Here is a 57671-nt window from a genome sequence, read left to right on the forward strand (position 1 = left end):
GTTGAAGAACCTTCATATCTTACTTTTTCGTACATCGGATACAAAGATAAAATCGAAAAATTCGATAAAATAAATCAATCTAAAGATTTAGGCGAGGTAGTAATGGCAACCGATTCGGATCTGCTTTCTGAAATTGTAATTGTTACCGATGCTCCTATTCGCGTAAAAAACGACACTTTGGAATTCAACGCTTCGTCGTTTAAAGTTCGTCCCGATGCCAATGTAGAAGCGTTGTTGAAAGAACTTCCGGGTGTTGAAATTGATGCCGATAAAAAAATAACCGTAAACGGCAAAGAAGTTACACAGATTCTGGTTAACGGAAAGCCTTTTTTTAATACCGACGGAACAATTGCACTGCAAAATCTTCCTGCCGATTTAATTAAAAAAGTTCAGGTAACAGACCATAAAACCAAGTCTGAAGAATTTTCGGGCAGAAAAGCAAAAAGCGATAATGCCAGCATAAACCTAACCATAGACGAAGCTAACAACAAAGGTTTAATGGCAAAATTGAGTGCGGGAATTGGTAGCATTATAGACGGATCGAACCGATACGAAAGCAGCGGATTGATTAATTATTTTCAGGGAAACCGAAAAATTTCGGTTTTAGCATCGTCTAACAACATCAATTCCGAAGGTTTTTCGATGGATGAACTTTTTGACAATATGGGAGGTGGTCGAAGTCAGTTTTTAACCTTTGGTGGTCGTTCAGGTGGTCCGGGCGGTTTTGGTAGCGGCACTGGAATTACACGTACCAATATGGCTGGTTTAAACTATTCTGATCAGTTTTTTAAAGGTTTTGAAACCAACGCAAGTTATTATTTTAAAGATACGCAGAACAAAAACAACAACCGTTCACGTGTTATAAACTTGTTGCCAGATGGTGATTTTATTACAGAATCGGAATCGCAGCGTTTAAATAATAACATTAATCACAATGCCGATGTTCGGTTAGAATATAAAATAAATCCGACTACCCAATTGTTTGTGAATCCGCAAATAACGGCAAACAACAATGAGTTCAGTACTAAAAGTGCATCAAAATCGATGGATGCAGATGGAAATCTATTCAACGAAAATACCGAAAAATCTTTCTCTACATCTGAAAGTTTGACATTCAGAAACTCGATCGAATTCAACAAAAAACTAAACGATAAAGGCAAAAATTTCAGTTTGGAATTCAGTAATAACAATTCAAAAACAACAGGTTTGGGTAATACCAATTCGGCTACTTTGTTTTATCAGGGCGATCAGCCAAACGATATCCGTAATCAGGAAGAAAGATCAAACAGCACCGAAGATAGCTACACCGCAACCGCAGAATATTCGCAACCAATCAGCGAAAAAGCGTTTATTGATTTGGGATATACTTTTGATTACAACAACCAAACCGATAACCTGAATACCTTTAATTTTAACGAAGACAGCAGCAGTTTTATTGATTTTAACGATCGATTATCAAACCAAACGCATACAAACGTTATTACAAATACGCCTTATGTTGGTTTAAATTACAACACCGAAAAAGTAGAATGGTTTGTAAATTCTGGGGTGAATATCGCTAATTTTAATGCATCGGCTTTTTACATGAGCAACGATTATTCGGTCGATAGAAAATTCGTTTCGCCTTACATCCGCAGTAATTTCAGATATAAGCTCGATAAAAACAAAAACTTCAACATTAGCTACAATTACAACGTAAATAACCCGAATGCTACGCAAATTCTACCTTATGAGCGTTTAAACGATCCGTTACAAACATATATCGGAAATCGCGATTTAGATCAGGCAAGATACCACTCGTTACGTTTAGGATTTAGAAATTACAACTTTCAACTGCGTTCTGGCTGGAGTATTTTTGCCAACGCAAGTTTTTACGATTCGCAAATTGTTTCTTCTACCCTATTCGATGAAAACCGTAAACGAACCACTACTTACGAAAATGTATCGGGTGCGTTTAATACCGGTTTGTTTTTTCATTGGAGCAAATCGTATAAATTTGATGCACATACCATTCGATACGGAGCTGGAGCCAACATTAACTACAACAAACAAAAAGGTTTTGCAAATGGCGTTTTATATGATGCCGATGAATTAAGTTTCTCTCCAAACATCTACGGATCTTGGGATTATGGCGAACTTTTTACCATAGCACCGTCATACAACGTGTCGTTTAACAATACCAAATACAGTAATTTTCAATTGTCGGAAACTAGTTTTGTAAGGCATAATCTTATGTTGCAAACAACCACTTACTGGCCAGAAAATTTCACTTGGGGTAACGATTTTGGTTACACGTACAACTCTAACATCGCACCTGGTTTTCAAAGAGACTTCTTTTTGTGGAATACCGCAGTTTCGTACGCATTCTTAAACAAAGCGTTAACGGCGAAAGTAAAAGTGTACGATTTATTGAATCAAAACATAGGAACTTCAAGAACAATCAGCCCAACAGCGATTATCGATCAGCAAAACACCGTTTTAGAGCGTTATGTAATGTTCTCGGTAACATGGAAATTCAATAAATTCGGAAACACTTCAAACACCAGAAACCGTGGTGGCGGACGCATGATGATGCCTGGTAGAATGAGAGATTTATAGAATCATCTTATTTAAAATATGTTAAAAGCGGGTGAAATATTATTCCGCGCTTTTTTTTTGTATACTTTTTTTAACACTTTTGCGTTAACTAAAAACTAATTTAACATTTATGAAAAATCTACTGCTTATTTGCACGTTCTTGTGTGCTAATTTTATTTTTGCGCAAAAGATAGAATTAAAAGGAAAAGTTGTTGATACGGATAAAAAACCCATAGAAGCTGCAACAATTTATCTTTCCTCGAAAAAAGATTCCACTTTAATTGATTACACGATTACCGATGTAAAAGGAATGTTTTCGATGCCGATTAAAAAAATCGAAGAACCAACTTTTATGACGATTTCTTATCTTGGTTTCGAAGATTTTTCGCAACAATTTGAAAACATTAAAGAAAGTATCGATTTCAGCACCATTTCTTTAAAGCCAGGAAGCGATGTTTTAGATGAATTGGTAATTACTACCGATGCAGCGCCTATCCGTATTAAAAAAGACACGTTAGAATTTAATGCAGCATCATTCAAGGTGCGACCAGATGCTACCGTTAAAGAACTTTTAGAGCAATTACCAGGGGTTGAAGTTGATGAAGCCGGAAAAATTAAAGTTAACGGTAAAGAAGTAAACAACGTTTTGGTGAACGGAAAACCGTTTTTTGGTACCGATGGAAAAGTAGCTATTGAAAATTTACCGAAAGATATCATCAATAAAGTTCAGATTACAGATACCAAATCAAAAGAAGAAAAAATAACTGGTTCAAAGGCTACAAGAGATTCTAAAACCATAAATCTTACCATAGACGAAGACAAAAACAAAGGTCTTTTCGGGCGGTTCATAGCCGGCTACGGAACAGATGACCGATATGAATCATCGCTTTTGTTCAACTATTTTAAGGGCGATTTTAAAATAAGTGTTTTAGGAGCGTCTAACAACATCAACTCTACCGGATTTTCTACCAATGAAATCATGGACAACATGTCGGGCGGCAGAAACAGTTATTCTTCTTGGAGTGACGATGGCTCTTTCTCTATAAATGGATTGGATTTTGGTGGCGGTAAAGGAATTTATCAAACCGATATGGTCGGGGTAAATTACAGCGACAATTGGGGCAAAAAGAATAAAGTGAGCATGAACTACCTTTATAACGAAGTAGAAAACACCAATAGAAATAAATCGCGAATTGAAAATCTGTTACCTGAAAATAAGTTTGTTACTGAATCTGAATCAGACTTAAAATCAAAATCGGCAAATCATACGTTCAATTACGAAATTGAAATGGAATTAGATTCGCTAACTACACTTTCTTTTGTTCCAAACTTAAAAAGAGGAATCAGTACCAATAGAACCAACAGTTCAAGCCAAACTAAAAATGAATTTGGTGAAGATCTAAATAAATCAAACAGTTCGGATTTTTTAAATGTGGATACGTTCAATTTTCAAAACGAATTTTTAATTGCACGCAGATTTAAAAGAAAAGGCAGAAGCATCAGTCTAGGTTTTGAGAATAGAAATTCTAGAAATGAAACCAACCAATTGAAAAATTCAGCAGCTTATTTCTTTCAGTCAGCAACACCAGACGATATCCGAAACCAACAAATTCAATCGATCAGCCATACCGATGAATATACTTTAAACGCTACTTACCGCGAACCAATTAACAATTCGCAATCTTTAATATTCAGATATTCATCTATTTGGACAAACGAATTTCAAGGCAGAGGAACATTTGATTTTAACAGCGTAAGCAACAATTACACAAACTATAATAATTTACTGTCGTACTCCAATAATTTAAAAGGCACAAAAGTTGCACCAGGCGTGGGTTATCAGTTAAACACCGAAAAACTTTGGCTTTATGTAGGTGCTGGAACTATTTTTAATAATTACGATGTATCGTCACAATACAACAACAACAATTATTTGAATAATCGTTTTGATATTTTACCGCAACTAAACGTAAGTACTAGTATTCAATTAGGAAAATCGAAAAGCATTTATGCCAATTATTCGTACACAGAAAACAGTCCGTATTTAAATCAGTTGTTAGAATACGAAGATTTATCTAGCCCTTTGTTTAGATCAACAGGTAACAGAGATTTACTTACAACCCAAGAACACAGCGCTTATTTAAGCTTTAGAGATTACGATTGGCAAACGCGTTCGGGTTACTATTTTTATGGTGGTGGAAGCTACAATACGCGTGCAACTGGTACTACACAATCATACGACGAAAGCTTTGTATCAACGTCAACCTACGTAAATGTTTACGACACGTACAATTATTGGGCTGGAGTTAATTACAATAAGAGTTTTAACTTGACTGATAAAAACAAATTATCTGTAAACGTAGGCTTTAATGCAAATACCGATTTAAGTAAAGGTATTTTAAACGATGTTACTTATAATGCAAATACAACAAGCTTTGGTCCAAAATTTAATGTTACGTTAGATTTTGATAAAAAACTGACCATACAACCAAACTATCAGTACAGCTTAAGCAAAACAAATTACAAGAATTTTACGGTAGATCAGGCGAATTATTTTACACACAAAGCAGGTTTAATGATTACATCGTACATGCCTAAAAATGTTGTTTTTGGAAGCGATATTATGTACGAATACAATTCTAACCTTTCAAGTGAATTCAGAAAAGATTTCTTGCTTTGGAATGCCAGTTTGGGATACAATTTCTTAAACGAACGCTTTTTGGCAAAGGTAAAGGTTTACGATATTTTAAACCAAAACCAAAGTGTACGCAGAACAACTACACCAACAAGTATTTACGATACGCAGGATGTTATTTTAAAACAATATGTAATGTTTTCTTTAACTTATAAATTGGAAAAATTTGCAGGTAAAAAGAAAAGCAACAGTTTCATGATTGAAGAATAAAAAAACGCTCAAATGAGCGTTTTTTTTATTTAGTTACTTCGTTTATAACTCTTATTGTTTCGTCTAAATCTTCATAAGATAAAGCATCGGTAATAAACCATGTTTCGTAGCTTGATGGCGCAATGTAAACGCCACGTTCTAACAAATCATGAAAGAATTTTTTAAACTCGGGCGTATCTGCTTTTGATGCATCTTCGTAATTTTCAACTTGGTTCTCACAAAAGAAAATCGAAATCATAGAACCTACTCTATTTACCGTAAACGTTTTATTGTTAGCTGTCAAAATCTTACGAATTCCATCTTCCAAATAAGCAGTTTTTTCTTCTAATCGATTAAATAATTCAGCATCGTTATTTATTGACTGCAACATTGCCAAACCAGCTGCCATTGCCAACGGATTTCCAGACAATGTTCCTGCCTGATAAACCGGACCAACAGGCGCCAGATAATCCATAATTTCGGTACGAGCAGCAAACGCACCAACCGGTAAACCACCGCCAATTACTTTACCAAAACAAACAATATCTGCGGTAACATTAAACAATTCTTGCGCCCCACCTTTAGCCAATCTAAAACCGGTCATTACTTCATCAAAAATTAATAGCGTTCCGTTTTCATCACAGATCGATCTTAATTCTTGAAGAAAATTATTCACAGGCGGTACACAGCCCATATTTCCAGCAACGGGTTCAATGATTATGGCTGCAATTTCATTTTTATTCGCCTGGAATAATTCCTTTACAGAATTTAAATCGTTGAAATTTGCCAACAAGGTGTCTTGAGCAGTTCCTTTTGTAACTCCGGGACTTGAAGGCACACCGAAAGTAGATAATCCACTACCTGCTGCAATTAAAAAAGAATCTGAATGTCCGTGATAACAACCGCGGAACTTGATTATTTTTTCTCGTTTTGTATATCCTCTTGCCAAACGAACAGCACTCATACAAGCTTCGGTCCCTGAATTTACAAATCGAATTTTATCGATATTCGGAACCATTGAAACAGCTAGTTTTGCAATTTCTGTTTCAATTTCTGTAGGAGTTCCAAATGATGTTCCCAATTTTGTTTTTTCAATTACGGCATCAATTACAGGCTGGTATGCATGACCTAAAATCATTGGCCCCCATGAATTAATGTAATCAATGTATCGTTTATCGTCTTCATCAAAAAGATAAGCTCCACTGGCTTTTTTAATGAAAATAGGCGTTCCACCGACCGATTTAAACGCACGAACGGGAGAATTAACTCCTCCCGGTATATATTTTAAAGCTTCAACGAATAATTCGCTGCTACGTTTGTATAACATTTATTGAATTTTTAAAATTTGCCCTACACTTAATGCGTTTGTATTTAAACTGTTTAAGTGCTTGATATGATCTACCGACGAATTAAATTTCTGACAGATTGCAAACAATGTATCACCTGCCTGAACGGTATAAGTTTGTGCTTGAGCTCCATAATTTGTTGCTACAACTTCTTCTGTTCTCATTGGAACAAACTGGTAGTTTGAACCTAAAACTTTTTGATCGTATTCGTACAATTTGTAACGCTCTATAATGCTGATTAATTTTTGGGGATAACGAGGATCTGTAGCATAACCGGCTTTTTTTAAGCCTTTTGCCCAAGCAGAATAATCGCTTTTATCTAATGTGAACAAATTTTTGTAGTAGACTCTGTTCGCTAAAAATTCAGAATGATCGTTGTACGATTCCATTGCCGAATGGTATTTTCTAAAGCATTCGTCGGGTGCATCATCGGTATGCGAAACCGTTTCGCCCGTCCATTCTTCCTTACATTTAATTCCGAAATGGTTATTGGCAGTTCTGCACAACGTTCCGTTTCCTGATCCCGATTCTAAAATTCCTTGTGCCAGTTTAATACTTGCCGGAATTCCGTATGTTTTCATGCTTTGCATTGCCGCACCGGAATATAGATCGATATAATCTTCTACGGTATTTTTTGAAACATTTATTTTTGAAGTAGCTATTAATGTTTCGGTTTCTTCTTTTTCAAATAACGGTTTAACAGGTTTTGGTTCTGCTACGGGTGTATTTTCTTTTTTAACTGCAGATGCGGTTGTGACAACTACTTTCTTCTTCTTATTATCACCATTTCCGTATTCTTTGGCAATCTTTTCTTTTACTTTTGTATTATGAGCGGCGTTGCAACTCATTAAAATCAATCCTGTAAATAGTACGGACAATACTTTCTTCATATTTCAGCAATGTTAGATTGAAGCCCTTGTAAACCTCCGGTATGAATTATTAATATTTTTGAATCGGGTTTAAAATAACCTTTTGATATCAAATCGATTACACCAAAAAACGTTTTTGATGTATAAACAGGATCCAAAGATATTAAATATTTTTTAAAAAATTGTTTCATAAACTGTTTCAGTTCATCATTTAACTTTGCGTAACCTCCAAAATGATAATCAGTTACCAAATTCCACTGACTATTTTTGGCATATTTTTGGATATCTTCTGTTAAGAAATCGCCTTTTAAAGCCGGAAAACCAATTGCTTTTTGATGCGGTTTTAAACTGTTGATAATTCCCGAAATGGTTCCGCCTGTACCAACGGCACAACAGATAAAATCGAACATTTTGTCATCATCTCTTAAAATTTCTTTGCATCCTTTAACTGCTAAATTGTTTGTTCCGCCTTCGGGAATCAAATAAAAATCGCCAAATTTCTCCTTCAGTTGATCTAAAAACTCCGAATTATTTTTATCGCGATATTGCGTTCTGGTAACAAATTCAAACTGCATTCCGTTTTCTGATGCTTTTTTTAATGTTGGATTTTCCAGATACTTTTCCTGCAATTCTTCGCCACGAATTACTCCGATCGTTTCAAAACCAAATTCTTTACCAGCTGCTGCAGCTGCTGCAATGTGATTAGAATAAGCTCCGCCAAAAGTCAGTAATTTTGTAAAACCTAAATCCCGAGCTTCAGCTAAATTGTATTTTAGTTTACGGAATTTGTTGCCTGATATTTCACTATGCAGCACATCTTCCCTTTTCACATAAACTTCAATTCCAAAATCATTCGGAATAGCTATTTTTTGATTGAAAGCTTCTTGTTGTGACTGTATCATAAATAGTTGCAAAAAGAAAAGAATTTTCGGTTTGTAAGATAATCTTCATTCGATTCGTTTGCATAAGCTTCCCGTTCAAAAGAAATATTTCGGTAGGCTTTTTTTCGATTTCTAAACTGAATCAATCTGATAAAAAATTCTAAAACATACCAGATAAAAAACGGAAGAATCAATAATTCTATCTGCTGGCGTAAATGTATTTTTTCGTGATTAACAAAGGTTGTATGAGTACGAAGATAATTTTCGCGCGCAAAAATAAACGGATAAACAGTTATACCCGAAAAGCCTTTTGGCACCCAAAATTTAGAAATTATCAATCGCATACCGCAAATTTATCACTTTTTGTGAGATGTTCGATGTAGGATGATGGGTCTTTAATGAATTGACAATCTTATTATTTCAGTTTCAATTTAAAAACCAATCAAATTCGTAAAATGAAACATCCTACGTCAAACACCAAACATCTAACATACCCTCGCAAAAAACAAAAATTATTCACTAAATTTGTAGTTATGAGAAAGGAATTAATTGAAGGAGAAGATTATTATCTTTCGGACAAAGGTTTCAGGATCTTTACGGAAAAATATCTTTTAAATCGCGGGCATTGTTGCATGAGTGGATGCAAACACTGCCCTTACGGATTTAGTAAATTAATCGATCAAATTAAGAAAAAAACAAAACCGAGAACTATGACGTTTCAAGAAGAAATTCTTCAGGGAATTCCGGCGAATTTGCCATCAAAAGCTTTATACGACGCTACAATTAACCACGCTCCAAAGCGTAAAGAAATATTATCAGCAGAAGAAAAAATATTGGCATTACGTAATGCTTTGCGCTATTTTGAACCGCAACATCACGAAACGCTTATTCCTGAATTTAAAGAAGAATTAGAAAAATACGGTAGAATTTACATGTACCGTTTTCGTCCGAAATACCGCATGTACGCTCGTGATATTAACGAATATCCGGGAAAATCGTTGCAGGCAAAAGCCATACAAATGATGATTCAGAACAATTTGGATTATGCCGTGGCACAACATCCGCACGAATTAATTACTTATGGTGGTAACGGAGCCGTGTTCAGCAATTGGGCACAATACCTGTTAACCATGAAATATTTGGGCGAAATGACCGATGAGCAAACGCTGGTGATGTATTCAGGGCATCCAATGGGCTTGTTTCCATCGCACAAAAATGCGCCACGAGTTGTTGTTACCAACGGAATGATGATTCCTAATTATTCTAAACCGGATGATTGGGAAAAATTCAACGCCCTTGGTGTCACTCAATACGGACAAATGACTGCCGGATCGTACATGTACATTGGTCCACAGGGAATTGTGCACGGTACAACCATTACGGTTTTAAACGGTTTTAGAAAAATTGACAAAGAACCAAAAGGTAACTTGTTTGTAACTTCTGGTTTAGGCGGAATGAGCGGTGCACAACCAAAAGCGGGAACTATTGCCGGCTGTATTACGGTTTGTGCAGAAGTGAATCCTAAAATAACTAAAATTCGTCATAGCCAAGGTTGGATCCACGAAGTTATTGAAGATTTAGATCTTTTGGTAGATCGCGTTAAAAGAGCACAGGCTAATAAAGAAATTGTTTCTATTGGATATTTAGGAAATGTAGTTGATGTTTGGGAAAAATTCGATCAGGAAAATGTTACCATTGATTTAGGGTCCGATCAAACTTCGCTTCATAATCCATGGGCTGGCGGCTATTATCCTGCAGGGATTTCGTTTGAAGAATCGAACCAAATGATGGCAGATCAACCGGAGTTATTTAAAGAGAAAGTTCAGGAAACATTGCGTCGTCATGCAATTGCAATAAACAAACACACTGCAAAAGGCACGTACTTTTTTGATTACGGAAATGCCTTTTTATTAGAAGCTTCGCGTGCGGGAGCTGATGTAATGAATCCGAACCCAACATTAGGTCGCGAGTTTAAATATCCTTCGTACGTTCAAGATATTATGGGACCAATGTGTTTTGATTACGGTTTTGGTCCGTTCCGTTGGGTTTGTGCGAGCAACAATCCTGAAGATTTACAAAAAACCGACGCTATTGCTTGTGAAATTTTAGAGGAAATGATTAAAACATCGCCTGTTGAAATTCAGCAGCAAATGAAAGACAATATTCAGTGGATCCGCAGTGCGCAAGAAAACAAATTGGTTGTAGGATCTCAAGCTCGAATTTTATATGCCGATGCCGAAGGTAGAACCAATATTGCTAAAGCGTTTAACGATGCTATTGCTGCAGGAAAAATTGGTCCGGTTGTATTGGGTCGTGATCATCATGATGTTTCTGGAACAGATTCTCCGTATCGCGAAACATCAAATATTTATGACGGATCTCGATTTACAGCCGACATGGCAATTCACAATGTAATTGGCGATAGTTTCCGCGGAGCAACCTGGGTTTCAATTCACAACGGCGGCGGCGTTGGCTGGGGCGAAGTAATTAACGGTGGTTTTGGTATGCTTCTTGATGGTACTTTAGAAGCAGAACAACGCTTAAAATCGATGCTTTTCTGGGATGTTAATAATGGAATATCGCGCAGAAGCTGGGCAAGAAACGAAGGCGCTGTATTTGCTATTAAACGTGCAATGGAAGCGGAACCTTTATTAAAAGTGACCTTGCCAAATTTAGTTGACGACAATTTATTAAACTAAAATATTATGAAACTATTTAAACTATTACCTCTACTGTTGCTGTTTGTTATGGCTTCGTGCAGTTCGGTGCAAGTTGCTACAGATTACGACAGCAGCGTAAACTTCAGTCAGTTTAAAACGTATGCTTTTATGAAAGACGGTGTTGATAAAATCAATATTTCTGATCTGGATAAAAAGCGTATTCTTAAAGCGATTGATGAAGAACTAACTGCAAAAGGTTTTACTAAAAGTGAAAACCCTGATTTGCTAATTAACTTGTTTACCGATGCCAAACAAATTGTAAATGTAAATTCATTTTATGGAGGTTGGGGTTATGGAATGTACCGCCCTTGGGGATGGAATCCGTGGATGATGGGACCTGGATATCAATCAGTATCAACATCAACCCAAGGAATTCTTTATATTGATGTCTTAAAAGCAGCCAATAAAGAATTAATCTGGCAAGGAAAAGGAAGTGGTTATTTAGCTACCAAACAAAGCAAAAAAGAAGAACGTATTAAAGAATTTGTCACAAAAGTTTTAGAGACGTTTCCTAAATAAAAAAGCAAGGTTTAAAACCTTGCTTTTTTTTATAACCTATCAATTTCTTCCTGCGTTTTTTCCCAGTCCCCCATTGTTTTATTCAAATCGGATTTCAATTTTTCGTAAGCTGTGAACCATTTTGAATCGTTCATTAACTTTTCATAATCTTTAGCGAGTTCTAAATCGGCTTTTGCAATTTTCTTTTCCAAATCCGTAATATTACTTTCTGCTTTACTCAATTTGTTATTCAACGTCTTTAAACGTTTTTGATCGTCGTAAGAAAGTGATTTTTGTTGCTTTACAACAACTTCTTGTTTCACTTGAGTACTAGCATCTTTTTTCTGCTCAAAATCGCGCATATCGCTTGCGTTACGTTCTTCCAAAAAATAATTGATATCGCCTAAATATTCTTTTATTTTTTGATCTTTAAATTCGTAGACTTTATCGGTCATTCCCTGTAAAAAATCACGATCGTGCGATACCAACAGCAACGTTCCTTCGTAATTTTTCAAAGCCGCCTTTAACACATTTTTCGATTTAATATCTAAATGGTTCGTAGGCTCATCCATCAGCAACACGTTGATTGGCTTTAAAAGCAACATTGCCAATGCCAAACGATTTCGCTCACCTCCTGATAATACTTTCACCTTTTTCTCAACATCATCGCCACGAAACAAAAAAGATCCCAACATATCGCGAACTTTAGATCTATTTCCGTCTGTAGCGGCATCAATCATCGTATCTAAAAGCGTTTTTTCGCCGTCTAAATAATCTGCCTGATTCTGTGCGAAATATCCTAATTGAACATTATGACCAATTTTTATGGTTCCATCGTACTCAAATTCATCTTGAATTGCTTTGATTAAGGTCGATTTTCCTTGACCATTCTGACCTACAAATGCAATTTTGCTTCCGCGTTCAATGAACAGGTTGATGTCTTTAAAAATGATTTTATCGCCATACGCTTTGGTCACTTTTTCGATCTCTAAAACAACCTTACCGGGAGTTTGTGAAACAGGAAACGAGATATTCATAACCGAATTATCATCTTCATCAACCTCAATACGCTCTACTTTGTCCAATTTTTTGATAAGCGATTGCGCCATAGACGCTTTGGTTGCTTTGTATCGGAATTTTTCAATCAGTTTTTCGGTTTCTTCAATCTTTTTAGCTTGATTTTTCTGAGCTGCCAACTGCATTTCGCGCATTTCTTCTCTTAAAACCAAATATTGCGTGTATGGTTTATTAAAATCATAAATCTTTCCTAACGAAATTTCAACGGTTCTGTTGGTTACATTGTCAAGGAACATTTTATCGTGCGAAACCAAAACCACAGCTCCCGAAAATGATTTCAAGAAATTTTCCAACCAAATAATCGATTCGATATCCAAGTGGTTCGTAGGCTCATCTAACAACAAAATATCGTTGTTCTGAAGCAGTAGTTTAGCCAATTCGATACGCATACGCCAACCACCCGAAAAAGTATCAGTTAATTTATTGAAATCATCACGTTTAAAACCCAAACCAAGGAGTACTTTTTCTGTATTTCCCTGATATTGATAACCGCCTAAAATATCAAACCTGTGCGTTAAATCGCTTACTTTATCAATTAATTCGTGATACGATTCTGATTCGTAATCAGTACGCGTAACCAATTCTTCATTCGATTTCTGAAGTTGATCTTCCACGTACAAAATCTCGTCGAAAGCCTGATAAGCTTCTTCTAAAATGGTTCTTCCCTTTACAAAATCGATATCCTGTTTTAGAAAACCAATCTTAATTTCTTTGTCAAAAGCAATGACCCCCGAATCTGGCTCGACTTCTCCCGATAAAATTTTAAGCAACGTTGATTTACCTGCACCGTTTTTACCGATTAAACCAATTCTATCGCCGGCTCCTAACCGAAATGTGACGTTTTCAAACAAAAAATCTCCGCTAAACGATACGGATAAATCGTGTATATTAAGCATACTGCTATTTAATTAATTGTAGTTTTTTATAATATCTGGCAACATTGATATTCGGATCCAAAGGTACGTTATTTTCAATGTTTTGAATGAGTTTATCTGCAAGATATGGACCCAACAGCACGCCACGCGTACCCAAACCATTTAGAATGTATACGTTTTTATGTTGATAGTGTGATCCAACAAGCGGTCTACGGTCTTTAACTGTTGGTCGAACTCCAGCCACATGTTCAATGATTTTATACTCGCAATCAATCAATTTTTCCAAACCTTCGATTAATTCATTCTTTGCTTCATCTGTTACATCATCTGTTTTATCTTGCCAATTGTAAGTAGCACCAACTTTGTAAATATTATTCCCCACAGGAATAATAAACACACTTGATTTCACAATAGACTTCAACTTAAGACCTGATATTTTCACGTACAAAAGTTCTCCTTTTGTTCCATCCAATGGCAAATAATCAAAAAATGGATTATTTAACATGGAGAACCCTTCGGCAAAAACAATTTGCTTTGCTTGAATGTCTTTATAAGTTACTGAATCATTTTCGATGATTAATTCATCATAAATAAAAGATTCCTTCAACAGTAAGTTATCTCTTTGAAGATACTCCTGATATGATTTTACAAATAAATTCACATTTAAAAAACCAGTATTATAAACCTCTCCGAAATGATATTCACTATTTATGTGTTGAAATTTATCTTTTAAAAGATTTTGATTCAGATAAGGTGCTGTAATAGGATTATCGCAGGCAAGGAACCAATTATTTTGCTCTTCAATTGTTGCAAATTTTCTGTAAATAGGCAATTTATGGTAAAATGAAGTATTCAGCATTTTCTCAATTTCCAGATAAAACAAATCTGCCAACTTTAATTGTGCATCAGCCTCCCAAATGGATGTAAAACGTTTTAACACTACCGGATTAAACATACCACCCGCAACTTTTGATGATGTTCTTTGAGCATTATCAACCATAATAAATGACTTTCTGTGTTTGATACAAAACTGCGCCATACACAAACCAGCCAAACCAGCACCAACTATTATATAATCTACTTTCATGGTAAAAAAAAACTCTTATCTAATGATAAGAGTTTTATATATTAAATTACAAATTTAGTAATTCCATAAATCATCTTCCAAATCGCGGATAGATTCTTTAACGCGTTCTGCCTCTAATAATTGCATCATAGCATTACCTTGAACATACTCACTAATATTTCTGTCTCCATAAACGTTATCCGTTTTATAAATACTTCCAGAAAATTTACGAGCGTTGAATAAGTAGTCAAAATTTATCTTCATTGCAGGATTCTTCTCGTTGAATGCATATGAATTATACAAAGTCTCACGCGCATCAGGGAAGAAAATCCAGAATAAAGGTACTGCTTGTTCAAATTCTGTACCCTTAGTAGCTAAATCAATAACAACAGGTGCTAATCCTAACAAACGATACTTTAATTCACCTGCATTACGGTCTAAATACCACATACCCATTGCACGATACTCTTTTACATCAGTAGGACGAATTTCAGTAGTATAAATATACTGTTTATCAATTTTCCCATCAAACATAAATTGTTCTTTTCCTGCATCAGCAGTATCTATACGTACAAATTTAGATTCTAAATCTTTAGGATTCAATTTAAATTTAAAATTATCATCGTAATAAACTTCGGTAATTTTCTTATTCATTACTGCATCCTTTAAAATATTCCATAAAGGCTTACGGTCAATTGTTTCTTCTAAAGGAAAATAGTAAATTAAGTTCTGTCTTTGATCTAAAGGCAATACTTCCCAAACTTTCTTTTGAAAAACCACATCACGATCATTTACATATTCGTAAGGAATAGGTCCATCAGCTTTTGCATATATATCTTCAATTGATTCATCACCAATTTCACCAGCTATACGGGCATTTAGAATGTTATTTTGTGAAAAACTAACACTTGTAACAACTAAAGCGCAAACTGTAAAAAATAAATTCTTAAAATTTTTCATAAATCCGAATTTTATTATTGAATAGTAAATGTAGCAGATGTTGGGTCTTTTACAATCACTGTGCTAGGAGCACCTTCTAATTTAGCTTTTATATTTGTAATACGCACAACATCCCCAGGACGTAGACGACTAGCTTTCATTTGAGCACTCGCAGGAAGTGAACCACCACCAGTCACTACTTCTGACCCCATACCAGGGAAAATAATAGTAAATTGAGTCACTCTTAAACTAATTGGGAAATCAAAATCTTCCATTACAGCAGTAACTTTCACATCAGCCAAGTTACTTGCAGGTCCTTTAGCATCAGACTCTCCACGAATCTTTCCACTTGGACGAGGAATATTTTTAATTCTGAAAGCTTGTTTAGAAGTAATTGCTTTACCATCAGGCATAGTACCTGTTGCTGTAACAACCAATTCTCTACCAGAACCTGGTTTTAACATGTATTTTCCATTTCCAACCTTCGTTAAAGTACCATTATTTACTGTAGCACTAACTTTATCAGAAGTAATACCTTCAACAGTTATAGAAATAGGGTTATCTAAACCTACATAAACTACATTCATTTTATCTGCTGAAATAGTCGCAGAACTTGGACGACTTACTACCACATAGTTTGAATTTAAGATATCAACCACTACAGGTTTTCCATCTTCCATAAATGTAAACTTACCAGTAAACTTGTGTTCACCTAAACCTGAAGCAACAGATGTACCTTCTACCTGACCTGCTTTAATTCTAGATTGTGGAATAGTTGAACCATTAACAACTACAGAAGTAGGAACAGTAGAATTATCATAACGACCTAAAACTACTTTATATTTAATCGCTTCACCTTGATAATAAACCGCCTTATCAGGAATTACCATTGCTTGGTAATTTTTCATAGAAGCTGCTTGTTTTAACGAATTACCTAAAAACAAATCGTAAGCTTCGCGTTCTAAAACTTTAGCATCATTTTGTAATGAAGATAAATAAGCCATAGAAGCTACTGCCGGATATCCTTTAAAATGGTAATCTAAATATTCAACATCTTGTTTATCCTTATTCTTAACCGGATTTGTGTTGAATTTTTTATCGATATTTTCTAAAAGAAATTTGTAAGTTACATCATTTCCAATGATTGCTTTGAAATCATTACGGTATTTTTCGAAACGTGATATAATTTCTTTACCTTTTGCAGATAAACCATCTTTTTCAAACCATCCGTAATCAATTTCCTGCCCTTTGTCCATTTGTTCATAAGGCAATTTATTTGTTTCCGGATCATTTGTAAAACCTTTTGTAGCATCTCCTTTTAATGAACCTATGTAACCATAAAATTCAGTTGTAAGTTTTTGCACTTTTAATGCCTTTTCATAAGGTTCTGTATAACGTGCCGGTTCGTCTTCAGCTTTACCTGCCAAAGCAGTTAACAAAAACTCATTTGTACCTTGAGCATTTGTATTAGCATCTTCGAACTTTTCGTTCATTAATCCAAAAGCTGTTAAAACCTCTTTAGACATATTAAGCGCCATCATCGCGATGAACACTAAATACATCAGGTTAATCATCTTCTGTCTTGGGGTTTGTTTTCCTCCTGCCATGTCTAATTAGATCTGATTTAAAAGTTAATACTAATTAGCTGTTTTACCCATAGCAGATAACATTCCGCCATAAACTGCATTTAAAGTTGATAAGTTTGAAGTTAACGACATCATTTGCTCTTTTAACTTCAAGTTATTTTCAGCAACTTCTCTGTTAATATCTGCATTTTTAGTAGCGCTTTCTAATTGAACTTTATACATAGAGTTTAAAGATTCTAATTGTTGAGCAGCTTGTGCCATTTCTTCTGCGTATCTGTTAGAAGACGCAACTGTTTCAACTGTAGGAGCGATTCCTTTTGCTGCAGCCTCGAAATTTTTAATGCTGTCACGTAGACTTTCCATTAAGTTTCCGTCAATTTTTGCTTCTCTTAATATAGTGTCTAATTTTTCAGACAATAAACTTCTTTCCATTGTTGGTTGTGCTGCAACTACTTGTTGAGATGCTGCTGCATAAGCCGGAGCTGCGGTTCTTGTTTGAACTTGTGGCGCAGCTTGATTAGATCCACCGATTGATGTTGTAGCAACTGTACCTGTAACACCAACGTTACCTGCAACCTGCATAGCTCTTGGTTCACCACCTTTTAATTCAGGATAAACACGTGCCCAATCTAATTCATCATCTACAGGCTCAAAAGCTGAAATAGCGAAAATTAACGCTTCTACTAAAAGACCTACAGTTAACATATTGTTTCCGTTTAAAGGTCCCAATTCCATGTGTGTAATTTTAAATAAAGCACCTACGATTACAACTGCTGCTCCCATACCGTAGCAGAAATTCATTACTTTTTTTGGTATAGCCATCTTATCTTAAATATTTAAATTTTTAGTTAGTTTAATATGTTGATTATTGTGTATTAATTATTTAGCATTTCTACCACTTTGTGGTGCATTAGCTTCGTTTAACAATCCTGGACCTGGTGCTGAAACTACTGTTCTGAAACCAATGTAACAACGAGCAGAATCTGCATTTTCTTTGTCACGAGTAGCAACTTGTAAGAAATAGTGCGGATCTCTCCAAGAACCTCCACGAACCACTTTTAATGGATTTGTAGTTGCTCTATCTTTAGGTTTTAAACTTGATTGCATTGTATAGCTTCCTTCGTCATAAGCTGAATCTGTCCATTCTGCAACGTTACCTGCCATATTGTATAAGTTGTAACCATTTGGTTTGTAAGAGCGTGCTTCTGCTGTATATAAAGCTCCATCTACTGCATAATCAGCGCGATCTGGCTTAAAGTTAGCTAAGAAACAAGCTTTTTCATCTGTAGTATAAGGACCTCCCCAAGGATACATTGCATTTTTAAGACCACCACGAGCAGCATACTCCCACTCTGACTCACTTGGAACACGGTACTCATATAAATTATGGTTCATGTTACGATCAACAGAATATGCCTTTTTGTAAAGTGTTCTCCAAGCTGCAAAAGCTTTTGCCTGATGAGCCGTTACACCTACTACAGGATATTCTCCGTAAGCCTCGTGCCAAAAATATTCTCTGAACATCGGCTCATTATAAGAATAGTTAAAGTTTTTAACCCACGATGTAGTATCAGGATAAACATTAACAATCTCTGTTTTTAAGAACTTTGCCTGACGGTTTCTAACTTCATTAGAACTGTCATTCACGTAAGCATTCTCATCCCACCAAGAATATTTAAAGTTCAATTTCTGAACATCGAATGTTACCATTCCATTTAAATTTTGTTTTGCGGGAATGTACAAAGAATCCATAACCTCTACGTAATACTCGTCAGGGTAACGTCTAGGATCTGTAATCAAACGTGCTTTTTTATTTAAACGACGACCTGCATATTCATCATCATCCATAGCCATACTGTAGTAGTTATCATACATATAACGATCGTACGCTGTTTGGTTTTGATTTAATGAAGGGTCTTGAACTTCTTGAAATGCAAACGCTCCAATTCCACCTGCCGTAGCATCCATTCCCATTTCATCGGCCATAATTGCCAAACGGGTTCTGGTAATCGAATCTTTAACGAATTCGACGAATTTACGGTATTGGTTGTTTGTAACTTCTGTTTCATCCATATACATAGAACCAATAGTCACTGAACGAGCTGGTGCGTCTTCAGCTCCAAGTAAATCTTCATGAGTTTTACCCATTGTGAAAGATCCACCCGGAATAAAAGCCATTCCCTGTGGCTTTTCGGTAATCCAGCGTTTCCCTTGCGTTCCTTCTAGTAGCTCTCCTCTGTCACCAGAACCACAACTGAACATTAACGAGGCAACCGCAGTAAGTGTAATGAACTTCTTCATATATTAATTGGGGTTTTATTTTAAAAATTATTCAAAGCGTAAACCTATCTAATTATTTTTAAATATACAACGAAATCTTAAAAAAAAATTTAATTTATATTTAACAATTTATTTTAAAACATAGTTAACCTAACAGTTTTTTGTTTGCACGCCACCATCTGTCGGGCACAACACTTTGTAAAGATTGCTTGTAATCATCATAGCTACAAGGAAATAACACTTTACGACTGTCGTTTTCTAAACTGTTAATTTCGATCCACCAGCGTTCAGAAATATCGCTTTTAAAAAAAACCAACTCCTGTTCTTCCAGCGGCACTATATATTTTAAATAGGTTGATTTGCTAATATAAGGATATTCATTCATTCTGAAATTAAATCCTTCAACAAAATACCATAAAATCTGCGTAATTAACAAACTTTTTTGCGAAATATTATCGATATTAAAAATACCCAAGCTACTTACACGGTCGCTTAAGCCTGCGTAACGTGCTAACGCACAGATTTCTCGCCCATCGAAACCATTTGGATTAAACTGCGAAAAAAATCCTAAATCGGCCGATTTTACCGCATTAATATCCAAGCTTACAATATCGGCATCGCGCAATACGGGTTCGGCAATTTTAACGTCTGTTATGATTTCTCCCAAACGATAAGCTTCAAAATACATTTTATCAATCAGATCAATTTCTTCCTGCGAATTAAAATAGGTTTGATATCCCAACACGCTGAAATTATGCAGATTATGGGGCGCATCCATAATAATGCGGGTCATGAAATTCTCTGACGGATTTTCCACATCTGCAGCTACATCAATTTTATTATCGATACAAACCAGATTTACATTTTGTTCCAACGCATCGTATCCGCGGTACATACCTAAAGTTAAATCTTGCGAGCCGCCTAAAACAATCGGCACGATATTCTGCTTTAACAAATCGGCAACCAACATTTTTACAGCAACATAAGTATCTTCTATATTTTCGCCAGCCTCAATAGTTCCTAAATCGATTATTTTTTTTGTCCAGTTTCCAGGAAAAAGCTGATAAAGATTCTTTCTGAATTCATCAAAACCAACATCATCAATAGTATTTGAAACTCCGCGATTTTCATTCACCATAATAATTGCCAACTGCACATTATCTGTTTCGGGCAACGATTTTTGAGTATGAATTCCCATTGTTTTACCCAACGAATGTTTAGGCAACGTATTTATAAACTGCTCTAATTCGGCAGAAATAGGTTTTAAAATTTCGTACATCATAACGTATTATTTTTTTGTTATACGTTTAGTTGCTGTTTTAGTAGTTTTAGCTGCCGGTTTTTTAGCTGCGGTTTTCTTTGCAGCTATCTTTTTAGCCGGAGTTTTAGCTTCGATCATTTTTTGGATTTCCTCTAAAGTTAAAGCGGCTGCATCGATATCTTTATTCAATTCGATTTTTACTTTTCCCTTTAAAATAACCGATCTACCCCAACGTGCTTTTTCTACGCGGATACCTTCTTCTCTGAAATCGTGAATAACCTTGTCTTTTTCCTTTTGAATTTTATCTTCGATCAATTCTTCTACATCATTTGTTGAAAGATTATCGAAATTATATTTTTTATTTACGTTGATAAACATGTTGTTCCATTTGATAAACGGACCAAAACGACCAACACCTTTTTGAACAGGCAAGCCTTGATAAATGGCAATTGGCGCATCGGCTTTTTGTTTTTCTTTTATCAATTCTACAGCGCGATCTAACGTTACATCTAAAGGATCTTCGCCTTTTGCAAGCGATACAAACATTTCGGCATAACGCACATACGGACCAAAACGACCATTGTTCACTTCGACCGTTTCACCTTCGTATTCGCCCAATGTTTTAGGAAGCAGGAACAACTGTAACGCTTCTTCTAAACCTATGGTTCCTATGTTTTGAGATGGATTTAAACTTGCAAACTGTTTTTCTTCGTCTTCGGCATCACCAATTTGTGCAACTGGTCCAAATTTACCCAAACGCACCAAAACAACTTTTCCAGATTTTGGATCGTTTCCTAAAATACGCTCACCCGATTCACGTTCTGCATTTTTCTCAACATCGATTACCGTTGGATGAAAATGACTGTAAAATTCGTTCATCATTTTTGTCCAATCTAAATTTCCTTCCGCAATCTCATCGAAACTTCCTTCAACACGAGCCGTGAAATTATAATCTAAAATGGTTTCGAAATTTTTTACCAAGAAATCGGTAACAATATTTCCTATATCGGTTGGAATCAGTTTTCCTTTATCGGCACCCACTTTTTCCAATTGAGTTGCAGTTGAAATTTTATCGTTCTGTAAACGCAACACCTGATAATTACGCTCGGTTCCTTCGGCAGTTCCTTTTTCTACGTAATTACGGGCGATGATGGTTGAAATTGTCGGCGCGTACGTTGACGGACGACCAATTCCCAATTCTTCTAACTTTTTAACCAAAGCAGCTTCGGTATAACGAGCCGGGGGACGTGAAAAACGCTGTGTAGCTGTAATGCCGTTGCTTATCAAAAGTTCGTTCACTTTCATTGCAGGCAACAAACCTTCTTGTTCTTCGTCTTCATCGTCGTTTCCTTCCAAATAAACTTTTAAAAATCCTTCAAAAAGCAAAACTTCACCTGTTGCAACAAAATGCTGATTGTGTTTATTCGCAACAATGGTAACGTTGGTACGCTCTAACTGCGCATCGCTCATTTGTGAAGCCAACGTACGTTTCCAAATTAATTCGTACAAACGCGCCTGATCACGATCGATATTCACGGTGTGTTTAGACATATCTGTCGGGCGAATAGCCTCGTGCGCTTCTTGTGCACCTTTTGCTTTGGTTGAGAAATTTCGGGGTTTACTAAATTCTTTTCCGTAAACGCTTACAATTTCTGCTTCGGCAGCTTTTATGGCATCTTGCGATAAGTTTACACTATCGGTTCTCATGTAAGTTATCAATCCGTTTTCGTACAAACGCTGTGCTAACATCATAGTTTGCGAAACCGAATAATACAGCTTACGCGATGCCTCTTGTTGCAAAGTTGATGTGGTAAATGGTGCTGCTGGAGATTTTTTTGCCGGCTTGGTTTCTAAATCGGAAACCTTGAATTCTGCACCAATATTTTTTTCTAGAAAAGCCTGCGCTTCTTCTTGAGTTTTAAAGTTTTTAGGCAATTTTGCTTTGAACGATTTACCGTTTGCCGCAACAAATTCTGCTGTAATACTAAAAGATGATTCTGTATTAAAGCCATCAATTTCGCGTTCTCGTTCAACAATTAATCGAACAGAAACAGATTGTACACGACCAGCAGATAAACCTGCACGTACTTTTTTCCATAAAACCGGCGATAATTCGTAACCTACCAAACGGTCTAAAACTCGACGTGCCTGTTGTGCATTTACCAGATTATAATCTATGGTACGCGGATTCTCTATTGCTTTTTGAATGGCTGTTTTGGTAATTTCGTGAAAAACGATACGCTTTGTATTTTCTTCTTTTAACTTTAATTCTTCTGCCAAATGCCACGCAATTGCCTCACCCTCACGATCCTCATCGGACGCTAACCAAACCATTTCGGCTTTTTTAGACAGATCTTTAAGTTTTTTTACTACAGCTTTTTTATCGGCAGAAACTTCGTATTTCGGTTTAAAATCATTATCAATATCAACACCAATTTCTTTTGAAGGTAAATCGGCAATGTGTCCAAAGCTTGATTCTACCTGATAATCTTTCCCTAAAAATTTTTCTATCGTTTTTGCCTTTGCAGGCGACTCTACAATCACTAAGTTCTTTGCCATTCGTTTTTCAATTTGAAAAGCAAAAGTATAGGATTTTTTTAAATTAGCGTTTTTTTGACTTTTATTAATTGTATTGTTTTAGATTTTGTGAGATGGTTTTCTTTACAATACTCACTAATTCTTTAGGCTCGATTACCTTTATTTGGTGGTTGTGCGACAATATTTCGGACACTAGTTCCATTGTTGGAATTACCTGTAAACTAATTATTGTTTTGCCGTTTTCTATTTCGGTTTTTTGTGATTGATGAATTGGAAGTGTGCTGAAATACTTTCCATATTCTATTGAAGTTTCTATTTTAACGGTTGTTTTTTTCGAAAAACCATCCAAAGGTTTTGTTGTAACACCCATAAAATCTTTAAAGTGATTTTGAACATCGATTGTATCCTTTAAAATAAATTCGGTAGTTACTTCGCAATTGTAGATTCTGTCTAAAGCAAAAGTTTTCAACACATTTATTTTTAGTCCGTCTTTAATTTCAAACCCTACAACATACCAACGACTTTTACTTTCTTTTAAAGCCAGCGGCATTAATTTGCGTTTGTGTGCCTTGTACTGATCGAACTTTTGATAATTAAATTCCAGATGTTTTTTTAAGCAGATTGCTTCTTTAATAGTAGAATAATTTTCTAATCCGGTAACTTTTCGGTTATCGATCAAAATAAAATCGCTGTTTGAAACATCTTGGGCAATATTCAGCATCTTTAAACTTTCAATGGTAAAAAGCTGACTGTTCTTTGATGTTTTCTGTGAAGCATCATCCAACAAAATATATTTCATTTTGGCTTTATTGTACACGATTTTAATCTTTAAAGACGATTCAATATCTTTTAAATCGCGCTGAAAAGTTCGTAACGATACACTGTGATCTTCGTCTATAAAAGAATTTTTCAATTTATTATTTAATTCTTCAAAGGCTAAACCATTTTCGCCCTGAAGCTGAAAAATTTCAACAATTCGCGTTAACCTGCTTATTAAATTGTGCTTGTTTGCCATAATTATTCAAAAGTATTTTTAAAAAGTTCTTCGATTGCGTTTATGCCAAAGATATTGATATTTCGGGTGCCGATGCCTGCAAAATGATGTGATGTAATTTTTGGCTGGTATTTTAATTCGATGAAATTCTGCTGCGAAAAATCCCAATAAAACCATTGCGCCACATCTTGATTATACACAAAAACCTTTTTGTTGGTATTAATTGCCATTTGTACCGCCCAAGCAGTTCCACCTTTTACCTGCAACCTTTTGTTTACTTTTTTCAGGCTTGATACAGCATAAATTTCATCGGCACTTTTTACCTGAAACCAGTTTCGCGACAAAAATTTCAAGTATTGATTTATTTTAGATCGTTTTAAAACTTCATTGGCTTTCATAACATTTTCAACGCCTTCTTTAAACTCATCATCGGTTAATTCGTGTTTGTTTTCAGATTTATGATGTTTTGTTTTGTACGAATACGCCACCACCGAAACATTGAACTTTTCTGCAAAAAATTCAAAATACGAATCGGCACCTTCTGCCCCACCCGAATAACATGTATGATGATTTATGAGTTTCATAACGTAAATATACAAATTTAAAACGACGTAAAATGACGTGTTAAAAATATTCAGATTTCATCTGCCATCTTGTCACACAAATAATTTTAATTGTATCTTTGCAAATTGATTTAGTACACGACCGTGATTTATGGAAAAGGTAATTGAAGAACAAAAACAGGGTACAAGCCTGGTTTTAGATCAACAACAAAATAATACCAAAAAGTTATTTATAGAAAGTTATGGCTGCCAGATGAATTTTTCTGACAGTGAAATTGTTGCGTCTATTTTAGCGAACGAAGGTTATAATACCACACAGAATTTAGAAGAAGCCGATTTGGTTTTGGTTAATACGTGTTCTATTCGCGATAAAGCCGAGCAAACCATTCGTAAACGTTTAGAAAAATACAACGCTGTAAAAGCGATCAATCCATCAATGAAAGTTGGTGTTTTGGGTTGTATGGCAGAACGTTTAAAAAGCAAGTTTTTAGAAGAAGAGAAAATTGTAGACATGGTTGTTGGACCAGATGCTTACAAGGATATTCCAAACCTTTTAAAAGATGTTGGCGAAGGGCGCGATGCGATTAACGTAATTCTATCGAAAGAAGAAACGTATGGCGACATTGCTCCGGTGCGCTTAAACAGCAACGGCGTAACAGCTTTTGTTTCTATTACGCGTGGTTGTGACAATATGTGTACTTTTTGCGTAGTTCCTTTCACCCGTGGACGTGAGCGTTCTCGTGAGCCGCAAAGTATCATGGAAGAAATTAAAGATTTACACCAACGCGGTTTTAAAGAAATCACTTTATTAGGTCAAAACGTGGATTCGTATTTATGGTACGGCGGCGGATTGAAGAAAGATTTTGTGAAAGCAACCGAAATGCAAAAAGCAACGGCGGTAGATTTTGCACAGCTTTTAGATATGTGCGCAACAAGTTATCCAAAAATGCGTTTCCGTTTTTCAACATCAAACCCGCAGGATATGCACGATGAAGTAATTCACGTAATGGCGAAGCATCAAAATATCTGTAAATACATTCATTTACCGGTTCAGTCGGGATCAACTCGTATTTTACACGAAATGAACCGTCAGCACACGCGTGAAGAATATATGGATTTGGTTGACAGAATTTATAAAATTATTCCTGAAATATCGTTATCTCAAGATATGATTACAGGTTTCCCAACAGAAACCGAAGAAGACCACCAAGATACTTTATCGTTGATGGAACATATAAAATATGATTTCGGATACATGTTTGCTTATTCTGAGCGTCCGGGAACAATGGCTGCCAGAAAAATGGAAGACGATGTACCTGAACCGGTGAAAAAACGCAGATTACAAGAAATTGTAGATTTACAGCAACGCATTGCTATGGAACGTACCAAACGTTTTGTGGGTGATACGGTTGAAGTTTTAATCGAAAAAACATCTAAACGTTCAGATGAACATTGGTCTGGAAGAAATTCACAAAATACAACGGTGGTTTTCCCTAAAGCAAATTACAAAGTAGGCGATTTTGTATTGGTAAAAGTATCAGACTGTACATCGGCAACCTTAATTGGCGAAGGTGTAAGTTATTCACAAATGCAGTAGTTATTTGTTTCAAGTTTAATTTGTTTCAAGTTTCATGTTATGGCAACAATAAATAGATTTGAGGATTTAGAAATATGGCAAGAAGCTAGAAGATTAGCGAAAGTTATTCATAAAATATCTATTGAAACAAATTTAAAAACAGACTTTAAATTTAAAGAGCAAATTAAATCTTCATCAGGATCTGTCATGGATAATATTGCAGAAGGATTTGAAAGAGATGGTAACTTAGAGTTCAGACAATTTCTTTCTATCGCAAAAGGTTCTACAGGAGAAACTAGATCCCAATTGTATAGACTTTTTGACTGTGAATATATTAGTGAAAGAGATTTTGAGCAATTAAAAGATGACTATGAAAAATTGAGTGGGAAAATAAAAAATTTCATTGTTTATCTAAACAGAAAAGATTTTAAGGGAACTAAGTTTAAATAACAAATTCACATTGTAGATTTAACCTTAAACAAAAAAAACTTGAAACCTTAAACAATATAAAAAAGCTATGGAAAACGTTCAAAGCATCAAACAACGTTTTGAAATTATCGGTAACGACATTAAACTAAATCGGGCATTGGAGAAAGCCATTCAGGTGGCTCCAACCGATATTTCTGTTTTGGTTACCGGTGAAAGCGGCGTTGGTAAAGAAAATATTCCAAAAATTATACATGCGTTATCGCATCGCAAACACGGAAAATACATTGCGGTAAACTGCGGAGCAATTCCTGAAGGAACGATTGATTCGGAACTTTTTGGTCACGAAAAAGGCGCGTTTACAGGTGCTGTTGGTAGTCGTGAAGGTTATTTTGAAGTTGCAAACGGTGGAACTATTTTTTTAGACGAAGTTGGTGAATTGCCTTTAACTACGCAAGTTAGACTACTTCGTGTATTAGAAAACGGCGAATTTATCAAAGTAGGATCATCAAAAGTTCAAAAAACCGATGTGCGTATTGTAGCGGCAACCAACGTTAAAATGTTCGAAGCTATTGATAAAGGTAAGTTTCGTGAAGATTTATATTATCGTTTAAGCACTGTCGAAATCGCATTGCCGCCTTTGCGCGAGCGTGGAGAAGATATTCATTTGCTTTTCCGTAAATTTTCATCAGATTTTGCGCATAAATACAAAATGCCGCCTATCAAACTAACACCCGATGCTGCCGAATATTTAATGCATTATCGTTGGGGCGGAAACATTCGTCAGCTTCGCAATATTGCCGAGCAGATTTCTGTTATCGAAACCAATCGTGACATCAATCTAAAAACCATGCAGGGATATCTTCCCGAGCGAAATGCGCAATTGCCGTCACTTATCGAAACTAAAAAATCGGAAAGTGATTTTAGCAACGAACGCGAAATTTTATACAAGGTTTTGTTCGATATGAAAGCCGATTTAACCGATTTACGAAAGCTGACATTGGAGTTAATGAACAATTCAAACTCAACACAGGTTCAGGAAACAAACAAATCGTTAATTCAGCGCATTTACAATCAAAACGAAGATGCCCAGAACAAACAAACCAATCGATCTTTTCCTTTAAACGAACATACTTCAACTGCTAAAAGCAATCATCAAACCGAATTAATCGACGATGAAAACGAAGAAGATAATTATTTGATTGCCGAAACGATTGACGATGAAGAAACGCTTAAATTAGAAGAAAAAGAGATTCAGCTGATCAAAAAAGCGTTGGAACGCAACAGCGGAAAACGTAAGGCTGCGGCAGATGAATTGGGAATTTCGGAAAGAACATTGTACAGAAAAATCAAACAATATGATTTGTAAGCTTTAGTCTTAAAGTCAAATCTCTAAAGCCGTAAAGTCTGAATAAATTGAGAAGAATAAAGTGATCTAAACAAATCAACGATTCAACGGTTCAAACAAATCAACAAATGAAATTACAACATACATTATACAAATTTACGGCATTACTTTTCTGCTTGATTTTATCAAGTTGTGGCGCATACAATTTTACAGGAACAGCTCCAATTGACGCTGAAAGCTTTCAGGTAAACTCTTTTTTGAATAATGCCGAATTAATAGAACCGGGTATTGAACGTAACTTTACCATAAAACTTCAGGATTTAATTGCTGGGCAAACCAGCCTGACCATGACAAACACCAATGCCGATTTGGTTTACGAAGGCGAAATTACTCAATACCGTATTTCACCAATGACAGCAACTGCCGATCAAACAGCAGCACAAAACCGTTTGTACATCGCAATAAATGTGCGTTTCACCAACAAAAAAACTCCGGAAGACGATTTCGAAAAAACATTCTCGCACTTTTACGATTTTCCAGCGAACACTCAATTAATTGGCGGAACATTAAACACTGCTTTAGATGAAATTTACGAACGTATTACGCAAGACATTTTCAACGCATCGTTAGCTAAATGGTAAGTTTTATGAATGCACAGCAATACATACAGTGGCTAAATAATCCGTACCAATTAACAGCAGAAAATACGGAAGCTTTAAAAGATATGATTAGTGAATATCCGTATTTACAATCGGCTCGTGCGCTGTATTTAAAGGCATTAAACCAGCAACGCAGTTTTCTTTACAACAGCGAACTTAAAAAAACCGCTGCTTACACAACAGATCGCGACGTTTTGTTTGATTATATTGTTTCGGAAAATTTTGTAACCTACAAACCGCTACATATTGAAGATTTAAATGTGGTTGATGAAAATTACATTGAATTTAAAAAACCGGAACCTACGTTAGACGAAACCATTGAAAAACGTGTCTTGGATACGTTGGTATATATTGAAAATCAGGATAAGGAAACTGAACTATTTCATAAGATCGATCAAATTTCAAAATCCAAAATTGAAGCGAACAAACTGGATAAAGAAAATGCTTTAATTGAAGAAAAACAGGTTGCAAAAGAAGTTCCTTCAGAAGAAATCCATCAGTTAGAAGAAAATTTAGAAGTTGGTAAACCGTTAGATTTTTCAGAAAATGACAAATTTTCGTTTACAGAATGGCTAAAACTGACATCGGCGCAGCCAATTCAACGAGAAACTACTGAAATTTCGAACGAAAATATCAAACCAGAAGAAAAAATAATTGTTGAAGAAACAATTCCAACCAAACAAAAAAACATGGATTTAATTGATCGATTTATCGAAACAAATCCTAAAATTACCCCAAGTAAATCGGCGGTTGTTCCGGTAATAAATACGGAAAGGTTAAATGAAGATGAACCTTTCTACATGACCGAAACTTTGGCAAGAATTTATCTAGAACAGAAAAAATATCAGAAAGCAATACAAGCTTATGAAATTTTAATTTTGAAATATCCAGAAAAAAGTAGTTTATTTGCAAATCGAATTTTCGATATAAAAAAATTACAAGAGTTTAATAATATATAAAACAAATAAATATGTTTACGATTTTTTTAGTGTTAATCACCATTGTTGCCCTACTTTTAATCATTGTTATTATGATTCAAAACCCTAAAGGCGGTGGTTTAGATTCATCGTTAGGTGGTTCAACATCTATTGGTGGTGTACAAAACACAAATAAATTTTTAGATAAAAGTACATGGACTTTGGCAGCTGCTTTAGTAATTTTAATTTTAGTTTCTAGCTTAAGTTTCCAAGGTGATTTCTCTAGCGATTCTAAAATTTTAGATCCAAACACCGTTGTGGCTCCGCCAGCTGCTTTACCTACTGCAGGTGCCGCACAAGGTCAGGCTCAACCAGCGCAAAATACTCCAAGCGAGCAAGCGCCTGCCACTACACCGGCACAACCTGCTAACTAAATTATAGTGAAATACACAAATTAATGCCAGCTTGTCATAAGCTGGCATTTTTATTTCTGTCAAAATATCACTTTTACTGGTTGGCATACTTTTGGTCAAATCAATAACAAATCAATTATAAAAAAATAAACTTAAATAGTATGGCATTAAACGTTAAACCATTAGCAGACCGCGTTATTATTGAACCAGCTGCTGCAGAAACTCAAACTGCATCAGGAATCATTATTCCAGACACAGCAAAAGAGAAACCACAAAAAGGAACTGTTGTTGCTGTTGGTAACGGTAAAAAAGACGAGCCGTTAACCGTAAAAGTTGGCGACACTGTTTTATATGGAAAATATGCAGGTACCGATTTAAAATTTGAAGGCAAAGATTTCTTAATCATGCGTGAGGAAGATATTTTGGCGATTATATAGTTGTTTATTCGTTGATTTGTTTATTCGATAAATCGGAACAGATCAACAGTTAAACAAATAAACGATTACAGGTTCAACAATTTAAACAAAAAATAAAAATGGCAAAAGATATAAAATTTGATATTGAAGCACGCGACGGTTTAAAACGTGGTGTTGATGCATTGGCAAATGCAGTAAAAGTAACTTTGGGTCCAAAAGGGCGTAACGTAATTATTTCTAAATCGTTCGGTGCACCACACGTAACAAAAGATGGTGTTACTGTAGCTAAAGAAGTAGAATTAGCTGATGCGTTAGAAAACATGGGGGCACAAATGGTGAAAGAAGTAGCAAGTAAAACCAACGATTTAGCTGGTGACGGAACTACAACTGCAACTGTTTTGGCACAAGCTATTGTTAAAGAAGGTTTAAAAAACGTTGCTGCAGGTGCAAACCCAATGGATTTAAAACGTGGAATTGACAAAGCTGTTGAAGCTATTGTTTCCGATTTATCAAAACAAGCACAAGAAGTTGGATCTACTACCGATAAAATCAAGCAAGTTGCATCTATTTCAGCTAACAACGACGAAGTTATTGGTGAATTAATTGCCGAAGCTTTTGGTAAAGTTGGTAAAGAAGGTGTAATTACTGTTGAAGAAGCTAAAGGAACAGATACGTACGTTGATGTTGTGGAAGGAATGCAGTTTGACAGAGGATACCTTTCTCCTTATTTCGTTACAAATCCTGAAAAAATGGAAACGGAATTCGACAATCCATATATCTTATTGTACGATAAAAAAATATCTTCATTAAAAGAATTATTACCAGTTTTAGAACCGGTAGCACAATCAGGAAAAGCATTGTTAATCATTGCTGAAGATGTAGATGGTGAAGCGTTATCGACTTTGGTTGTAAACAAATTGCGTGGTGCATTAAAAATTGCTGCTGTAAAAGCTCCAGGTTTTGGTGACCGTAGAAAAGCAATGTTAGAAGACATCGCTATTTTAACAGGCGGAACTGTGATTGCAGAAGAAAGCGGTTACACGTTAGAAAATGCTACGTTGGAAATGTTAGGAACTGCAGAGCGCGTTTCTATCGATAAAGACAACACTACAATTGTAAACGGTGCAGGTGATTCTGATATGATTAAAAACAGAGTTAACCAGATTAAAGCACAAATGGAAACTACAACTTCTGATTACGATCGTGAAAAATTACAAGAGCGTTTGGCTAAATTAGCTGGCGGTGTTGCTGTACTTTACGTTGGTGCAGCTTCTGAAGTGGAAATGAAAGAGAAAAAAGACCGTGTAGACGATGCTTTACACGCAACACGTGCAGCTGTTGAAGAAGGAATTGTTGCTGGTGGTGGTGTTGCTTTGTTAAGAGCAAAAGCAGCATTATCAAGTGTTGATGCTTTAAATGCTGATGAGAAAACAGGTATTCAGATTGTTTCTCGTGCTATTGAATCGCCTTTAAGAACGATTGTTGAAAATGCAGGTTTAGAAGGATCTGTTATTGTAGCAAAAGTTGCCGAAGGTTCAGGAAATTATGGTTACAATGCTAAAACCGACGAATATGTTGATATGTTAGCAGCTGGAATCATCGATCCTAAAAAAGTAACTCGTGTAGCTTTAGAAAACGCAGCTTCGGTTGCCGGAATGATCTTAACTACAGAATGTGCTTTAGTTGATATTAAAGAAGAAGGTGCAGGCCAAATGCCAATGGGCGGCGGTATGCCAGGAATGATGTAAGATCCGTTTCAATATAAAATAAAAAAATCCGACTAAAATTAGTCGGATTTTTTATTTTACAAACCTTTACTTTTTTCTATCTCTAACATCCACTCTAGGTCTTTATCATACTTCGTTTTTGGGTTTTCATTCTCAATTCCATACTTCAATTCAAACCACTCTTTTGTTTTATAACGCTTGAAAGTATACAGATTTAAGGGAAAACTTCTAATAAAATCATTATAATTTCTTGCAGCTGTATCGTAATTTAAAACTAAATGATTCAGTCTTTTATGTTTGGATTCTAATGCGTTCAAATCACTATCATTCGATAAAGTATCTGCCTTAATTTTTAAAACTAATTTATTTAAATAATATTCATTTTCTGAAAAATCCAAGGTGCATTCGTTAATCATCTTTTGATTATTTATAATCAGATTTAAACTATCATTTGAAATATATTTATTGTTTTCATTTATCTTAGAAAGTAATTCTGCATGTAAGTAAACATCATTCTTTAACAAATTCCATTTTTCATCTACATCTTGATCCCGTTGAATAATTTCACGTTCAACAAAATACTTACCAATTGAAATTACAAGGAAAGCTGCAACAATTAGTGATATAAATATAATTATAACTTTTTTCATTCTATAAAAATAAAAAACTGCATCTAAAAAGATACAGTTTTATAAAATTAATTCTTTACGATTCTCTATCGTATTGGCAACAGCCATGTAAATTATCGTAAGTATCCTTTTCTGCTTTAACTTCTTTAGTATCGTGACCAGCTTTTGCAACCGATTCCTGAACTTTTAATGCAGTGGTTTTGTTTTCGTCGATAATCAAGTGAAGGGTTTGATCGTCTGAATGCCAATCAGCCGATTTTACTCCTTTTACAGCAAAAGCAGCTTTTTCAATACGTTTTTTACACATATCGCAATTACCCTTTACTTCAACATCAACTTTTGCGTTTTTGCTTTTCTTTTCCTGTGCTGTAGATGTAAATGCCACACCTAAAACAGCCAATAATACTAATAAGTATTTTTTCATTTTTCTTTATTTTTAAATTGTTAGTTATTTAATTTTAAATCGTAATCCGGCATAATACATTTGTCCAAAAATTGGTCCGTACACAATTGTACTATCAAATTCATTGCCAAACGGATCATCAGCTCCTAAAATCACTCTATGCTGTTGATAATTCCCAATGTTTTCGCCACCAACATACACTTCAAATCTATCAGAAAAAACTTTAGTTACCTGTGCATTGATTGTAGAAAACGGGTTGGTATATGATGCCAACTGATTTTCTGCCGAATTATCGCCTGTATAAGGTAAACGCTGCGCTCCTAACCAGTTCCAAGTAGCATCGAACTTCCAATAACTGCCGTTATTTTCGTGTGTAGTAAATTCTAAATTGGCAAATAGACGATGTTTAGCCTGCAATGGTCGTTCTAACGTTTTATCGCCATACGTTGTTTTAATATCGTAATATTTATACGCCGTTCTTAAGTTTAAATGTTTGATGATGTTGTAATTTAATTCGGCTTGAAAAGAATTTGCGTACGATTTACCATCTAAATTATAAAAATTAACGGTTCTTGCAGATTGATCCATATCAACTACAATCTGATTTTGGAAATCGGTGCGGTAAAAATCAAGCGTTAAACTAGCATTCTTTCCTAAAAAAGTAAAATCTTGCGACACACTTAGACCATAATTCCAAGCAATTTCAGGGTCCATTCCATAAGCTTTTCCGCCTTCGTTCAAAATATTAAACTGACGTGAACTTGCGAACAAATACTGGTTTTCTGCAAAAATATTCGCCAATCTTTTTCCTCGACCTGCCGATGCACGAAGGGTTGTTTTTTCCCCCGGATTGTAACGCAAGTGCATACGCGGAGTTACAAACGTTCCCAATCGGTTAGAATTATCGATTCTTCCACCTAAAATCAACGCTAAATTATTGGCATTATCATACGTATATTCAAAGAAAGCACCGTAGCTTGTATCGGTTCTGTCGAAATTTCTATTACCGTAATTTGCTACGAATTCCGAATAATCATCGTGCATAAAACTTGCTCCGGTAGAGAATTTATGCAACGTATTGCTGATGATAGAACTATATAAAAAGTTGGAATAAATACTGCGTTGTGTGATATCGAACTGGTTTAAACCAAAATACGAATTTTGTTTATGATAGCTGAACGAGTTCTGCCAACCGAAACTTTTGTAAGGCTGATCTGGGAAAACATAACCAACTTTTGTACTGGCATCAAACTTATCGGTATTTAGTTCTGATCCCCATTTTAAAGTTGATAATTTGTGTTGTTTCTTATCAAAATCAATTTCTCCGGTTTGTTTTTCGTCTTTCATGTAACGTGCCGTAATAAAGGCAATCCAACCTTTTTCAAGGTTTTGATACTGCCAACGGTTCATTACATTTACCTGACTTCCAAGCGGATTATCTAAAAATCCGTCGTGATTCATATCATTCTTTTTAACGCGGGTGTTTCCATGAACAAACAACGAAGTGCTCCATTTATCAGAAATTTTCTCATTAAAATGAGCATTCAATTCAAAACGCGCATCGGTTGATCCGTATAAATTCAAGAAGAAAGGAATATCGTTTCCTGGCTTGATCAATTCGGTATTTATCTGTCCCGAAATACTTTCAAAACCATTCACAACACTTCCCGCACCTTTGGTAACCTGAATACTTTCTACCCAAGTTCCCGGCGTGAACGACAAACCGTAAGCCTGCGAAGCCCCGCGAACACTCGGAATATTTTCTTCGGCAATTAAAATATACGGACTTGTTAAGCCCAACATTTTAATTTGTTTTGATCCGGAAATGGCATCTGAAAAATTCACATCAATTGACGGATTTGTTTCAAAAGATTCAGCCAAATTACAACAAGCCGCTTTTAGCAACTCGCCACTGTTCATGGTTTGCGAGTTGGTAATACCTTTATTACGTTCGGTATTTTTCTTGTTTACGTTTACAACCAATTCGTTTAAACTAGCTTCGGGTTGAATTTGAAACGTGTAAAATTGGTCTTTATCTGTTAATTCGGCTTCTAAAACCTCGTATCCTTCAGCATAAATATAAACTGCAGACGGTTCGTTTAAAGTAACTTCGAACATTCCGAATTTATCTGTAGTGGCAACAACGCTGTCGTTAACCGTAATATTTGCTTTTTCTATAGATGAATTGTAAGTATCTAAAACTTTACCCTTGTAAGTATCTTGGGCATAAATGTTGTGCACGCCGAACGCACACAATAGCATTAAGGTATATTTCATGAATTTGCATAATTAATTAAACATTCTTTTGGTAAAAAATGTGTAATTATGCGTACAGCAAGTATTGGTTATAGAGTTTGTATAATGGCGGAGCATTACTTTCGCAACGAAAAGTAACATTGATTTTCTTTGGCAGATTGCTTTTAGAAATAACAAGTGGCTGAAATTTATAAACAACAGGCGTTATAAAATCTGAAAACTGCTGAACGTTAAAAACCTTTATAACAACATCGTCTGTTTTTTGTTTAATGGTTTCGTTTTTACAACAATCTTTCTTTACCGTTTCGTTTTTTTCTTTGCAACACGCTTTTTCGTGTGTGTCTTCTGCACAATTTATAGACGCAGCATAACCTAATTCAACTTTTTCAATTTCGTTTCCACAATAATGAATATTAATAGCTAACCCTACATTTGAGAAAAGTACGGCTGCTGCTAATAAAAAATTATATAGATAGCGTTGAAACATTTAAATTTTGTTGCGTTTTAATTTTTTGTAAATTTACTAAAAAAAAGAATATGGAAAGAGAACAATTAAAGATTTCTTTAACAGAAATCATAAAATCGAACAAAACCATTAACGAACGATTACAAGAAATTTGTAATCTTTTGCGTTTAAATGTAGCACATTACGATTGGGTTGGCTTTTATTTTGCCGATGCCAACAAGAGAGAATTGCACTTGGGACCATTTGCCGGGTTACCTACAGACCATACCACTATTCAGTTTGGGAAAGGCATTTGCGGGCAGGTTGCCGAAAGCAATGAAACTTTTTTGGTTGATGATGTTACTGCGCAAGACAATTATATTTCGTGTAACATTGATGTGAAATCTGAAATTGTTGTACCAATTATTGTAAATGGTATCAACATAGGTCAGATCGATATCGATTCAAACACCGCAAGCGCATTTAGTAGCGAAGATCAGGAATTACTGGAATGGCTTACCGATGAAATTGCAGAAATGTATAAAGGGTAAAAATACAGACACATAATTGCAGGATTAAAAAAAAGATGTACATTTGCATCGAATTTTATAATTCAAAACATTACATAATAATCATTTAAATAATATTAGCATGTATTTAACTAAAGAAGTTAAAGAAGAAATCTTCGCTAAACACGGAGGTGCTGCAGCGAACACAGGTTCAGCAGAAGGACAAATTGCATTATTCACATTCAGAATTTCGCATTTAACAGAACACTTAAAAAAGAATCGTCACGATTACAATACAGAGCGTTCATTAGTTCTTTTAGTAGGTAAAAGAAGAAGTCTTTTAGATTACTTAAAGAAAAAAGATATCAACAGATATCGTGAAATTATCAAAGAATTGGGTATTAGAAAATAATCCATTTTACAACGAGGTGTGCGCATGTGCACCTCTTTTTTTTATTATATTTAAGCATAAAAGCTTGGTTTTTCATTGGGGAACAACAACTACACAACACAACAACAACCCATTGTTTAATCAATTAGAGAATTAATTTATGATTCCACAATTATTTGTAGAAAGCATCGATTTAGGTGATGGCAGAAACATCACAATCGAGACAGGACGCTTGGCGAAACAAGCCGATGGTTCTATAGTAGTAAGAATTGGAAAAACGGTTATTTTAGGAACCGTTGTTTCCGCAAGAAAAGCAAGTCCGGGAATCGACTTTTTACCGTTAACGGTAGATTATCGCGAAAAATTTGCTGCAGCTGGTCGTTTTCCAGGTGGTTTCTTTAAAAGAGAAGCGCGCCCAAGCGATAGCGAAGTATTAACAATGAGATTGGTAGACCGCGTTTTGCGTCCGCTTTTCCCAAGTGATTATCACGCAGAAGTTCAAGTTATGATTCAGTTAATGTCTCATGACGAAGACGTAATGCCTGATGCATTGGCAGGTTTGGCAGCTTCGGCAGCACTTGCTTTGTCTGACATTCCTTTTGAAACTTTGATTTCTGAAGCAAGAGTTGGACGTATCGATGGAAAATTCATCATCAACCCTTCTCGTGCACAATTAGAATTGTCTGATATCGACATGATGATCGGTGCTTCAAGAGATTCTATCACAATGGTAGAAGGTGAAATGAAAGAAATTTCAGAAAAAGAAATGGTTGAAGCCATTAAATTCGCACACGAACACATTAAAGTACAAATTGATGCTCAAGAAAGGTTGGCAGCTGCATTTGGAAAGAAAGAAGTTCGCGAATACGAAGGAGAGAAAGAAGACGAAGCTATTTTAGCAAAAGTTAAACAAGCGGCTTACGATAAAATTTACGCTATTGCAAGTAAAGGTTCTGCAAAACATGAACGCTCTGCTGCTTTTGATGCCGTAAAAGAAGAAGTAGTGGCGTTGTTTACAGAAGAAGAATTGTTAGAAAACGGCGATTTAGTTTCTAAATATTTCAAAAAAGTAAACAAAGACGCTGTTCGTAACGTTACTTTAGATTTAGGGACACGTTTAGACGGAAGAAAAACAACTGAAATTCGCCCAATTTGGTGCGAAGTTGATTACTTACCATCGGTTCACGGTTCTGCATTGTTTACACGTGGAGAAACTCAAGCATTGGCAACTGCAACTTTAGGAACTTCTAGAGAAGCAAACGTTATTGATTCGCCATCTGAACAAGGAGAAGAAAAATTCTACTTACACTATAATTTCCCACCATTTTCAACAGGAGAAGCTCGTCCTTTAAGAGGAACTTCAAGAAGAGAAGTTGGTCACGGAAACTTGGCGCAACGTGCATTAAAAAACATGATTCCTGCAGATTGTCCTTATACAATCCGTGTGGTTTCTGAAGTATTAGAATCAAACGGATCGTCTTCAATGGCAACTGTTTGTGCAGGTACTTTATCTTTGATGGATGCTGGTATTCAAATGATTCGTCCGGTTTCTGGAATCGCGATGGGATTGATTACAGACGGAAATCGTTTCGCAGTTTTATCTGATATTTTAGGTGACGAAGATCACTTGGGAGATATGGATTTCAAGGTAACTGGAACTTCAGAAGGTATTACAGCTTGCCAAATGGATATCAAAATTGATGGATTGAAATACGAAATCATGGAGCAGGCTTTAGATCAGGCTCGTGAAGGTCGTTTACATATCCTTGGAAAACTGACAGAAACTTTAGCGAAACCAAACGAAGAAGTTAAAGTTCATGCTCCAAAAATCATCATGAGAACAATTCCTGGTGCTTACATTGGTGCGTTGATTGGTCCGGGTGGTAAAGTAATTCAAGAATTACAAAAAGCTACTGGTACAACAATTGTAATTACCGAGGTTGATGAAGAAGGCGTTGTGGAAATTTTAGGAACCGATCCTGCAGGAATTGAAGCAGTATTGGCTAAAATTCAATCGATCACTTTTAAACCACAAGTTGGCGAAGCTTACGAAGTTAAAGTAATTAAAATGTTAGAATTTGGCGCTGTAGTAGAATATACTGCTGCACCAGGAAACGAAGTTTTATTACACGTATCTGAATTAGCTTGGGAACGTACAGAAAATGTTACCGATGTAGTAAACATGGGCGATGTATTCCAAGTTAAATATTTAGGTTTAGATCCTAAAACAAGAAAAGAAAAAGTATCGCGCAAGGCATTATTACCTCGCCCTCCAAAACCAGAAGGAAAATCTGAAAACGGAGAAGGCAAGTCTGAAAACAGACCAGCGCACAGAAATAACGATAACAAACCTTCTAACGACAAGAAAGAAGAAAACAAATAGTTTCTGTTAAATCTATTCTAAACCGATGAGCAAACCTCATCGGTTTTTTTATTTTTACAACCAAAACAAACTACTTATGAAAAACACTCTTTTACTTTTTGTGTGCACACTTGTTACACAAATTATTACCGCACAAAACATTAACCTGCAAATTTCAGATTCGGAAACAAAAGAACCAATAGATTTTGCCATCGTGCTTCTACCCGATCACAAGAAAAGTTTTGTATCAAACGAAAAAGGAATTTTTATGATCGATACAAACAAATACAAATTACCGTTAAAAGTAATCGTAGAGCAATTCGGTTTTGAGCTGCAAGAAATTACCTTACAAAATGCCACAAGTGTTTACAATATTTTTTTAAATCCGGCTACAGAAGTACTTCAAGAACTGATTATTCCACCAGCAAACGCTAAAATTAAAGAACGTACTTATGGTAGAACAAATGAAGGTTCGGGAAACATTCAAGGGCAAATGAATCGTTTTGATAATGAAAATAAAGATTCTGGAAGTGAATTTGGATTAATCATTAAAACAAATGATCATTTAAAAAGATTGAAGAAAGTTCATTGGCATATAAACGGCATAACTTTTAAAAGAGCCATTTTTAATTTGCAGTTTTATGAAGTAGAAAACAACAAACCTACTAAACGCATTCCACACAGTGAAATAAACTTCTCTATCAACGAAAACCAAAAAGGGTGGCTGGTGTTAAACACAGAAAACAAAGATATTTATCTAGACGGCACTAAAAAGATAGCAGCTATTCTTAAAGTACAAAAAATTGAATTTAGAAAAGGAGAAAATGAAGGCAACTTACTTATGAACGTTGGCGCAGCAACCTCAAATATCATAACCTTAAGATCTAATATTTACGAAGGTTGGGAAAGCGGCCCAATGAATTATCCTTTTTACATCACCGTAGATTCGTACGAATAAAAAAGTTTTACAACTTTTTGTAACATTTTGCAACATGCTGCGTATAACTACAAGTTAACAACAAAGGAAGGGGTTATTTAAAACATGAGACAACTTAAAATTACCAAACAGGTAACCAATCGTGAAACGGCATCGTTAGACAAATATTTACAAGAAATTGGTAAAGTAGATTTAATTACTGCCGACGAAGAAGTAGAATTAGCACAACGCATTAAAGCTGGTGATCAGCGTGCATTAGAGAAATTAACAAAAGCTAATTTACGTTTTGTAGTATCGGTAGCAAAACAATACCAAAATCAAGGTTTAACGTTACCCGATTTAATTAACGAAGGAAACTTGGGATTAATTAAAGCCGCACAACGTTTTGATGAAACACGTGGTTTTAAATTTATTTCGTACGCCGTTTGGTGGATCCGTCAATCAATCTTATCAGCTTTAGCAGAACAATCACGTATCGTACGTTTACCATTAAATAAAATTGGTTCTATCAATAAAATCAACAAAATGTATGCGTTGTTAGAACAATCGAACGAACGTCCGCCATCGGCAGAAGAAATCGCTAAAGAATTAGACATGACGGTAAACGACGTGAAAGAGTCAATGAAAAACTCTGGTCGTCACTTATCAATGGATGCACCTTTAGTAGAAGGAGAAGATTCTAACTTGTACGATGTATTGCGTTCGGGCGAATCACCAAATCCGGATCGTGAACTGATTCATGAATCATTAAGAACAGAAATCGAACGTGCGTTGGAAACATTAACTCCACGTGAAGCAGATGTTGTTCGTTTGTATTTTGGATTGGGCGATCAGCACCCAATGACATTAGAAGAAATTGGAGAAACTTTTGATTTAACGCGCGAACGTGTTCGTCAGATCAAAGAAAAAGCAATCCGCAGATTAAAACATACATCTCGCAGTAAAATCTTAAAAACTTATTTAGGATAATATCAATTTTAAAAACTCGTTATTTAGGTAACGAGTTTTTTTTATGTACACTTTGTAACAAATCAAAATAAACGATACTAACATTTTGTAAAAATTATTCTGCTTTGAAAGCCACCGAAAAAGAATTCTTGGACTTGATGCAAAAACACAAAGGAATTTTATATAAAATTTCCAGGATGTACTTTGACCATACGGAAGATCAGCAAGACTTGATTCAGGAAATGACTTTTCAGTTGTGGAAATCGTATCAAAACTTTAAAGGCGACAGTCAATTTTCTACCTGGATGTATCGTGTTTGTTTGAATACCGCTTTAACCTTCTTTAAAAAAGACGATAAAAAACAGGACAAATACGAACTTCATGAAAATTACGACCGTATTGATACCGACGACAGTGCTTTTAAAGAAGAACAACTGAAATATTTTTACGATGCCGTGCAAGAACTCAACAAAGTAGAAAAAGCCCTAATTTTCTTGTTTTTAGAAGGAATGAACCATAAAGACATTGCCGAAAACTTGGGTATCAGCGAAGTGAATGCACGTGTAAAATTAAACAGAACAAAAGAAAAATTACAAACCATCATAAAAAAGAACGGATATGAATTTTGATGAGTTACAAAAAAAATGGGACAACCAGCCCGAAAAGGATATTAACATAAAAGCTGAATATTTAACCAAAAGTAAATCGTTAGCCGAAAAAATAATTAAAAGTTTTAAGCGCGAAGCCATTTTTTGGATTGTAAGTATTGTGTTTATTTTAATAGTTCCTTTAATGGAATCGTCACAAATATACGGTGTTTTAAGTCTGATTTATTACTTTTTGGTATGTCAGTTTATTGTTTTTGGGTTGTATTACTACCGCAGGTTTTACACCATTAGTAAAATGATTAAGCAACCCAACACGTTTAACAGCCGCGAAAGTATTATTAAGCTATATTATGAATTTCATTTTGCTATTGAGACATATCGATCGTCAATCTATATTTTATTGCCAACAGCTATAGCTTTGTTTGTAATTACGGCAGGTAAAGACAAAACGTACGATTTGGTAGAAAAATTCTATCATTTTAAAGAAACTTTTCAAACAGATCCTGCGTTTATTTACACAGTTTTAATCATTGGTGTTGTAACAATTATTGGTTTGATATTACTTTCGGAATGGATTATTAAAAAGTTCTATGGCAGATATTTAAAACAGCTAAAAGAATTAATGGACGAATTTGAAGATTAAAAAAAGCAACTCGAATGAGTTGCTTTTTTTTATAGAATTCTATAAAAATTTTTTCCCTACGTTTCACTGGCATTTACCTCAATTAAAAATAAACGACTAAACTTTTATATACTTTTATATCAAAGTTTCGACAATGATTATTTTAAAAAACAAACAAACCCTTAAAGAAGAAGATAAATTCAAAAGAATTACACAATATTTTAATCATAAAAACAACGTTAATTCATTTAAAGACATTTCTTTATTTACAGATATAAGTTTGTATCAAAATGTAAATTATTCGTGCAAAAACTTAACAAACCAAACTGCTGTGTTAATTCCTTTAGTTGGCTCATTCAGCATAAATAATAACAACGTTCAAGCAAACGAAATAATCAGTGTTCCTGTAATTAAAAATGAAACTATTGATATAAAAGCCTTAGCAGAAGATTTTTCGTACGGATTATTTTTTATAGTGCAACAACAAAGTAATATTACACAAAATATCGATATTACTTTACAACAAAACAAGCTGTCGAAATTTAGCTTAATTCATAAAAAAACAAACATTTACTTTGGATTATACGAGTTGCGAACAAAAGATTTTTTAACCATAGATAAGAAAAACAATTATATGATTTTTATTATTTCTGGAGCTTTTGAAGTAAACGATAGATTATTAGAAGCAAGAGAAGCATTACTAATTGAAAATACCGATTTAATTGATTTTGAAGCATTATCAAACAACGCGTTAATACAAATTATAGAACTAATAACATAAACAACAATGGAAAGAAAAGATTTTTTAAAGAACAGCTTAGGTTTTTTAGGCATGGCCTTGATATTACCTAAACTAACTGGTTGTAATGGTAGCGATGACACTACTGTAATTGTAGATGATGGCGGCGGAAGTAACACTGGCGGAAACACAGAATGTAAAAGTTGGCCTACAGAAACCGAAGGGCCCTTCCCTACTAAAAATCCAAGTTCATATCAAATTATAAATATTAAGGGAGATCGTACGGGTGTGGCGTGCGAAATTAAAATCAAAATTGAAGATGTGAACAACGATTGTGCTGCAGCCGAAGGTATTTTTATTGATATCTGGCATTGTGATAAAGATGGAAATTATTCTCAGTACGGTGCAACAAACATGCAACAGGCAGATTATAGAGATTATAATTTTTTACGTGGACGACAAACAACAGCATCAAATGGCTATGTAACGTTTCAATCGATATTTCCGGGATGGTATCAAGGAAGAGCAACACATATACACGTACATGTTTACAAAGCAAACGGAACGTCATTAAAAGTTACTCAAATAGCATTTCCAGAAGGATCAAACAGTGCTGTTATTACAGTTAATGCAGCAACAGACTATGGTTATACAAAAGGCATGAGTAGTTATACATACAACACAAAAGATAACGTTTTTAGTGATGACACTACCGGACAGCAAATTGCTACTGTTACAGGAAGTGTTGCGAATGGATACACTGTTGAAGCAATTATTAAAGTACCTATTTAATTACAAAAGAATGAATTACAAGAAAATTCAGTTTACATACAGCCAACACATAAATAACAATGTCTCAACTGCTTGGGAAAAACATATTTTTGAAGAAACTTTTAATGAATTTTTAATTCAATCAAATATTTTTCAGTTAGAAAATTTAAAAGTAAATTCTTATAAAGATCTTATAAAACATAACGAAAACGCTATACAGTTAAACAATTTGTTAGCTGCTAGAGTTATACCAAGTATAGAATTATTAAATAACAATATTTTTTCGGTACCCGATAATTTAAACACCAGTTATTTACAGTTTACACATTTTAATGTACATATAATTCAATCTAATTTGTTAGATAAAAGCAAGCATTATATAACAATTAACTACATATCAAAACCTTATCATTTAATAGATTGTATCAACGATTATTATTTAGTAAGCAAGGATATATCAAATGAAAAAATTATTGAAACATTAATGTTTCCCTGTCTAAAAAATTTATCTATTTCGGTAATTCATTTATGAAGAGCAACTCAAATAAGTTGCTTTTTTAGTAGTAGGTAATTGTTCTGTTATATGTTTGAAAATGTCCACCAAGAATTGCTTTTGAAACCCAGTTTCCTTTTTTATCAAACTTATAAGAAATTTCATTGTTTTCTTCTTTAATCAATTCTCCATTTTCGTAGAATTTAATCATTACAATATCGCCTTGTTCGTTATAAAAGTGATGATAAACTTTAGTAACTCCATTCCAAATATTTGTTAATTTCTGTTCTGTTTTTCTTCCTTTTTTATTGTAAGCAAACTCCCATAAGCCTATAATTTCACCATCGGCATGATAATTTATGACTTTAGTTTGAATATTTTTTTTGTTATAATATTCCTCAAAATGCTTTCGTTTAACACCATCCCATTCTAAATATTTTATAAGAATATACCCTTCTTTTGTTTTGGTTTTTTCAACTATATAATCATTTAAGTTCTCTTTTTGAGGTTCTAAAACAAAACCTTTCTTATCAAAATAATAAAACACTTTATTCTTTTCGCAAGTAACTGGTGGCAAGTGCTATTGCAGGACATTTTTCATGAACTTCCTGAATACTTTTTACCTTTCCCTTTAGATTCATTTGGTTTGCTGTTTGACCAAAAGATATTGTTGTAAACAAAAGACCTGAAATTAAAATACTTTTTCTTATCATATCAATTTTTTCTTAAATTAAAGATATAAAAAAAGCAACTCAATTGAGTTGCTTTTAGTTTTATGCGATAACAATAATTAGTATCTGTAATATTCTGGTTTAAATGGTCCTTGAACCTCAACACCAATGTATCCTGCTTGTTCGGTTGATAAAGTTTCTAACTCAACACCTAATTTAGCCAAGTGTAAAGCAGCAACTTTTTCATCTAAATGCTTTGGTAACATATACACATCATTCTCGTATTTATCAGAATTTTTCCATAATTCGATCTGTGCCAATGTTTGGTTTGTAAACGAGTTACTCATTACAAATGACGGGTGACCTGTTGCGCAACCTAAGTTTACCAAACGTCCTTCTGCCAAAATAATGATATCGTTTCCAGCAATTGTATATTTATCAACCTGTGGTTTTATTTCAATTTTTGAAGCGCCATGATTTTTATTCAACCAAGCGATATCAATTTCATTATCAAAGTGACCTATGTTACAAACAACGGTTTTATCTTTCATTTTTTCGAAATGACGACCAACAACGATGTCTTTGTTTCCGGTAGTTGTAATAATGATATCTGCATTACCAACAACTGTATCTAATTTCTTCACCTCAAAACCGTCCATAGCTGCCTGTAAAGCACAAATTGGATCAATTTCTGTAACTGTAACGATAGACCCTGCTCCGCGGAAAGACGCTGCCGTTCCTTTACCAACATCACCGTAACCACAAACAACCACGCGTTTACCAGCCAACATTAAATCGGTAGCACGACGAATAGCATCAACAGCCGATTCTTTACATCCATATTTATTATCGAATTTAGATTTGGTAACCGAATCGTTCACATTGATTGCTGGCATTGGCAAAGTTCCTGCCTTAACACGCTCGTACAAACGGTGAACACCAGTTGTAGTTTCTTCAGACAAACCTTTGATTCCCGCAACCAATTCCGGATAACGATCAATAACCATGTTTGTTAAATCACCACCATCATCTAAAATCATGTTTAACGGCTGACGGTCTTCACCAAAGAACAATGTTTGCTCAATACACCAGTCAAATTCTTCTTCGTTCAAACCTTTCCAAGCATAAACCTGAATTCCGGTTTCAGCAATTGCAGCTGCAGCCTGATCTTGTGTAGAAAAAATGTTACAAGAACTCCAAGTAACTTCTGCACCCAAAGCTTTTAACGTTTCAATTAACACAGCCGTTTGTATGGTCATGTGTAAACATCCTGCAATACGCGCACCTTTTAAAGGCTGCTCGTTTTTATACTCTTCGCGAAGCGCCATTAATCCTGGCATTTCAGCTTCTGCTAACTCAATTTCTTTTCTTCCCCAAGCCGCTAATGAAATATCTTTCACTTTAAATGGCACGTAAGGTATCGTTTTTGTACTCATGTATTCTGTATATTTGTGTATCAAATTGTTTGCAAATTTACGCATTTCATTTTAATAGATTGCAAACGAAATCATAAACCGTTACAATATGCCCTTATTTAAAACTATTTCGTACGATATTGATACGCAGATATTTATTTGGAAGATTTTAGAAAGCGAAGCCGAATTGAATGCGGCGGTTGAGTTACAGGACAAACATTTGCACAGATTGAACGGAATGCTTTCTGAACAACACCGTAAGGGATTTTTGAGTGTTCGGAAATTATTGATAGAAGCTGGTTATACCGATTTTGATTTAAATTACGATACCAACGGAAAGCCGAGTTTGGCAGATGGAAAGCATATTTCAATAACCCATTCGTATGATTTTTCTGCGATTATTGTCAGTTCTCAAAACGTTGGGATTGATTTGGAAAAACAGCGAGAAAAGATCATTAAAATTGCTGATAAATTTATTGGATCTGAAAGCAGTTTTTTGAATATCGAAAGAAATTATAAAGAAGATTTAAGCGTAATCTGGGGCGCGAAAGAAGCTTTGTACAAAATGTGCAATTCGCGCAGTTTGAGTTTTAAACAAGATATGCACATTCACGATTTCACTAAAAACACCAACCAAGGCACGGCTTTAGTCAATTGTAAAGAATTAGATTTTGACAGTCGATTTACGTTTCATTTTGAAACATTTGAAAATTACACCTTGGTTTACGCATTAGAAAATGAATGATTTTTCTTTTCCCACAGATGCACAGATTTCGTTTTGATTAGTCGCCAATAATGTCATGCTGAACTTGTTTCAGCATCCCATAGCAACTATTAAATAATCCGTTTATCTGTTGAAATAACACAAAACTATGAATAAAGAAATTATACAAACCGAAATACAATACAAAGCCGTACGCAGTTCGGGTGCCGGCGGACAAAACGTTAACAAAGTAGCTACAAAAGTTCAAATTCAGTTTTTTGTTGAACAAAGCAATGGCTTAACCGCCGATGAAAAAACAACATTATTCGAAAAATTAGCCAACCGTATTACCAAAGAAGGTTTTATTATGGTAGAATGTGGCGAAACCCGCAGCCAGCTTAAAAATAAAGAATTATGTACCCAACGTTTGTTTATGTTGTTAGAAAATGCATTGAAGAAAGATAAAAAACGTATTGCTACTAAAATTCCTAAATCGATTATTAAAAAACGTTTAGAAGACAAACAACGCATCGCCGATAAAAAAGAGAATAGAAAGTTTAGGTTTTAAGTCATAAATGTAAAAAATGAAACAGTTCTATTTATTTGTCATATTCTGTTTGCTTATTCATAATATTCAAGCACAAGAATTAAAGGCTACTATGATTTCAAAAGATGAAGTAGAATTAGAAATTAGTAATCCTGAACAATTATTATTCTTCATTCCTTACACGGAAAAAATTTATTATTCAATAGGAAATTATGGATTAATATTTAGTATATATGAAGGAAATAAAATATCAGAGGAGTGTAATTCTATTGTAGATTTCATTTATTATGGTCCTTTTTGGATTAGAGAAAAAATTGAAAGATTTGGAAGCGGTTATTTTTCACGAGAAAAAATCATAAAACGAAAATACAAATTGGATTTTAATTCATGTGAGCATGAAATTCTAAAAAAGAAAAATATTTCTATTGAATTCACTTTAATTCAATATGATCTACACAAAATACGTCTGTTTAAAAAGGAACTTAAATCATATTATAAACAAGGTGTAATATTTGACGGAGAGTTAACCAGTAATAAAATTTCATTCAATCTGTGTCATCAGTGGCAAAAAATTAATGTTTCGAATTATTTACTTTCATCTCAAAAAAACAATTATCTTTGCCCCGTCTCAAAGGGGTGCCGTACGGCTGAGATCATACCCGTTGAACCTGGGCAGGTAATGCTGCCAAGGGAAATGAACAATACACTTATTGAGTGCACGCATAAGTTGCTGTTCGTAACGAAAACATTTTTATTAATCTAAACAAAATAAATGCCCCTTTTATTTGTAAAATTATTTTTACGAATGAAAACTCATTTTTTGTTTGCAGGCTTTTGTCTTTCGGCAATTTCCATGCAGGCACAAACGCAAACCGAAACTAAAAAAGACACCATTTCATCGGAAACTTTAGATGAAGTTTTAGTACAGGCGGTTCGCGCAACCAACAAAACGCCGATCGCTTTTAGCAATTTAAGCAAAGAAGAACTGGCAAAACGTAATCTGGGTCAGGATATTCCTGTTTTAATGAACTTTATGCCATCTGTTGTTACAACTACCGATGCCGGTAACGGCGTGGGTTACACAGGAATTCGCGTTCGTGGTAGTGATGGCACGCGCATTAACGTAACCATTAACGGTATTCCGTACAACGATGCCGAATCGCACGGAAGTTTTTGGGTGAACATGCCCGATTTTGTTTCAAGTGTGGAAAATCTACAATTACAGCGCGGTGTTGGTACATCGACCAACGGATCGGGTGCTTTTGGAGCGAGTTTAAACTTATTAACCGACAAGTTTTCGTACGATGCTAATGGAGAAATCGCAAATTCTATCGGAAGTTTCAATACAAGAAAACATACAGCAAAATTCAGTACCGGATTGGTAAACAATACGTTTGAATTAACGGGTAGATTATCAAATCTTTATTCAGACGGATATATTGATCGTGCTTCATCTAAACTAAATTCGTACTTTTTGCAAGGAACTTTTGTTAACGAAGGAACCTTATTGAAAGCCTTGGTTTTTGGGGGAAATGAGAAAACCTATCAGGCTTGGAATGGTGTTGAAGATAAAGATGTATTAAAAAACAACCGAACATTTAATCCATCCGGAGCGTATATCGATGATAACGGTGTGCAACGATTTTACGACAACGAAACCGATAATTACAAACAAGATCACTATCAGTTACATTGGAACGAAAAATGGAACAGCAATTGGAATTCTAACGTAGCAGTTCACTATACCAAAGGTTTCGGTTATTTTGAGAATTACAAAACCAATCAAAAATTGTTAAGCGATTACGGTATTGCGCCTATAGAAGTTAATGGTGAGATTCAGGAAAGATCTGATTTGATCCGAAGAAAATATTTGGACAATCAATTCTACGGTGTTACTTTTTCTGCTCAATACGCTAAAGACAACCTGGAAGTACTTTTTGGTGGAGCGGCAAATACTTATGAGAACGATCATTTTGGCGAAATTCTTTGGATACGCAGTCAGCCACAAAATCAATTCAAGCAAGAATATTACAGAGATAATTCTACCAAAAACGACAAAAATGCGTTTTTAAAAGCAACTTACACGTTACAAGATAAATGGATTTTGTTCGGAGATTTACAGTATCGTAATGTAACCTATAAAGCCAACGGAAACGAAACTGGTTTGGTTGATGACAAATTCAATTTCTTTAACCCAAAAGCAGGTATTACTTATAAAATAGACGATGCCAGCAGTGCGTATTTTTCGTATGCAAGAGCAAATCGTGAACCAAATCGTAATGATTATGAAAACGGAAATCCTCGCCCTGAAAAATTGAACGATTTTGAATTAGGATGGAGATATGCTTCACAAAAATTAGCGGTTAATGTGAACGGATATTATATGTTGTACAAGGATCAGTTAGTGTTAACAGGTGCTTTGAACGATGTAGGTGCAGCTTTACGTGAAAACAGTGGAAACAGCTACCGTCTAGGTATTGAAATTGATGGATCGTGGCAGTTTGCTCCGAAATGGTTAATTAACCCGAATGTTACGTTGAGTTCAAACAAAAATACCGATTACAAAGCAGAGGTCGATGGATCGTTAGTTCATTTAGGAAATACCAACATATCATTTTCTCCTAATTTAATTATTGGTAATGCCTTAACTTTTTCGCCGGTAAAACAGTTAAACCTTACGTGGCTTACCAAATTTGTAGGCGAACAATACATGGGAAATACCGATTCTGACGCATCGAAGCTAGATTCTTATTTAACAAACGATATAAATGTGGTATACGAAATACAGTTAAAAAAATGGTTTAAATCAATATCATTCAATTTGTTGGCGAATAATATTTTTAACGTAAAGTATATTTCAAACGGATATTATTACACGTATGATGATGCCGGATCTACTCCAGGATCTGTAAAAACATTTGAAGGTGCGGGATATTATCCGCAGGCACAATTCAATATTCTGGGTGGTGTAACCCTTAAATTTTAGTCTAATCAACCTTAATAATCAACAACCAAGAGCGAGCATCTTTAAAAGATGCTCGTTTATTTTTAATTAAAAACGGTAATCATTGTTCCACCTTGTGAAACTCGGTATTCTTTCAGCGGATATTGTGCATCGGTAGTAGCCAGCCCTAAATACAAATTATACACCAAAGCATCGCTGCAACCGCATGTAGCTTCTACTCCGTTCAACGTTAGTTTAGAGCAATTACTTATTCCGTGATTGGCACAGGTCGCATCAAAAGCTCGTAATCCAGTTCCAGTATTTATCACTAAAATTCCGTTGATTCCATAACCCGGTATATACACGGCATTGCCCGGATATTGTAATTTATTGTACGTTGGCAGCGAAGTATTTATTGGTACATTCACTGCAATTTCAGGCAGATACGGATTTCGGTTGTCCCAATCGTCTTTTGAACACGACAGTAAAAACAAACCCGAACATATTGTTAACACAAACAGCTTTTTCATTATAAAACATTTGGAAAACAAATTTAATTATTTAACTTTGACTAAATAATAATGTAAAGAATATTAACAAAATAAACGCATAAGAACTAAATCCCGTTGTATGGGATTTTTTCTGTTTTATAAATTGAATTGAAAATGAGTAACGTATCCTATTATACTGCCGAAGGCTTAAAGAAATTGAGAGATGAAATTGATCAGTTAAAAAGTGTGGAACGTCCAAAATCATCGCAGGCAATTGCAGATGCACGTGATAAGGGAGATTTATCTGAAAATGCAGAATACGATGCAGCAAAAGAAGCACAAGGTCTGTTAGAATTAAGAATAGCTAAAATGGAAGAAGTTTTGGCAAACGCTCGTTTAATCGACGAATCGCAATTAGATACCACAAAAGCTTTGGTACTTTCTACCGTACGTATTAAAAACCAAACCAACGGAATGGAAATAAAATACAAACTGGTTGCAGAAAGCGAAGCCGATTTAAAAGCGGGGAAAATTTCGGTAACTTCACCAATTGGTAAAGGTTTGTTAGGAAAATCGGTTGGTGAAATCGCAGAAATCAGCGTTCCAAACGGAACATTAAAGTTCGAAGTTTTAGAAATAACAAGAGACTAAACTTTTAAGCCATGAGTATTTTCACTAAAATCATCAGCGGAGAAATTCCATCGTACAAAATAGCAGAAAACGATGAGTTTATTGCTTTTTTAGATATCAATCCAAATGCAAAAGGTCATACGTTGTGTGTTCCCAAACAAGAAATCAATAAGATTTTCAATATGGAAAAAGGATTGTATGCCCGTTTAATGGAATTTTCTTACGATGTGGCAAAAGCCATAGAAAAAGCGGTTCCGTGCAAACGTGTAGGTATTGCTGTTGTTGGTTTAGAAGTACCTCATGTACATGTACATTTAATTCCGTTACAGGATATGGACGATATGCGTTTTCAGCGAAAAACATCGTTATCACAACAAGAATTTGAAGAAACAGCTCAACAAATAGCTGCGAATCTATAAAATGAATCCCTTTGAAATTTCAAAGGGATTTTTTGTATTTTAGATGTAATTAGTTTTTTTCGAAACAATGAAATTCGAACCAAAACAAATCACGCTTAAAAATAAAAAAACAGTTGTAATTAGACAGGCTGAACTTTCTGATGCCGAAAATCTTTTAAACTGTATAAAAACCTCATTCCTACCAGCAACTATATTCCAAAACTAGAAAGTGAAATTAAATTAACGGTTGATCAGGAAAAAGAGTGGACCAACTCCTTCTTAATTTATGATAATTCTTTACTGTTGGTTGCTGAATATGAAGGCGAAATCATAGGAAATATCGATTTAACCGGAAACCGCAAAAAATTATGGAACATACTGCTGTAATTGGCATGGGTATGTTACAAGAATGGCAAAATATCGGTTTGGGCACAGCCTTACTTTCAGCAATTATTGAATGGGCTAAAAGCAATCCTATTTTAGAACTGATCTGGTTACAGGTTTATACCGAAAACGAATCTGGATTGAATTTATATCTAAAAATGGGATTTGTAGAAAACGGAGTTATTAAAAACTTTTTTAAACAAGACAATAAATATTTCCATAACCTTACAATGACTTTAATGGTGTAAAAACTTTTAATTTCTTCAAAAATTTTCTGAAAAATCATACAGATAGAACTTATTAAGCTTCGTCAGTTCAAGCTTGTTGAGAACTTTTAAAACTTCTCGATACGCTTCACTTTGTTATACTACTCGAAGTGACGATTTATTTAAATTTGCATAGTAATTTTTAGTTCAGATTACAGATAATTAAATTTTCTTATATTGAATAGAAAAAACGGTTCCTTTACCAATTTCTGATTTTAAAACACGGATTGATCCTTTATGATATTTTTCAACAATACGCTGGGTAAGCGAAAGTCCCAATCCCCAACCGCGTTTTTTGGTTGAAAAACCAGGTTCGAACACTTTTCTGAATTGATTTTTAGGAATTCCTTTACCGGTATCACTCACTAAAATCTGCAGCGTATTTTCGTTGTTTCTAATTTCAACTTCCACATTTCCTTTTCCTTTAATTGCATCAATGGCATTTTTCACAAGATTTTCAATTGTCCAGCTGTGTAAAGTTGGGTTCAGCATTAAATTTACAATATCGGTGTTGGTTTCAAACTTAAAATTAATCTGCTTGGAACTGCGTGACTGCAAATAATCAAACGATTTTTTGGTTTCTTCCACAATATTCAGCAATTCCAGATTGGGTTCAGATCCTATTTTAGAAAAACGATCGGCAATAGTCTGCAAACGATCCACGTCTTTCTGAATTTCGCCGATAATATTTTCATCCATATCATCCAACTTCATAATTTCGATCCAACCTAAAAGCGATGAAAGCGGTGTACCGATCTGATGTGCCGTTTCTTTTGCCATACCTGCCCACAATTTGTTTTCAGACGACATTTTACTGGCACGGAAATAACTGTAAACTAATAAACCAAACAAAACCAAAATGGCTACCAATGCCAAAGGATAATATTTTAACTTGGTAATTAAAGAAGAGTTTCCGTAGTAAACATATTGGTTACCTTCAGAATGCTTTATCTCGATAGGAATATTTTGAGTCTTTAATTCCTTTAAAAATTTTTGTTGAAGATTCAAATCGTTTTCAACTTCTTCCGAAACATTAAACAAACTGATAATGCTGTCAGTACTTGTGGTAAGAATCGCCGGAATTGTCGTATTCTTAATAAGAATATTTGAAGGAAGCTCTATATCTGCATCCAATGAAGAACTACTAATTGTTTGATTAGCTTCCGCCCAAATCTCCATTTTCACACGTTCTTCATGCTTAAATGTCTGGAAAAGCAAATACGTATTCCAGAGAATTAAAATTAAAATTCCCAACGAAAAAATCAAGAGAAACCAACGGGTGTACAAACTTCTTTTAAGTATTGACATGCAATAAAATTTGAAATGCGTTTAGCAAGATACTCCTTTATAACGTTATTTTGTTGATAATATTTTGAAAATTGAACCAAAAACTTGCAATGCTATACTTATATTTGTTTAAACCAATTTATGTATGTTAAGCATTAATCCAGCCGATTTAACTCCGGTTCAAGTTCAGGCGTATTTGCAGGGAGCAGTGGGTCCGCGACCAATTGCTTTTGCTAGCACGGTTGATGAAGAGGGAAATCCGAATTTATCGCCTTTTAGTTTTTTTAATCTGTTTAGTTCCAATCCGCCAATTCTGGTTTTTTCGCCAGCGCGTCGTGTTCGTAACAACACCGTAAAACACACGTTGTTAAATTGCGAAGCTACTAAAGAAGTGGTTGTAAACATTGCGAATTACGATATGGTGCAGCAACTTTCGTTATCATCTACAGAATATGGCGACGGAGTTGATGAATTTATCAAATCGGGCTTTACAAAATTGCCTTCAGATATGGTAAAACCATTCCGCGTTGCCGAAAGTCCGGTGCAGTTAGAATGTATAGTGAAAGATATTATTGCGTTGGGCGATCAAGGCGGAGCCGGAAATATGATTATTTGCGAAGTAGTAAAAATTCACATATCTGAAAACGTTTTAGATGGTAAAGGCGGTATTAATCAGCATAAAATTGATCTGATTGCACGTATGGGCGGTAACTGGTACACGCGTGCCACACCAGGAATGTTCGAGGTTGAAAAACCATTAACCACTTTGGGAATTGGCGTTGATGCAATACCCGAAGATGCAAAAAAAAGTGGTATATTTGCAGGAAACGATTTAGGTATTTTAGGCAATGTAGAAGTGCTGCCGACTACCGATGATGTTGAAGCATTTTTAAACGAAAACAGCCAGATTAAAAACTGGAAAAACGATAATAACAAAGAATTAATTTATAAAAAAGCAAAAGAATTTTTAAGCGAAAACGATGTTACATCGGCTTGGAAAACAATTTTGGCAGCAAAAATATAATACAATGGAAGTTTTAGGAAGAATTAAAATGGTTGGTCCTGCACAAGACGTAAGTCCAACTTTTAGAAAAAGAGAATTGGTTGTAACAACCGAAGAGCAATATCCGCAACATATTTTAATTGAGTTTACGCAAGATAAATGCGATTTATTAAACGCTTTTCAACCAGGCGAGCAAGTTCGCGTAGGTATTAATTTACGTGGTAGAGAATGGGTTAATCCACAAGGAGAAACACGTTACTTTAACTCGATTCAAGGTTGGAGAATCGATCGCCCACAAGCACAGCAACCATACAACCAGCCACAACAAGGCTATGGTGCTCCACAAGGCGGTTACGGACAACCTCAACAAGGCTACGGGCAACCAAATCCGTTTGAAAATCAAGGTGGCGGTTATGCGAATAATAACAATTCAGGCTTCCCTCCTGCTCCGAATTTTAATCAAAATCAAGAAGCAGAAGACGATTTACCTTTTTAATATTGAAATAAAAACAATAATTTTGAATCCTGATTACATTTGTAATCGGGATTTTTTTTAAATCTTAACCACATAGAATTTTAAAGCATTGAACATTATAATATGCCACAGATGCACAGATTTTTTATTCTTATCTTGAAAAATCTACATTAATAAATGCGTAAGCATTTATCTTTAAAAAGTAAGATAGGTTATCAAATATATATCTGTGACTCTGTGATAAAGCTATGTGGCTATGTGGTTTCAAATATCATAAAATGTACAAACTTACCAAAGAACTCTTTTTCCCAAATGTTGAAACCACCCATTCTTCGGGTATCGTCGCTTTTGGTGGTGATTTATCAACCGAACGACTGATGCTTGCTTACAAAAGCGGAATCTTTCCTTGGTTTGAAGATGGAGAAGAAATTACCTGGTTTGCTCCCGAAGAACGAATGGTTTTGTTTTTAAATCAGTTGAAGATCGCAAAATCTACCCGAAACATCATCAATAGAAATATATTTAAGGTAACATTCAACACGGCGTTTAAAGATGTAATTATTCACTGCCAACAAACCAAACGCAACGGACAATTAGGCACGTGGATTACCGATGATATGTACAATGCTTACCTTAAATTACACGAATTGGGTTATGCAAAATCGGTTGAAGTTTGGCAAGATAATGAATTGGTCGGAGGTTTGTATGGTATTGATTTAGGACATATTTTTTGTGGCGAAAGTATGTTTTCAAAGGTATCAAACGCCTCTAAAATTGCTTTTATACACTTGACCAATAAATTAAAAGCAGAAAATTATCAGCTAATCGACTGTCAGGTTTACAATGATTATTTAGCACAATTGGGTTGCGAGGAAATTCCGCGCGATTTATTTATGCAGATTTTGAATAAGGAATTAAAGGTTGTTTATGAGGATGACTAAATTCTTTCAACCATAAAAGCAGATCAATCTTCTTCTAAAACAATGACATCAATACCATAATACAAAGCTATAGACTTGTTTATAAAATGGTTCGGATCTTTTTGAATATCATTAAACAATAAAGTTTCGGGTCTATTTTTAATTTTAAAAACTTTACATGGCAATTTACTTTTACTCAATGCATATTTCTTTAAATAAGCATCTCTATCTAAAAACTGCTTTCTATAACCTTTAGCTTTACCTTTAAAAATATCGGTATATACAATTTGTAAATTGTTTTTAAATTCACTCGTTATAGAAGGAAAAATGAACAAAGCAGTTAAACTTACAATTAATAAGATAATCATTTTTCTATTAAAGATAAGTTCTAGTTTCGATATTATTAAGATAGAAAGAAAATATAAAAACGTAAAAGAAATAAAATAGAACAAGTTTTCTACCCTGAATGGATGAATTACTTTTAAATTATAGATTGTTATAAATATGCATATAAATAAAAAAACGTTTGCTACTAAAAACAACTTGAAAACAGTTATTTTCTTATGAAAATTTACTTTAATCTTAAAATAGGTATTAACAAAAACAAATAGTAGAAATACCCAAATAGCATATTTTATATAGTGTATAAATAAACGATAGAAACTAAGTTTCAAAACTTCAAAAGAAGATATGGAACGCGTAGAGTTAATCACATTTGACCGAACTCCATTTCCTGGTGCAAAAAAAATAACACCCAATAGCAAAGTCGTGATAAAGAGCAACCACACATAATTGTGATTTATTTTACGGTGATCGTAGTAATAAAAACAGACAAGTGTACAAAGCCACAAAAAAATTCCTCCTATTAACAATTCATTACTACCACCTATTATAAAAATTAATAATGTTGCCGTAATATTATGCTTTAAAGTATTATAATTATAACTCTCTAATGTATTTGCTATTAAAAAAAGCACTAAAGCCGATG

At 34.8% G+C, this 57671-nt stretch carries 56 protein-coding genes (2 of these 56 cut by a window edge); 32 read left to right on the forward strand and 24 right to left on the reverse strand.

Going from position 1 to position 57671, the window contains the following annotated elements:
• Positions 1-2598: the 3' portion of an outer membrane beta-barrel protein gene (locus F0460_RS12700; RefSeq protein WP_150013788.1), read on the forward strand. It extends 213 nt beyond the left edge of the window; 2598 of the gene's 2811 nt are visible here — the last part of the coding sequence; its start codon lies off the left edge, out of view; its stop codon occupies positions 2596-2598.
• Positions 2599-2707: 109 nt separating this feature from the next.
• Positions 2708-5482, forward strand: a complete 2775-nt coding sequence (locus tag F0460_RS12705; protein ID WP_150013790.1) for an outer membrane beta-barrel protein — start codon at positions 2708-2710, stop codon at positions 5480-5482.
• Positions 5483-5507: 25 nt separating this feature from the next.
• Here the strand turns inward: F0460_RS12705 and hemL are convergent, their stop codons facing one another.
• The 4 genes from hemL to F0460_RS12725 are packed head-to-tail and all read right to left on the reverse strand — an operon-like array spanning position 5508 to position 8901.
• Positions 5508-6788 (reverse strand): glutamate-1-semialdehyde 2,1-aminomutase, encoded by a 1281-nt coding sequence (gene hemL, locus F0460_RS12710; protein WP_150013792.1) that lies wholly within the window; start codon positions 6786-6788, stop codon positions 5508-5510.
• Positions 6789-7697 carry a glucosaminidase domain-containing protein gene (locus tag F0460_RS12715; protein WP_150013794.1) on the reverse strand — a complete coding sequence of 303 codons (909 nt, stop codon included), beginning with the start codon at positions 7695-7697 and terminating at the stop codon, positions 6789-6791.
• Complete coding sequence (locus F0460_RS12720) at positions 7694-8578, reverse strand: 1-aminocyclopropane-1-carboxylate deaminase/D-cysteine desulfhydrase (protein WP_150013796.1); 885 nt, start codon at positions 8576-8578, stop codon at positions 7694-7696. Before F0460_RS12720 ends, F0460_RS12715 begins: the two co-directional genes overlap by 4 nt.
• Positions 8575-8901 carry a hypothetical protein gene (locus tag F0460_RS12725; protein WP_150013798.1) on the reverse strand — a complete coding sequence of 109 codons (327 nt, stop codon included), beginning with the start codon at positions 8899-8901 and terminating at the stop codon, positions 8575-8577. The genes F0460_RS12720 and F0460_RS12725 overlap by 4 nt, the downstream gene beginning before the upstream one ends.
• A 189-nt stretch (positions 8902-9090) precedes the next feature.
• Here F0460_RS12725 and F0460_RS12730 point away from each other — a divergent pair, with 189 nt between their 5' ends.
• Together F0460_RS12730 and F0460_RS12735 are read left to right on the forward strand one after the other, a co-directional pair.
• A complete protein-coding gene (locus F0460_RS12730) occupies positions 9091-11256 on the forward strand; it encodes a urocanate hydratase (RefSeq protein ID WP_190304153.1) in 2166 nt (721 codons plus the stop codon).
• A gap of 6 nt (positions 11257-11262) precedes the next feature.
• Positions 11263-11796 (forward strand): DUF4136 domain-containing protein, encoded by a 534-nt coding sequence (locus F0460_RS12735; protein WP_150013800.1) that lies wholly within the window; start codon positions 11263-11265, stop codon positions 11794-11796.
• A 29-nt stretch (positions 11797-11825) separates the two neighbouring features.
• Here F0460_RS12735 and F0460_RS12740 read toward each other — a convergent pair whose 3' ends face one another.
• The 10 genes from F0460_RS12740 to F0460_RS12785 form a co-directional block, all read right to left on the reverse strand.
• Positions 11826-13748 (reverse strand): ABC-F family ATP-binding cassette domain-containing protein, encoded by a 1923-nt coding sequence (locus tag F0460_RS12740; RefSeq protein WP_150013802.1) that lies wholly within the window; start codon positions 13746-13748, stop codon positions 11826-11828.
• A 4-nt stretch (positions 13749-13752) separates the two neighbouring features.
• The gene (locus tag F0460_RS12745) at positions 13753-14814 is read right to left on the reverse strand and encodes an NAD(P)/FAD-dependent oxidoreductase (RefSeq protein WP_150013804.1); all 1062 of its coding nucleotides are present in this window, start codon (positions 14812-14814) and stop codon (positions 13753-13755) included.
• Positions 14815-14868: 54 nt separating this feature from the next.
• Complete coding sequence (gene porN, locus F0460_RS12750; RefSeq protein WP_150013806.1) at positions 14869-15753, reverse strand: type IX secretion system ring subunit PorN/GldN; 885 nt, start codon at positions 15751-15753, stop codon at positions 14869-14871.
• Between the two features lie 14 nt (positions 15754-15767).
• Entirely contained in the window at positions 15768-17339 is a 1572-nt protein-coding gene (gene porM / locus F0460_RS12755; RefSeq protein ID WP_150013808.1) for a type IX secretion system motor protein PorM/GldM, read from the reverse strand.
• Between the two features lie 30 nt (positions 17340-17369).
• Positions 17370-18140 carry a type IX secretion system motor protein PorL/GldL gene (porL, locus tag F0460_RS12760; protein WP_150013810.1) on the reverse strand — a complete coding sequence of 257 codons (771 nt, stop codon included), beginning with the start codon at positions 18138-18140 and terminating at the stop codon, positions 17370-17372.
• A 57-nt stretch (positions 18141-18197) separates the two neighbouring features.
• Positions 18198-19619, reverse strand: a complete 1422-nt coding sequence (porK, locus tag F0460_RS12765) for a T9SS ring complex lipoprotein PorK/GldK (RefSeq protein ID WP_150013812.1) — start codon at positions 19617-19619, stop codon at positions 18198-18200.
• A gap of 124 nt (positions 19620-19743) precedes the next feature.
• On the reverse strand, positions 19744-20880 hold the full coding sequence (locus F0460_RS12770; RefSeq protein ID WP_150013814.1) for a formimidoylglutamase: 1137 nt from the start codon (positions 20878-20880) through the stop codon (positions 19744-19746).
• A 6-nt stretch (positions 20881-20886) separates the two neighbouring features.
• Positions 20887-23418, reverse strand: coding sequence for a type I DNA topoisomerase (gene topA, locus F0460_RS12775; RefSeq protein ID WP_150013816.1), 2532 nt, complete (start codon positions 23416-23418; stop codon positions 20887-20889).
• A 64-nt stretch (positions 23419-23482) separates the two neighbouring features.
• Positions 23483-24412, reverse strand: coding sequence for a helix-turn-helix transcriptional regulator (locus F0460_RS12780; RefSeq protein ID WP_150013818.1), 930 nt, complete (start codon positions 24410-24412; stop codon positions 23483-23485).
• Positions 24413-24414: 2 nt separating this feature from the next.
• A complete protein-coding gene (locus F0460_RS12785; protein ID WP_150013820.1) occupies positions 24415-24975 on the reverse strand; it encodes a hypothetical protein in 561 nt (186 codons plus the stop codon).
• Between the two features lie 130 nt (positions 24976-25105).
• Here F0460_RS12785 and miaB point away from each other — a divergent pair, with 130 nt between their 5' ends.
• From miaB to groL, 8 genes are all read left to right on the forward strand, one after another.
• The gene (miaB, locus tag F0460_RS12790; protein WP_150013822.1) at positions 25106-26551 is read left to right on the forward strand and encodes a tRNA (N6-isopentenyl adenosine(37)-C2)-methylthiotransferase MiaB; all 1446 of its coding nucleotides are present in this window, start codon (positions 25106-25108) and stop codon (positions 26549-26551) included.
• Between the two features lie 39 nt (positions 26552-26590).
• Positions 26591-26980: a four helix bundle protein gene (locus F0460_RS12795; RefSeq protein WP_150013824.1), complete on the forward strand. Its 390-nt coding sequence runs from the start codon at positions 26591-26593 to the stop codon at positions 26978-26980.
• 67 nt (positions 26981-27047) lie between these two features.
• On the forward strand, positions 27048-28325 hold the full coding sequence (locus tag F0460_RS12800; RefSeq protein WP_150013826.1) for a sigma-54 interaction domain-containing protein: 1278 nt from the start codon (positions 27048-27050) through the stop codon (positions 28323-28325).
• Between the two features lie 107 nt (positions 28326-28432).
• On the forward strand, positions 28433-28945 hold the full coding sequence (locus F0460_RS12805; RefSeq protein WP_150013828.1) for an LptE family protein: 513 nt from the start codon (positions 28433-28435) through the stop codon (positions 28943-28945).
• Between the two features lie 5 nt (positions 28946-28950).
• Entirely contained in the window at positions 28951-29922 is a 972-nt protein-coding gene (locus tag F0460_RS12810; protein ID WP_150013830.1) for a tetratricopeptide repeat protein, read from the forward strand.
• A 5-nt stretch (positions 29923-29927) separates the two neighbouring features.
• Positions 29928-30314, forward strand: coding sequence for a preprotein translocase subunit SecG (gene secG / locus F0460_RS12815; RefSeq protein WP_150013832.1), 387 nt, complete (start codon positions 29928-29930; stop codon positions 30312-30314).
• A 140-nt stretch (positions 30315-30454) separates the two neighbouring features.
• Entirely contained in the window at positions 30455-30730 is a 276-nt protein-coding gene (locus F0460_RS12820) for a co-chaperone GroES (RefSeq protein WP_129756842.1), read from the forward strand.
• A 98-nt stretch (positions 30731-30828) separates the two neighbouring features.
• Positions 30829-32457, forward strand: a complete 1629-nt coding sequence (gene groL / locus F0460_RS12825) for a chaperonin GroEL (protein WP_150013834.1) — start codon at positions 30829-30831, stop codon at positions 32455-32457.
• A 56-nt stretch (positions 32458-32513) separates the two neighbouring features.
• Here the strand turns inward: groL and F0460_RS12830 are convergent, their stop codons facing one another.
• From F0460_RS12830 to F0460_RS12845, 4 genes are read right to left on the reverse strand one after another with little or no spacing between them, the layout of a single operon-like run.
• Entirely contained in the window at positions 32514-33086 is a 573-nt protein-coding gene (locus F0460_RS12830) for a LemA family protein (RefSeq protein ID WP_150013836.1), read from the reverse strand.
• A gap of 55 nt (positions 33087-33141) precedes the next feature.
• Positions 33142-33489, reverse strand: coding sequence for a heavy-metal-associated domain-containing protein (locus F0460_RS12835; RefSeq protein ID WP_150013838.1), 348 nt, complete (start codon positions 33487-33489; stop codon positions 33142-33144).
• Between the two features lie 24 nt (positions 33490-33513).
• Positions 33514-35745, reverse strand: coding sequence for a TonB-dependent receptor plug domain-containing protein (locus tag F0460_RS12840; RefSeq protein ID WP_150013840.1), 2232 nt, complete (start codon positions 35743-35745; stop codon positions 33514-33516).
• 46 nt (positions 35746-35791) lie between these two features.
• The gene (locus F0460_RS12845; RefSeq protein WP_150013842.1) at positions 35792-36211 is read right to left on the reverse strand and encodes an HYC_CC_PP family protein; all 420 of its coding nucleotides are present in this window, start codon (positions 36209-36211) and stop codon (positions 35792-35794) included.
• Positions 36212-36261: 50 nt separating this feature from the next.
• Between F0460_RS12845 and F0460_RS12850 the strand changes: the two genes are divergently transcribed.
• From F0460_RS12850 to F0460_RS12895, 10 genes are all read left to right on the forward strand, one after another.
• Positions 36262-36720, forward strand: coding sequence for a GAF domain-containing protein (locus F0460_RS12850; RefSeq protein WP_150013844.1), 459 nt, complete (start codon positions 36262-36264; stop codon positions 36718-36720).
• A 100-nt stretch (positions 36721-36820) separates the two neighbouring features.
• A complete protein-coding gene (gene rpsO / locus F0460_RS12855; protein ID WP_091517771.1) occupies positions 36821-37090 on the forward strand; it encodes a 30S ribosomal protein S15 in 270 nt (89 codons plus the stop codon).
• A 139-nt stretch (positions 37091-37229) separates the two neighbouring features.
• Positions 37230-39452, forward strand: coding sequence for a polyribonucleotide nucleotidyltransferase (locus tag F0460_RS12860; protein ID WP_150013846.1), 2223 nt, complete (start codon positions 37230-37232; stop codon positions 39450-39452).
• 76 nt (positions 39453-39528) lie between these two features.
• The gene (locus F0460_RS12865; protein ID WP_150013848.1) at positions 39529-40389 is read left to right on the forward strand and encodes a carboxypeptidase-like regulatory domain-containing protein; all 861 of its coding nucleotides are present in this window, start codon (positions 39529-39531) and stop codon (positions 40387-40389) included.
• Positions 40390-40473: 84 nt separating this feature from the next.
• Positions 40474-41337 (forward strand): sigma-70 family RNA polymerase sigma factor, encoded by an 864-nt coding sequence (locus F0460_RS12870; protein ID WP_090677933.1) that lies wholly within the window; start codon positions 40474-40476, stop codon positions 41335-41337.
• A gap of 104 nt (positions 41338-41441) precedes the next feature.
• On the forward strand, positions 41442-41945 hold the full coding sequence (locus F0460_RS12875) for an RNA polymerase sigma factor (protein ID WP_150013850.1): 504 nt from the start codon (positions 41442-41444) through the stop codon (positions 41943-41945).
• Positions 41935-42567, forward strand: a complete 633-nt coding sequence (locus F0460_RS12880; RefSeq protein WP_150013852.1) for a hypothetical protein — start codon at positions 41935-41937, stop codon at positions 42565-42567. The genes F0460_RS12875 and F0460_RS12880 overlap by 11 nt, the downstream gene beginning before the upstream one ends.
• Positions 42568-42700: 133 nt before the next feature.
• Complete coding sequence (locus F0460_RS12885; protein ID WP_150013854.1) at positions 42701-43327, forward strand: pirin family protein; 627 nt, start codon at positions 42701-42703, stop codon at positions 43325-43327.
• A 6-nt stretch (positions 43328-43333) separates the two neighbouring features.
• On the forward strand, positions 43334-44077 hold the full coding sequence (locus tag F0460_RS12890) for a dioxygenase family protein (RefSeq protein WP_150013856.1): 744 nt from the start codon (positions 43334-43336) through the stop codon (positions 44075-44077).
• Between the two features lie 10 nt (positions 44078-44087).
• The gene (locus tag F0460_RS12895; RefSeq protein WP_150013858.1) at positions 44088-44588 is read left to right on the forward strand and encodes a hypothetical protein; all 501 of its coding nucleotides are present in this window, start codon (positions 44088-44090) and stop codon (positions 44586-44588) included.
• 25 nt (positions 44589-44613) lie between these two features.
• Here the strand turns inward: F0460_RS12895 and F0460_RS12900 are convergent, their stop codons facing one another.
• The 3 genes from F0460_RS12900 to ahcY form a co-directional block, all read right to left on the reverse strand.
• On the reverse strand, positions 44614-45096 hold the full coding sequence (locus F0460_RS12900) for a hypothetical protein (protein WP_150013860.1): 483 nt from the start codon (positions 45094-45096) through the stop codon (positions 44614-44616).
• A gap of 1 nt (position 45097) precedes the next feature.
• Positions 45098-45262, reverse strand: a complete 165-nt coding sequence (locus tag F0460_RS16215) for a hypothetical protein (protein WP_190304154.1) — start codon at positions 45260-45262, stop codon at positions 45098-45100.
• Positions 45263-45339: 77 nt separating this feature from the next.
• On the reverse strand, positions 45340-46656 hold the full coding sequence (gene ahcY / locus F0460_RS12905; protein WP_150013899.1) for an adenosylhomocysteinase: 1317 nt from the start codon (positions 46654-46656) through the stop codon (positions 45340-45342).
• Positions 46657-46744: 88 nt separating this feature from the next.
• On the opposite strand from ahcY, the gene F0460_RS12910 reads away from it, so the two are divergent.
• The 4 genes from F0460_RS12910 (at position 46745) to F0460_RS12920 (ending at position 50871) form a co-directional block, all read left to right on the forward strand.
• Positions 46745-47380: a 4'-phosphopantetheinyl transferase family protein gene (locus F0460_RS12910; RefSeq protein WP_190304155.1), complete on the forward strand. Its 636-nt coding sequence runs from the start codon at positions 46745-46747 to the stop codon at positions 47378-47380.
• Between the two features lie 127 nt (positions 47381-47507).
• Positions 47508-47906, forward strand: a complete 399-nt coding sequence (arfB, locus tag F0460_RS12915) for an alternative ribosome rescue aminoacyl-tRNA hydrolase ArfB (protein WP_150013862.1) — start codon at positions 47508-47510, stop codon at positions 47904-47906.
• A 16-nt stretch (positions 47907-47922) separates the two neighbouring features.
• Positions 47923-48648, forward strand: a complete 726-nt coding sequence (locus F0460_RS16500; protein WP_450091340.1) for a hypothetical protein — start codon at positions 47923-47925, stop codon at positions 48646-48648.
• Between the two features lie 42 nt (positions 48649-48690).
• Positions 48691-50871 (forward strand): TonB-dependent receptor, encoded by a 2181-nt coding sequence (locus F0460_RS12920; protein ID WP_150013864.1) that lies wholly within the window; start codon positions 48691-48693, stop codon positions 50869-50871.
• 62 nt (positions 50872-50933) lie between these two features.
• On the opposite strand, the gene F0460_RS12925 is transcribed toward F0460_RS12920, so the two are convergent.
• Positions 50934-51359, reverse strand: a complete 426-nt coding sequence (locus F0460_RS12925) for a Rieske (2Fe-2S) protein (RefSeq protein ID WP_150013866.1) — start codon at positions 51357-51359, stop codon at positions 50934-50936.
• A gap of 135 nt (positions 51360-51494) precedes the next feature.
• On the opposite strand from F0460_RS12925, the gene greA reads away from it, so the two are divergent.
• The 3 genes from greA (at position 51495) to F0460_RS12940 (ending at position 52980) form a co-directional block, all read left to right on the forward strand.
• Entirely contained in the window at positions 51495-51971 is a 477-nt protein-coding gene (gene greA, locus F0460_RS12930) for a transcription elongation factor GreA (RefSeq protein WP_150013868.1), read from the forward strand.
• 11 nt (positions 51972-51982) lie between these two features.
• Positions 51983-52369, forward strand: coding sequence for an HIT family protein (locus F0460_RS12935; protein WP_150013870.1), 387 nt, complete (start codon positions 51983-51985; stop codon positions 52367-52369).
• Between the two features lie 347 nt (positions 52370-52716).
• Positions 52717-52980: a GNAT family N-acetyltransferase gene (locus F0460_RS12940; RefSeq protein ID WP_150013872.1), complete on the forward strand. Its 264-nt coding sequence runs from the start codon at positions 52717-52719 to the stop codon at positions 52978-52980.
• A 180-nt stretch (positions 52981-53160) separates the two neighbouring features.
• On the opposite strand, the gene F0460_RS12945 is transcribed toward F0460_RS12940, so the two are convergent.
• Positions 53161-54306, reverse strand: coding sequence for a sensor histidine kinase (locus F0460_RS12945; RefSeq protein WP_150013874.1), 1146 nt, complete (start codon positions 54304-54306; stop codon positions 53161-53163).
• Positions 54307-54430: 124 nt separating this feature from the next.
• Here F0460_RS12945 and F0460_RS12950 point away from each other — a divergent pair, with 124 nt between their 5' ends.
• From F0460_RS12950 to aat, 3 genes are all read left to right on the forward strand, one after another.
• Entirely contained in the window at positions 54431-55309 is an 879-nt protein-coding gene (locus F0460_RS12950; protein ID WP_150013876.1) for a flavin reductase family protein, read from the forward strand.
• Positions 55310-55313: 4 nt separating this feature from the next.
• Positions 55314-55784: a DUF3127 domain-containing protein gene (locus F0460_RS12955; RefSeq protein ID WP_150013878.1), complete on the forward strand. Its 471-nt coding sequence runs from the start codon at positions 55314-55316 to the stop codon at positions 55782-55784.
• 257 nt (positions 55785-56041) lie between these two features.
• Positions 56042-56704 carry a leucyl/phenylalanyl-tRNA--protein transferase gene (gene aat / locus F0460_RS12960; RefSeq protein WP_150013880.1) on the forward strand — a complete coding sequence of 221 codons (663 nt, stop codon included), beginning with the start codon at positions 56042-56044 and terminating at the stop codon, positions 56702-56704.
• A 23-nt stretch (positions 56705-56727) separates the two neighbouring features.
• Here aat and F0460_RS12965 read toward each other — a convergent pair whose 3' ends face one another.
• Positions 56728-57671 carry the 3' portion of a DUF6056 family protein gene (locus tag F0460_RS12965; RefSeq protein WP_150013882.1) on the reverse strand. It continues 445 nt past the right edge of the window, so the window shows 944 of its 1389 coding nt (coding positions 446-1389); its start codon lies beyond the right edge, outside the window; the stop codon is at positions 56728-56730.

The organism is Paenimyroides baculatum, from assembly GCF_008629655.1.
In the GTDB taxonomy this organism is placed as follows: domain Bacteria; phylum Bacteroidota; class Bacteroidia; order Flavobacteriales; family Flavobacteriaceae; genus Flavobacterium; species Flavobacterium baculatum.

Excerpts from the sequence above, each read along its gene's own strand:
- F0460_RS12705 (WP_150013790.1), top strand. The coding sequence starts at position 2,708 with ATGAAAAATCTACTGCTTATTTGCACGTTCTTGTGTGCTAATTTTATT.
- hemL (WP_150013792.1), bottom strand. The coding sequence starts at position 6,788 with ATGTTATACAAACGTAGCAGCGAATTATTCGTTGAAGCTTTAAAATAT.
- F0460_RS12715 (WP_150013794.1), bottom strand. The coding sequence starts at position 7,697 with ATGAAGAAAGTATTGTCCGTACTATTTACAGGATTGATTTTAATGAGT.
- F0460_RS12720 (WP_150013796.1), bottom strand. The coding sequence starts at position 8,578 with ATGATACAGTCACAACAAGAAGCTTTCAATCAAAAAATAGCTATTCCG.
- F0460_RS12725 (WP_150013798.1), bottom strand. The coding sequence starts at position 8,901 with ATGCGATTGATAATTTCTAAATTTTGGGTGCCAAAAGGCTTTTCGGGT.
- F0460_RS12730 (WP_190304153.1), top strand. The coding sequence starts at position 9,091 with ATGAGAAAGGAATTAATTGAAGGAGAAGATTATTATCTTTCGGACAAA.
- F0460_RS12735 (WP_150013800.1), top strand. The coding sequence starts at position 11,263 with ATGAAACTATTTAAACTATTACCTCTACTGTTGCTGTTTGTTATGGCT.
- F0460_RS12740 (WP_150013802.1), bottom strand. The coding sequence starts at position 13,748 with ATGCTTAATATACACGATTTATCCGTATCGTTTAGCGGAGATTTTTTG.
- F0460_RS12745 (WP_150013804.1), bottom strand. The coding sequence starts at position 14,814 with ATGAAAGTAGATTATATAATAGTTGGTGCTGGTTTGGCTGGTTTGTGT.
- porN (WP_150013806.1), bottom strand. The coding sequence starts at position 15,753 with ATGAAAAATTTTAAGAATTTATTTTTTACAGTTTGCGCTTTAGTTGTT.
- porM (WP_150013808.1), bottom strand. The coding sequence starts at position 17,339 with ATGGCAGGAGGAAAACAAACCCCAAGACAGAAGATGATTAACCTGATG.
- porL (WP_150013810.1), bottom strand. The coding sequence starts at position 18,140 with ATGGCTATACCAAAAAAAGTAATGAATTTCTGCTACGGTATGGGAGCA.
- porK (WP_150013812.1), bottom strand. The coding sequence starts at position 19,619 with ATGAAGAAGTTCATTACACTTACTGCGGTTGCCTCGTTAATGTTCAGT.
- F0460_RS12770 (WP_150013814.1), bottom strand. The coding sequence starts at position 20,880 with ATGATGTACGAAATTTTAAAACCTATTTCTGCCGAATTAGAGCAGTTT.
- topA (WP_150013816.1), bottom strand. The coding sequence starts at position 23,418 with ATGGCAAAGAACTTAGTGATTGTAGAGTCGCCTGCAAAGGCAAAAACG.
- F0460_RS12780 (WP_150013818.1), bottom strand. The coding sequence starts at position 24,412 with ATGGCAAACAAGCACAATTTAATAAGCAGGTTAACGCGAATTGTTGAA.
- F0460_RS12785 (WP_150013820.1), bottom strand. The coding sequence starts at position 24,975 with ATGAAACTCATAAATCATCATACATGTTATTCGGGTGGGGCAGAAGGT.
- miaB (WP_150013822.1), top strand. The coding sequence starts at position 25,106 with ATGGAAAAGGTAATTGAAGAACAAAAACAGGGTACAAGCCTGGTTTTA.
- F0460_RS12795 (WP_150013824.1), top strand. The coding sequence starts at position 26,591 with ATGGCAACAATAAATAGATTTGAGGATTTAGAAATATGGCAAGAAGCT.
- F0460_RS12800 (WP_150013826.1), top strand. The coding sequence starts at position 27,048 with ATGGAAAACGTTCAAAGCATCAAACAACGTTTTGAAATTATCGGTAAC.
- F0460_RS12805 (WP_150013828.1), top strand. The coding sequence starts at position 28,433 with ATGAAATTACAACATACATTATACAAATTTACGGCATTACTTTTCTGC.
- F0460_RS12810 (WP_150013830.1), top strand. The coding sequence starts at position 28,951 with ATGAATGCACAGCAATACATACAGTGGCTAAATAATCCGTACCAATTA.
- F0460_RS12820 (WP_129756842.1), top strand. The coding sequence starts at position 30,455 with ATGGCATTAAACGTTAAACCATTAGCAGACCGCGTTATTATTGAACCA.
- groL (WP_150013834.1), top strand. The coding sequence starts at position 30,829 with ATGGCAAAAGATATAAAATTTGATATTGAAGCACGCGACGGTTTAAAA.
- F0460_RS12830 (WP_150013836.1), bottom strand. The coding sequence starts at position 33,086 with ATGAAAAAAGTTATAATTATATTTATATCACTAATTGTTGCAGCTTTC.
- F0460_RS12835 (WP_150013838.1), bottom strand. The coding sequence starts at position 33,489 with ATGAAAAAATACTTATTAGTATTATTGGCTGTTTTAGGTGTGGCATTT.
- F0460_RS12840 (WP_150013840.1), bottom strand. The coding sequence starts at position 35,745 with ATGAAATATACCTTAATGCTATTGTGTGCGTTCGGCGTGCACAACATT.
- F0460_RS12845 (WP_150013842.1), bottom strand. The coding sequence starts at position 36,211 with ATGTTTCAACGCTATCTATATAATTTTTTATTAGCAGCAGCCGTACTT.
- F0460_RS12850 (WP_150013844.1), top strand. The coding sequence starts at position 36,262 with ATGGAAAGAGAACAATTAAAGATTTCTTTAACAGAAATCATAAAATCG.
- rpsO (WP_091517771.1), top strand. The coding sequence starts at position 36,821 with ATGTATTTAACTAAAGAAGTTAAAGAAGAAATCTTCGCTAAACACGGA.
- F0460_RS12860 (WP_150013846.1), top strand. The coding sequence starts at position 37,230 with ATGATTCCACAATTATTTGTAGAAAGCATCGATTTAGGTGATGGCAGA.
- F0460_RS12865 (WP_150013848.1), top strand. The coding sequence starts at position 39,529 with ATGAAAAACACTCTTTTACTTTTTGTGTGCACACTTGTTACACAAATT.
- F0460_RS12870 (WP_090677933.1), top strand. The coding sequence starts at position 40,474 with ATGAGACAACTTAAAATTACCAAACAGGTAACCAATCGTGAAACGGCA.
- F0460_RS12880 (WP_150013852.1), top strand. The coding sequence starts at position 41,935 with ATGAATTTTGATGAGTTACAAAAAAAATGGGACAACCAGCCCGAAAAG.
- F0460_RS12885 (WP_150013854.1), top strand. The coding sequence starts at position 42,701 with ATGATTATTTTAAAAAACAAACAAACCCTTAAAGAAGAAGATAAATTC.
- F0460_RS12890 (WP_150013856.1), top strand. The coding sequence starts at position 43,334 with ATGGAAAGAAAAGATTTTTTAAAGAACAGCTTAGGTTTTTTAGGCATG.
- F0460_RS12895 (WP_150013858.1), top strand. The coding sequence starts at position 44,088 with ATGAATTACAAGAAAATTCAGTTTACATACAGCCAACACATAAATAAC.
- F0460_RS16215 (WP_190304154.1), bottom strand. The coding sequence starts at position 45,262 with ATGATAAGAAAAAGTATTTTAATTTCAGGTCTTTTGTTTACAACAATA.
- ahcY (WP_150013899.1), bottom strand. The coding sequence starts at position 46,656 with ATGAGTACAAAAACGATACCTTACGTGCCATTTAAAGTGAAAGATATT.
- F0460_RS12910 (WP_190304155.1), top strand. The coding sequence starts at position 46,745 with ATGCCCTTATTTAAAACTATTTCGTACGATATTGATACGCAGATATTT.
- arfB (WP_150013862.1), top strand. The coding sequence starts at position 47,508 with ATGAATAAAGAAATTATACAAACCGAAATACAATACAAAGCCGTACGC.
- F0460_RS16500 (WP_450091340.1), top strand. The coding sequence starts at position 47,923 with ATGAAACAGTTCTATTTATTTGTCATATTCTGTTTGCTTATTCATAAT.
- F0460_RS12920 (WP_150013864.1), top strand. The coding sequence starts at position 48,691 with ATGAAAACTCATTTTTTGTTTGCAGGCTTTTGTCTTTCGGCAATTTCC.
- F0460_RS12925 (WP_150013866.1), bottom strand. The coding sequence starts at position 51,359 with ATGAAAAAGCTGTTTGTGTTAACAATATGTTCGGGTTTGTTTTTACTG.
- greA (WP_150013868.1), top strand. The coding sequence starts at position 51,495 with ATGAGTAACGTATCCTATTATACTGCCGAAGGCTTAAAGAAATTGAGA.
- F0460_RS12935 (WP_150013870.1), top strand. The coding sequence starts at position 51,983 with ATGAGTATTTTCACTAAAATCATCAGCGGAGAAATTCCATCGTACAAA.
- F0460_RS12940 (WP_150013872.1), top strand. The coding sequence starts at position 52,717 with ATGGAACATACTGCTGTAATTGGCATGGGTATGTTACAAGAATGGCAA.
- F0460_RS12945 (WP_150013874.1), bottom strand. The coding sequence starts at position 54,306 with ATGTCAATACTTAAAAGAAGTTTGTACACCCGTTGGTTTCTCTTGATT.
- F0460_RS12950 (WP_150013876.1), top strand. The coding sequence starts at position 54,431 with ATGTTAAGCATTAATCCAGCCGATTTAACTCCGGTTCAAGTTCAGGCG.
- F0460_RS12955 (WP_150013878.1), top strand. The coding sequence starts at position 55,314 with ATGGAAGTTTTAGGAAGAATTAAAATGGTTGGTCCTGCACAAGACGTA.
- aat (WP_150013880.1), top strand. The coding sequence starts at position 56,042 with ATGTACAAACTTACCAAAGAACTCTTTTTCCCAAATGTTGAAACCACC.